The sequence below is a fragment of the Pseudomonas sp. NPDC089918 genome (assembly GCF_050280605.1).
Lineage (GTDB): Bacteria > Pseudomonadota > Gammaproteobacteria > Pseudomonadales > Pseudomonadaceae > Aquipseudomonas.
This window is the reverse complement of record NZ_JBNNVP010000016.1, coordinates 1-57671: the sequence shown is the minus strand read 5'-3', so window position 1 is coordinate 57671 and position 57671 is coordinate 1. Positions and strand designations below refer to the sequence as shown.

Annotated in this window: 46 protein-coding genes, 1 pseudogene and 1 riboswitch (1 of these 48 running past the window's edge); of the genes and pseudogenes, 13 read left to right on the top strand and 34 right to left on the bottom strand. The window is 60.0% G+C overall.

Annotated elements, in window-relative coordinates:
• Positions 1-57 carry the 5' end (the start) of a flagellar motor stator protein MotA gene (gene motA / locus ACQKPC_RS13730; RefSeq protein ID WP_008009851.1) on the bottom strand. 795 nt of this gene lie to the left of the window's left edge, so only the first 57 of its 852 coding nucleotides appear in the window; the start codon lies at positions 55-57; its stop codon lies beyond the left edge, outside the window.
• A 155-nt stretch (positions 58-212) separates the two neighbouring features.
• On the opposite strand from motA, the gene ACQKPC_RS13725 reads away from it, so the two are divergent.
• The 4 genes from ACQKPC_RS13725 (at position 213) to ACQKPC_RS13710 (ending at position 5641) form a co-directional block, all read left to right on the top strand.
• Positions 213-1745 carry an HDOD domain-containing protein gene (locus ACQKPC_RS13725; RefSeq protein WP_427625113.1) on the top strand — a complete coding sequence of 511 codons (1533 nt, stop codon included), beginning with the start codon at positions 213-215 and terminating at the stop codon, positions 1743-1745.
• 260 nt (positions 1746-2005) lie between these two features.
• Entirely contained in the window at positions 2006-2821 is an 816-nt protein-coding gene (locus ACQKPC_RS13720; protein ID WP_427625112.1) for a rhodanese-like domain-containing protein, read from the top strand.
• 18 nt (positions 2822-2839) lie between these two features.
• The gene (gene asd / locus ACQKPC_RS13715) at positions 2840-3700 is read left to right on the top strand and encodes an archaetidylserine decarboxylase (protein WP_427625110.1); all 861 of its coding nucleotides are present in this window, start codon (positions 2840-2842) and stop codon (positions 3698-3700) included.
• Between the two features lie 150 nt (positions 3701-3850).
• The gene (locus tag ACQKPC_RS13710) at positions 3851-5641 is read left to right on the top strand and encodes a molecular chaperone (RefSeq protein ID WP_427625108.1); all 1791 of its coding nucleotides are present in this window, start codon (positions 3851-3853) and stop codon (positions 5639-5641) included.
• A 119-nt stretch (positions 5642-5760) separates the two neighbouring features.
• Here the strand turns inward: ACQKPC_RS13710 and serB are convergent, their stop codons facing one another.
• Positions 5761-6975, bottom strand: coding sequence for a phosphoserine phosphatase SerB (gene serB, locus ACQKPC_RS13705; protein ID WP_007939616.1), 1215 nt, complete (start codon positions 6973-6975; stop codon positions 5761-5763).
• A 134-nt stretch (positions 6976-7109) separates the two neighbouring features.
• On the opposite strand from serB, the gene ACQKPC_RS13700 reads away from it, so the two are divergent.
• Positions 7110-8639 (top strand): AhpA/YtjB family protein, encoded by a 1530-nt coding sequence (locus tag ACQKPC_RS13700; RefSeq protein WP_427625107.1) that lies wholly within the window; start codon positions 7110-7112, stop codon positions 8637-8639.
• 248 nt (positions 8640-8887) lie between these two features.
• Here the strand turns inward: ACQKPC_RS13700 and ACQKPC_RS13695 are convergent, their stop codons facing one another.
• The 9 genes from ACQKPC_RS13695 to ACQKPC_RS13655 form a co-directional block, all read right to left on the bottom strand.
• Complete coding sequence (locus ACQKPC_RS13695; protein ID WP_008074671.1) at positions 8888-9601, bottom strand: PqiC family protein; 714 nt, start codon at positions 9599-9601, stop codon at positions 8888-8890.
• A gap of 176 nt (positions 9602-9777) precedes the next feature.
• Positions 9778-12045, bottom strand: coding sequence for a DNA topoisomerase IV subunit A (gene parC / locus ACQKPC_RS13690; protein WP_007902602.1), 2268 nt, complete (start codon positions 12043-12045; stop codon positions 9778-9780).
• Positions 12046-12055: 10 nt separating this feature from the next.
• Positions 12056-12577 (bottom strand): retropepsin-like aspartic protease family protein, encoded by a 522-nt coding sequence (locus ACQKPC_RS13685; RefSeq protein ID WP_218397175.1) that lies wholly within the window; start codon positions 12575-12577, stop codon positions 12056-12058.
• Positions 12574-13563 carry an esterase-like activity of phytase family protein gene (locus tag ACQKPC_RS13680; protein ID WP_427625105.1) on the bottom strand — a complete coding sequence of 330 codons (990 nt, stop codon included), beginning with the start codon at positions 13561-13563 and terminating at the stop codon, positions 12574-12576. Before ACQKPC_RS13680 ends, ACQKPC_RS13685 begins: the two co-directional genes overlap by 4 nt.
• On the bottom strand, positions 13563-15467 hold the full coding sequence (gene parE / locus ACQKPC_RS13675) for a DNA topoisomerase IV subunit B (protein ID WP_427625104.1): 1905 nt from the start codon (positions 15465-15467) through the stop codon (positions 13563-13565). Before parE ends, ACQKPC_RS13680 begins: the two co-directional genes overlap by 1 nt.
• A gap of 52 nt (positions 15468-15519) precedes the next feature.
• Positions 15520-16128 (bottom strand): YqiA/YcfP family alpha/beta fold hydrolase, encoded by a 609-nt coding sequence (locus ACQKPC_RS13670; protein WP_427625103.1) that lies wholly within the window; start codon positions 16126-16128, stop codon positions 15520-15522.
• 185 nt (positions 16129-16313) lie between these two features.
• A complete protein-coding gene (gene cpdA / locus ACQKPC_RS13665; protein WP_427625101.1) occupies positions 16314-17129 on the bottom strand; it encodes a 3',5'-cyclic-AMP phosphodiesterase in 816 nt (271 codons plus the stop codon).
• Positions 17130-17240: 111 nt separating this feature from the next.
• On the bottom strand, positions 17241-17693 hold the full coding sequence (locus tag ACQKPC_RS13660) for a DUF1249 domain-containing protein (RefSeq protein ID WP_427625100.1): 453 nt from the start codon (positions 17691-17693) through the stop codon (positions 17241-17243).
• Entirely contained in the window at positions 17684-18301 is a 618-nt protein-coding gene (locus tag ACQKPC_RS13655; RefSeq protein ID WP_427625098.1) for an NUDIX domain-containing protein, read from the bottom strand. The genes ACQKPC_RS13660 and ACQKPC_RS13655 overlap by 10 nt, the downstream gene beginning before the upstream one ends.
• Before the next feature lie 229 nt (positions 18302-18530).
• Here ACQKPC_RS13655 and ACQKPC_RS13650 point away from each other — a divergent pair, with 229 nt between their 5' ends.
• Positions 18531-19277: an RsiV family protein gene (locus ACQKPC_RS13650; protein ID WP_427625097.1), complete on the top strand. Its 747-nt coding sequence runs from the start codon at positions 18531-18533 to the stop codon at positions 19275-19277.
• Here ACQKPC_RS13650 and cytX read toward each other — a convergent pair.
• Together cytX and thiC are read right to left on the bottom strand one after the other, a co-directional pair.
• Positions 19246-20538 carry a putative hydroxymethylpyrimidine transporter CytX gene (gene cytX / locus ACQKPC_RS13645; protein ID WP_427625096.1) on the bottom strand — a complete coding sequence of 431 codons (1293 nt, stop codon included), beginning with the start codon at positions 20536-20538 and terminating at the stop codon, positions 19246-19248. The two genes, ACQKPC_RS13650 and cytX, sit on opposite strands and share 32 nt — an antisense overlap.
• 70 nt (positions 20539-20608) lie before the next feature.
• Positions 20609-22498, bottom strand: coding sequence for a phosphomethylpyrimidine synthase ThiC (gene thiC, locus ACQKPC_RS13640; protein WP_192346009.1), 1890 nt, complete (start codon positions 22496-22498; stop codon positions 20609-20611).
• 165 nt (positions 22499-22663) lie between these two features.
• Positions 22664-22769: riboswitch (TPP riboswitch) on the bottom strand.
• Between the two features lie 192 nt (positions 22770-22961).
• On the opposite strand from thiC, the gene ACQKPC_RS13635 reads away from it, so the two are divergent.
• Positions 22962-24401, top strand: coding sequence for a TolC family outer membrane protein (locus tag ACQKPC_RS13635; protein WP_427625095.1), 1440 nt, complete (start codon positions 22962-22964; stop codon positions 24399-24401).
• 200 nt (positions 24402-24601) lie between these two features.
• Here the strand turns inward: ACQKPC_RS13635 and waaA are convergent, their stop codons facing one another.
• Both waaA and ACQKPC_RS13625 read right to left on the bottom strand, forming a co-directional pair.
• Entirely contained in the window at positions 24602-25882 is a 1281-nt protein-coding gene (waaA, locus tag ACQKPC_RS13630) for a lipid IV(A) 3-deoxy-D-manno-octulosonic acid transferase (RefSeq protein WP_427625093.1), read from the bottom strand.
• Between the two features lie 22 nt (positions 25883-25904).
• Positions 25905-26795 (bottom strand): LysR family transcriptional regulator, encoded by an 891-nt coding sequence (locus ACQKPC_RS13625; protein WP_427625091.1) that lies wholly within the window; start codon positions 26793-26795, stop codon positions 25905-25907.
• A gap of 103 nt (positions 26796-26898) precedes the next feature.
• Between ACQKPC_RS13625 and ACQKPC_RS13620 the strand changes: the two genes are divergently transcribed.
• The 4 genes from ACQKPC_RS13620 (at position 26899) to ACQKPC_RS13605 (ending at position 30488) form a co-directional block, all read left to right on the top strand.
• Positions 26899-27231, top strand: a complete 333-nt coding sequence (locus tag ACQKPC_RS13620) for a DMT family transporter (RefSeq protein ID WP_008004867.1) — start codon at positions 26899-26901, stop codon at positions 27229-27231.
• Positions 27232-27430: 199 nt separating this feature from the next.
• Complete coding sequence (locus ACQKPC_RS13615; protein WP_008074657.1) at positions 27431-28606, top strand: NAD(P)/FAD-dependent oxidoreductase; 1176 nt, start codon at positions 27431-27433, stop codon at positions 28604-28606.
• The gene (locus tag ACQKPC_RS13610) at positions 28603-29418 is read left to right on the top strand and encodes an aldo/keto reductase (protein ID WP_427625089.1); all 816 of its coding nucleotides are present in this window, start codon (positions 28603-28605) and stop codon (positions 29416-29418) included. Before ACQKPC_RS13615 ends, ACQKPC_RS13610 begins: the two co-directional genes overlap by 4 nt.
• A gap of 101 nt (positions 29419-29519) precedes the next feature.
• Positions 29520-30488: a hypothetical protein gene (locus ACQKPC_RS13605; RefSeq protein WP_063341765.1), complete on the top strand. Its 969-nt coding sequence runs from the start codon at positions 29520-29522 to the stop codon at positions 30486-30488.
• Between the two features lie 126 nt (positions 30489-30614).
• Here ACQKPC_RS13605 and hldE read toward each other — a convergent pair whose 3' ends face one another.
• From hldE to ACQKPC_RS13575, 6 genes are all read right to left on the bottom strand, one after another.
• Complete coding sequence (gene hldE, locus ACQKPC_RS13600) at positions 30615-32036, bottom strand: bifunctional D-glycero-beta-D-manno-heptose-7-phosphate kinase/D-glycero-beta-D-manno-heptose 1-phosphate adenylyltransferase HldE (protein WP_007902573.1); 1422 nt, start codon at positions 32034-32036, stop codon at positions 30615-30617.
• Between the two features lie 76 nt (positions 32037-32112).
• Positions 32113-33534 carry a PIG-L deacetylase family protein gene (locus tag ACQKPC_RS13595; protein ID WP_427625086.1) on the bottom strand — a complete coding sequence of 474 codons (1422 nt, stop codon included), beginning with the start codon at positions 33532-33534 and terminating at the stop codon, positions 32113-32115.
• Positions 33535-33550: 16 nt separating this feature from the next.
• Positions 33551-34447, bottom strand: coding sequence for a GNAT family N-acetyltransferase (locus ACQKPC_RS13590; protein WP_427625158.1), 897 nt, complete (start codon positions 34445-34447; stop codon positions 33551-33553).
• Positions 34447-36237: a lipid A export permease/ATP-binding protein MsbA gene (gene msbA, locus ACQKPC_RS13585; protein WP_427625084.1), complete on the bottom strand. Its 1791-nt coding sequence runs from the start codon at positions 36235-36237 to the stop codon at positions 34447-34449. The genes ACQKPC_RS13590 and msbA overlap by 1 nt, the downstream gene beginning before the upstream one ends.
• A 101-nt stretch (positions 36238-36338) precedes the next feature.
• Positions 36339-37550 carry an O-antigen ligase family protein gene (locus ACQKPC_RS13580; RefSeq protein WP_427625082.1) on the bottom strand — a complete coding sequence of 404 codons (1212 nt, stop codon included), beginning with the start codon at positions 37548-37550 and terminating at the stop codon, positions 36339-36341.
• 5 nt (positions 37551-37555) lie between these two features.
• A complete protein-coding gene (locus ACQKPC_RS13575; protein WP_427625080.1) occupies positions 37556-38668 on the bottom strand; it encodes a capsular biosynthesis protein in 1113 nt (370 codons plus the stop codon).
• 282 nt (positions 38669-38950) lie between these two features.
• On the opposite strand from ACQKPC_RS13575, the gene ACQKPC_RS13570 reads away from it, so the two are divergent.
• Positions 38951-39583 (top strand): toluene tolerance protein, encoded by a 633-nt coding sequence (locus ACQKPC_RS13570; protein ID WP_427625078.1) that lies wholly within the window; start codon positions 38951-38953, stop codon positions 39581-39583.
• Between the two features lie 18 nt (positions 39584-39601).
• On the opposite strand, the gene ACQKPC_RS13565 is transcribed toward ACQKPC_RS13570, so the two are convergent.
• The 13 genes and pseudogenes from ACQKPC_RS13565 to glnE form a co-directional block, all read right to left on the bottom strand.
• The gene (locus ACQKPC_RS13565) at positions 39602-40819 is read right to left on the bottom strand and encodes a capsule biosynthesis protein (protein ID WP_427625076.1); all 1218 of its coding nucleotides are present in this window, start codon (positions 40817-40819) and stop codon (positions 39602-39604) included.
• 65 nt (positions 40820-40884) lie between these two features.
• The gene (locus ACQKPC_RS13560; protein WP_427625074.1) at positions 40885-41796 is read right to left on the bottom strand and encodes a glycosyltransferase family 2 protein; all 912 of its coding nucleotides are present in this window, start codon (positions 41794-41796) and stop codon (positions 40885-40887) included.
• Positions 41783-43537, bottom strand: a pseudogene (locus ACQKPC_RS13555) (carbamoyltransferase family protein). The gene ACQKPC_RS13560 and the pseudogene ACQKPC_RS13555 overlap by 14 nt, the downstream one beginning before the upstream one ends.
• Positions 43538-43785: 248 nt before the next feature.
• Positions 43786-44637, bottom strand: a complete 852-nt coding sequence (locus tag ACQKPC_RS13550; protein ID WP_427625156.1) for a DUF3800 domain-containing protein — start codon at positions 44635-44637, stop codon at positions 43786-43788.
• Between the two features lie 82 nt (positions 44638-44719).
• Positions 44720-45055: a YceK/YidQ family lipoprotein gene (locus ACQKPC_RS13545; RefSeq protein ID WP_427625154.1), complete on the bottom strand. Its 336-nt coding sequence runs from the start codon at positions 45053-45055 to the stop codon at positions 44720-44722.
• 168 nt (positions 45056-45223) lie between these two features.
• The gene (locus ACQKPC_RS13540; protein ID WP_427625072.1) at positions 45224-46675 is read right to left on the bottom strand and encodes a lipopolysaccharide kinase InaA family protein; all 1452 of its coding nucleotides are present in this window, start codon (positions 46673-46675) and stop codon (positions 45224-45226) included.
• The gene (locus ACQKPC_RS13535) at positions 46675-47427 is read right to left on the bottom strand and encodes a lipopolysaccharide kinase InaA family protein (protein WP_008074634.1); all 753 of its coding nucleotides are present in this window, start codon (positions 47425-47427) and stop codon (positions 46675-46677) included. The genes ACQKPC_RS13540 and ACQKPC_RS13535 overlap by 1 nt, the downstream gene beginning before the upstream one ends.
• Entirely contained in the window at positions 47424-48158 is a 735-nt protein-coding gene (locus ACQKPC_RS13530; protein ID WP_008074633.1) for a lipopolysaccharide kinase InaA family protein, read from the bottom strand. The genes ACQKPC_RS13535 and ACQKPC_RS13530 overlap by 4 nt, the downstream gene beginning before the upstream one ends.
• Entirely contained in the window at positions 48158-48964 is an 807-nt protein-coding gene (gene rfaP / locus ACQKPC_RS13525) for a lipopolysaccharide core heptose(I) kinase RfaP (protein ID WP_007902532.1), read from the bottom strand. The genes ACQKPC_RS13530 and rfaP overlap by 1 nt, the downstream gene beginning before the upstream one ends.
• Entirely contained in the window at positions 48964-50085 is a 1122-nt protein-coding gene (locus ACQKPC_RS13520) for a glycosyltransferase family 4 protein (protein WP_427625069.1), read from the bottom strand. Before ACQKPC_RS13520 ends, rfaP begins: the two co-directional genes overlap by 1 nt.
• Positions 50085-51146: a lipopolysaccharide heptosyltransferase I gene (gene waaC, locus ACQKPC_RS13515; RefSeq protein ID WP_427625067.1), complete on the bottom strand. Its 1062-nt coding sequence runs from the start codon at positions 51144-51146 to the stop codon at positions 50085-50087. Before waaC ends, ACQKPC_RS13520 begins: the two co-directional genes overlap by 1 nt.
• A 1-nt stretch (position 51147) precedes the next feature.
• Positions 51148-52182 (bottom strand): lipopolysaccharide heptosyltransferase II, encoded by a 1035-nt coding sequence (gene waaF, locus ACQKPC_RS13510; RefSeq protein ID WP_427625065.1) that lies wholly within the window; start codon positions 52180-52182, stop codon positions 51148-51150.
• 295 nt (positions 52183-52477) lie between these two features.
• On the bottom strand, positions 52478-55417 hold the full coding sequence (gene glnE / locus ACQKPC_RS13505) for a bifunctional [glutamate--ammonia ligase]-adenylyl-L-tyrosine phosphorylase/[glutamate--ammonia-ligase] adenylyltransferase (protein WP_427625063.1): 2940 nt from the start codon (positions 55415-55417) through the stop codon (positions 52478-52480).
• A 384-nt stretch (positions 55418-55801) separates the two neighbouring features.
• Here glnE and aceE point away from each other — a divergent pair.
• A partial coding sequence (gene aceE / locus ACQKPC_RS13500) for a pyruvate dehydrogenase (acetyl-transferring), homodimeric type (protein WP_427625061.1) occupies positions 55802-57671 on the top strand: 1870 nt, incomplete at its 3' end.

Below are 57671 nucleotides of genomic sequence, written 5' to 3'. Positions count from 1 at the left end.
CACGTATCCGCCGAGCACGCTCGCGAATACGACGATGATGCCGATAATTTTAGCCATAGGTAGGAGAGCACTTACTGAGTCGGGTTCAAGGTCATATTCGGAAGTTAAAAAATCTCTTCTTCTCCTTATCGGCAAAACTGCGCCAGACTATAGCCAGTTAAGGCGAAAAGCCAATTTGGCCCACGCAGGGATAGGTAAAGCAGCGTCCAGACATGGCTAACGAAACGAACGTCCCCACGCCAAAACCGACCACGCTCGAAGGCTGGGTCAAGCTGCTCGATGGTGTGCGCCTGCCGGTTCCGCAAGCCAGTCACGACCGCGTCTGCAAAGCCATCCGCGATAGCCGCAGCTCGCTGCGCGACATTGCCGAAATGATGCAGGACAGCCCGGCCCTGGCCTTGAGTGTGATTCGCGAAGCCAATCGCCACACTCATGGCAGCATGGCCACGCCTGCTGAAAATCTTGAAGTGGCAATTAATCGCCTCGGTTTGAAACGCACCGAAGAATTGCTCGAGCGCTTGCCCGCCGAACCCCAATCGCAGATCCCCGTTGCCCTGCGCCAGCTTCAGCTGATCAGTCAGCACGCCACTCAACAGGCCAATGGTTTTTTTGCCAGTCGCCTGGCGCGGTTGTGGCAGGACATCCACTGGGGCAGCCTGCTGTTTCTTTCGCCACTGTGGCCCATGGCGTTGACCCATCCGCAGATGCTTGAAGAATGGGAACTGCGGGTCATCCATAAAGGCGAGTCGGCGCGCAAAGTCGAAAAGCAATTGTTCGGCGTGCGTCTGCTGGAAATCTGTATGGCGCTGGTGGATGTCTGGCGTTTGCCAATCTGGGTCCAGCAGGGTTATCGGCTGCTGCTCAATGAACAACGCGAACTGGTGAAAGTCCTGCGCATTGCACGGGACGATGATCACCCGCTACGCCAACAGAATCGTCTCGATGACGACCCGACGTTGCGGCGCTGGCTTAATCAGCCCGCCAACACCGTGCTGCTGGCCAATGGTCTGGCGTTGTCGGCACAACAGGCCTGGGACAGTCCGCACTGTGAACGCTGGCAGTACCTGACCAGCCTTTATCTGCAAATGCCGATGGATGAAGTGCAGCAACAGTTGCACCAACAGGCTGCCAACAGCGCCCGGCAACATGCCATGCCGGACCTCTGGCACCCGGCCGAAGCGTTGATCTGGCCGGCGGGCATGAACCGCGTTCACGCCGGCTTGCTGCCGGCCCCGGCGCCCACCGCCGAAGACCTGGCGAAGTGGCGTAAACAATGCGCCGAATTGCTGGTGGAGCCGAGCCGGTTTACCAATGCCATGCACTTGACCACATCGGCCCGAGATGCCCTGGTGGCGTGTGGCATGCGGCGAGTGATGATCCTGATGGCCGATCGCACACACGCCAATTTGCGTGTGCACCAGATTGCCGGGCTACCCAAAGAAGTGGCCGGCCTGAATCTGGCGGTCAGCCAGAGTGCTGTGCTGCAGCGGCTGCTCGCACAACAGGCTCAGGTGCGCCTGACGCCGGCCAACAATGCCCAATTCTCGGCCCTGTTGCCGGCCAGCCTGCGTTCGCAGTTCAGCGGTGAACACCTGCTGCTGCGCTCCCTGGTCAACAATGGTCGAGTGATCATGATCGTGGTGGCGGATCAGGGCGGCGGGCCGTTCTCGGAAATCACCGTGCAGGCGTTCGGCAAAACCGCGCAGTGCATTGAAAAAGCCCTGCACAGTTTTAGCCAGCGCTAGGGGCTGATGCCAGTCAGTTAAGTGAAGATCAAGACCTGTGGCGAGGGGGCTTGCCCCCGCTGGACTGCGAAGCAGTCCCAAAACCTGCAACCTCGTTCTACCCAGGCACACCGCATGCAGCGGATTTGCGACTGCTTCGCAGCCGAACGGGGGCAAGCCCCCTCGCCACAGATTCAGTTATTTCCTGCGCCGAAATAACTGATAACAGGCCCTCATGACGCTGCGCTACAATCCTCCCCTTTGTGCTCTGGAGACCTCACATGTCTGACTTCTCTGGCTTGGCGCTGGTGATCGAGCCGAGCGACCTGCTCCCGCGTCTCGACTCCCGCGAACTGATTCTGGTGGACCTGACCAGCAGCGCCCGCTATGCCGCAGGGCATATTCCCGGGGCACGCTTTGTCGATCCAAAACGCACTCAACTGGGTCAGGCGCCTGCGCCAGGCCTGCTGCCGACCCAAGCCGCGCTTGAAGCATTGTTCGGCGAACTGGGACACAACCCCGATGCGGTCTATGTCGTCTATGACGACGAAGGCGGCGGTTGGGCCGGGCGCTTTATCTGGCTGCTGGATGTCATCGGCCACAGCAAGTATCACTATATCGATGGCGGCCTGCCGGCCTGGCTGGCAGAAGGCTTGCCCATGTCGATCCAGATCCCGCCGGCGGTCGGCGGCCCGGTCGCCCTGACCCTGCACGATGAACCCATCGCCACCCGCGAATACCTGCAAAGCCGCCTCGGTGCCAACGATCTGGCGATCTGGGACGCGCGCGGGCCGCTGGAATACTCCGGCGAGAAAGTGCTGGCGGCCAAGGGCGGGCACATTCCCGGCGCGGTCAATTTCGAGTGGACAGCCGGCATGGATCAGACGCGCAACCTGCGCATCCGCACCGACATGCCGAAAATCCTGGAACAACTCGGTATCACCAAAGACAAAGAAGTCATTACCCACTGCCAGACTCACCACCGTTCTGGCTTCACGTATCTAGTAGCCAAGTCGCTCGGTTATCCGCGAGTCAAAGGCTATGCCGGCTCTTGGGGCGAATGGGGCAACCATCCCGACACGCCCGTAGAGATTTAAGGTTTTTAAGGACAGTTAATGAATAAGCGTTTGTTTATCCTCAGCCAATACCTGCTGCCTCATCACTTGCTCTCGCGACTGGCCGGCTGCATTGCCGAATGCCGCGTGCGCTGGTTCAAGAACGCCTTAACCGCCTGGTTCGCCAAGCGTTATCAAGTGGACATGTCCCAGGCGCTGGTCGAAGACCTGACGGCTTACGAGCACTTCAACGCGTTCTTCACCCGAGCCTTGAAAGACGGCGCTCGCCCACTGGACGAAACCCCAGGCGCGATCCTCAGCCCGGCCGATGGCGCCGTCAGCCAGCTTGGCCCGATCGAACACGGTCGCGTTTTCCAGGCCAAGGGTCACAGCTTCAGCGTGCTGGAACTGCTGGGGGGTGACGCGGCCAACGCAGCGCCATTCATGGGTGGCGATTTCGCCACCATTTACCTGTCGCCCAAAGATTACCACCGCGTGCACATGCCGCTGGCCGGCACTCTGCGCGAGATGGTCTACATCCCAGGCCGCATCTTCTCGGTCAACCAGACCACCGCTGAAAACGTACCGGAACTGTTCGCGCGCAACGAGCGTGTGGCGTGCATTTTCGACACCGAACGCGGCCCGATGGCCGTAGTGCTGGTGGGTGCGATGATTGTGGCGTCTATCGAAACTGTCTGGGCCGGGCTGATCACGCCGCCAAAACGCGAGCTGAAAACCTTCCGCTACGATGAAGCGGCCCGTGCGCCGATCCATCTGGAGAAAGGTGCGGAGCTGGGTCGCTTCAAACTCGGCTCTACAGCTGTCGTGCTGTTCGGGCCGGATCAAGTGAAATGGGCTGAAGGACTGGGTGCTCTTTCGCCAGTGCAGATGGGCCAAGGCATCGGCTTGCCAAGCGCCTGATCCCGGATCCGCCGCACGGAATTTCTTCCGGGCGGCGCATTCCCCCGCAAGGCAAACGTGACGTAAAAATCGCGCCCCCCCCCTCCGCGTTCATAGCTGCTACAGTCAAGTCATTCACTGCCCATTTCCCGGTCGGAGTTTGTCTACGGCATGAATGAGACCAATCCTGTCTTGCTGCTACGCGCACCAATCCCGACGCAGTCGCGTTTGTCTTTCTGCGAAGCCACACCTCGCGACCTCAAGCGCTGGATCGCCAACCTGCCCAAAGCCAACATCGGCGAAACCGCTCGCCAGTTGTATCAAGGCTTGAGCGAACTTAATCAACTGCTCACACCCAGCGATAATCGCCTGCAATTGCTCGAACTGCTGCGGCCCGAGGTGTATTACGTCTGCAAGCACCTGGAGCGGCATTTCCTGCATCAGGCCATTGTGCTCGACGAGCGCTCGCGCAAGATCGCCAACCTTTGCCAGGCGCTGCAGAGCCACTTGGCGATCGGCTACAAGCAAATCGTCATTCGCGTCACGCCGCGCTTCAGTAAGGATCGCGCGCCGCTGCTGACCCAGGCTTTGCAGAGGGCAATCCATTGCCTGAACGGCGCATTGATCCGCGCCACCGAACTCTATTGCCCGGTGCCCGAAAATCTGTGGCTGGAACTGCATCAGCTGTATCGGATTGGCTGTCAGTTCCAACTGCAAAATCTGAGTGTGCGCGATGAACTGGCCAGCCAGACGCAAAAGCTGAGCATCGAGCAAACCTACGTCGTCGCCCTTCTGCTGGGTGCTTCACGCTGCAATCAGCTGCGCCAGAACCAGATCGCCCGGCTCGCCGAGGTGCTCGAACCCTGGAGCCAGTGGATCAAGCTGCAACCGGCCAAACCGGACAACGGGCTGTTTGCCATCGCCCCGGATCTCGACACCGGGCCGCGCTACCGCTCCAAAGTCCTCGCCGAACAACAGGAGAGTTTGCTGGGAATCGACCCGCAACCCTTGGTCATGGCCATCGAAAACCATCTGCAGCAGTCGGCCGACAAGGTATCGCCGTTGCCCGTGCCGGCGGGGCTGAATCTGGATACGCTGCAACACCTGCATGCTGCCTGGGGCCAGGCCGCCGAGCGCAGTTTCCAGCGCACTGTCGGCCACGGCACGTTGACCCTGTGCGTGGGTATGAGCGCTTTGCACTTTTATCTTGGCGGGCAACGCTCGTTCAACGACATCCTGAAAAAACCCGGCGCCCGCCCCGCGCAGTTCTCGGCGACCGACCCGACAGCTCGCGCCAAAGACCAATGGCGCCACGCCTTCGACGCCGCCCCTCATGGCACGGCAGACACGCTGCTGCCCTACGAAGAGATCGAATACCCGCACCTTCAAAACGATGACAGCCACGAGGCATCCGACCGCCAGCAGCATTTCCCGACCTACGCACTGCCGGTGATCAATCACAGTCCTGGCGGCTATTGCCTGGCCTGGCCCGGCGCGGTGCCCGCCGAGCTACAGGCTGGCGAAATGGTCGGTATCGAGGATGCCGCCGGTCAAGGCTGGAGCATTGCAGTGGTGCGCTGGATCCGCCAGGTGCGGGGCGGCGGCACGCAGATGGGTATCGAGCAAGTCGCGCCTTGCGCCGAACCCTGCGGCCTGCAGCTGATACGCTCCCACGACGAGCACAGCCAGTACTTGCGCGGGCTGTTACTGCCCGCCATCAGCGCCATCGACCTGCCGGCCACCCTGCTCACACCGCGCCTGCCATTCCAGGAAGGCAATAAGGTGTTGATCAATACCAACGGCGAGGAACGCCGGGCCGGGCTGGAGCGGCGGGTGGCGAGCACCAACAGCTTTAATCAGTTTGCCTACCGTTCGCTTGAGACAGCCAGAAACGAAAACGCCGCGGGGAGCGGCGTGGTCGGGGTAGCGGAAGAATTTGATTCGTTGTGGAAGTCGCTTTGAGGGTGACTCCATGAAACCGCGGTGCGCCCAATCGCGGGCAAGCCCGCTCCCACAGGGTCCGTGCTGTCCTTGTGGGAGCGGGCTTGCCCGCGAAGAGGCCCGCCCGGACAACCTGAAACTCAGAGCTGCCCGTCGCGATCCCGGAAGCCCAGTAGATACAGCACGCCATCCAGCCCAAGGGTGGAAATCGCCTGTTTCGCCGACTGCTTGACCAGCGGCTTGGCACGGAACGCTACACCCAGCCCGGCAATCGCCAGCATCGGCAGGTCGTTGGCACCGTCACCGACGGCAATCGTCTGCTCCAGACGCAAACCTTCCTTATGCGCCAGCTCACGCAACAGATCCGCCTTGCGTTGCGCATCGACAATCGGCTCGACCGCCACACCCGTCACCTTGCCGTCGACCACTTCCAGTTCGTTGGCAAATACATAGTCGATGCCCAGCTTGGCCTGCAGTTGCTTGGCGAAGTAGGTGAAGCCGCCCGACAGAATCGCCGTCTTGTAGCCCAGACGCTTGAGTTCGGCGAACAGGGTTTCGGCGCCTTCGGTCAGGCGCAGCGAGGCGCCGATGGAATCCAGCACGCTGACGTCCAGCCCTTGCAGCAAGGCCAGGCGCTCTTTGAAGCTGGCGCGGAAGTCCAGCTCGCCGGCCATCGCCCGCTCGGTAATCGCAGACACTTGGTCGCCCACACCGGCGGCCTTGGCCAGTTCGTCGATGACTTCGGCTTCGATCAGCGTCGAGTCCATGTCGAACACCGCCAGACGGCGGTTACGGCGGAACAGCGAATCCTCCTGGAAGGCGATGTCGACGTTCAGCTCTTGCGCGACGCTGAGAAATTCGGCCCGCAGCGCTTGCGGGTCCGCCGCCTCGCCGCGCACGGAAAACTCGATGCAGCCTTTGCCTTTGTCGGCCGGAGTGTCCAGCGGCATGCGCCCGGACAGGCGATCGATATGATCGATGTTCAGCCCATATTTGGCGGTGATCGAGCTCACGCGCTGCAATTGCTCGGCGGTTACTTTGCGGGTCAGCAGGGTAACAATGTGGCGTTTCTTGCCCTGATTGCCGACCCACTGCTGGTAATCCTCTTCGGACACCGGCGTGAAACGCACCTGTTGCTCAAGCTCATAGCCTTTGAACAGGATGTCCTTGAGCACCGAGTTACCTTGTTCGGTATCGGGAATTTCAACCAGGATGCCAAACGACAGGGTGTCGTGGATCACCGCCTGACCAATATCGAGAATGTTCACACCACCCTGGGCCAGAACGCCGGTAATGGCCGCAGTCAGACCCGGACGGTCGACTCCCGTGATGTTTATCAGGACGATTTCGCGCAAGGCGCACCCCCGCAGGTGGAAAAAAACCGCATTCTACCCATTTTCAGTGACCATCGGGCACCGCGAGCGCTTTGACGGCCTAGGGCCTGTCGCTATACTGCGCGTCAACTTCACGGACAAAGAGCCGAGCTCAAGTGAACCGGCCCACGCCAGTAAAAACCGATAACTTCTTTCTGCTGATCTTCCGGGCACTGCGTCATCGCCGTGTACCGATCGCATTGCGCATTGCCAGCCATAACGTGATCCTGGTCGCTCTGGCCCTGGTGATCTATGCCTGCGTGATGGGTTTGCAGTTCAAGCAGGCCATGCACGAGCAGGCGGATGCCCTGGGCGAAAGCCTGACCACCCAGACCGCGACCTCGGCCACGGAGCTGTTGGTGTCCAATGACATCCTCAGCCTGAATGTGCTGCTCAACAACCTGACCAAGAACAAACTGGTGGCTCACGCGGCCATTTACAGCGTGGATAACCGTATCCTCGCCGAAGCCGGTCAGCGCCCCAAGCACGGCCTGTTGGGCGAAGCGGAAGGCATGTACCAGAGCAAAATCACTTTCCAGGACGTGACTGCCGGGCAACTGCGCATCAGCCTGGACATGGATCAGTTCCAGCAGCCGATGACCATCAGCCTGCAAAGCATGGGCATCCTGAGTGCGATTCTGCTGGCGCTGTCCCTGGCCTTGAGCCTGCGCCTGGGACGCAATATCTCCACACCGCTGATGCAATTGCGGGTGTGGCTGCGCAATATCGACGAATACACCCCGGCCACCGAGCGCCAGGATGAGGTCGGCGACCTCGCTCGTCAGCTGCACGCCAATTTCGCACCGGAGCCTGCCGAGCCCGAGCCCGTGCCAGAACCTGAGTTCGACGACAGCGATTACGACGACGAAACCGATCCGGCCTTCGAAGTGCGCAACCTGCGTGATCCAAGTTTCGATGAAACCAAGCCTGTAGCCGGCCTCAAGCCTGCGCCGCGGCGCATTGTCAGCACCGTCGAAGATGATGAGGACGACGAAGATCCGTTTGCCGACCTGCGTGACGACGCGACAGACAGCGCGCCGAGACCGGTGGCAAAGCCGCAGGTATCGAATCTGCCGCAGCACAGCGCAGTACTGGCCGTGCAACTGGGCGCACAAGATCAGCTGCGCCGCCTGCCCCGCGCACGCCTGGAAGAGCTGCTGAAGCGCTATCGCGATTGCCTCGATCAGGCCGCGTCGCTCTACCAGAGCGAACTGCATACCCTGAACGATGGCAGCACGCTGATGCTGTTCCACACCGAAGACAGCGGCGACGATTACCTGACCAACGCCATCTGCTGCGGCGAGTTGCTGCGCGCCCTGGGTCATCAGTTGCAGATCGAAGTCGCCGACAGCGGCATCACCCTGCAATTGCAGCTGGGTCTGACGCTGGGCGACGAGTTGTTCGGCTTGAGCCAGATCGACTTGCTGCTGACTGAAACCGCTCAGGATGCACTGGCCCTGTCGCAACACAGCCGCAACCTGCTGCTGGTTGAGCGCAAGATCAGTGACGACGCGCTGATTCGCCAGCGTGCGCGGATCCGCCCGATCGCAAGCCCTGAAGGTGCATGTTGCGTAGAGCGCTTGATGGAGCCTTATCCGTCGATGCTGGAACGGCAACTGGCGCGGATGCACGAACGCCGGGCGTAAGCCTTAGCCCTGCTGTAAAGAAGCCCGCAGATGAGTGATTGTCTGCGGGCTGATCGTTCCCGTGCTCCGCGTGGGAATGCCTCCAGGGACGCTCCGCGTTCCAGCCCCACCTCATACCCAGAACCTGGCACCGATGTGACGCAGAGCGTCACCGGCTGCATTCCCACGCAGAGCGTGGGAATGATCAGTACGCGCCACAAACAACAAAGCCCGCACAAGGCGGGCTTTGTTCTGGACTCAATCCAGGCTTAGAACCTGAACACTTCCATATCCGTGCGAATCGGCGAAGCCATCGGGATTTTCGGCTGCTTCTCCGGTTCTGCTGCCGGTGTCACAGGTTTGGCAGCTGGCTTGCGAGGTGCTTCAGCGATCGGCGGCTGGTTCGCCAGTGGCTTGAGCGCCGTCGACAGCTGCTCGGCCAGACGCTGCAGCAACACACCCTGAGCCTGAACCTGAGCCGCAGTCCCGCCGGTGTGCTGTTCCTGCAGATGAATGATGCGGTTATCACGCACCTGACCCCGACGGTCAATCAGCCGCCATTGAGCATCAAGGATCGCCGGTTGCGATGCCCCCGAGTCCAGACGCGTGATCGTCAGCAGCACCTGAACATCCGGCGTGAAGCCTAATGTCGCCGGTGCCAGGACAACGCGCTGGCTGTCCAGATGGCCGGCGACCTGACGCAGCAACAGCTGATCGATGTCGGAAGACAGGCTACCCGCCCAACGACCATCAGCCGAAGCTTGCAGGCTGCCATCGGGCTGACGCTGCAACAAGGTTTCGCGTTGCAGGTAGTCGGCAACCGTTACCGGGCCCAGCAATACCGCCATGCCAGCGCTTTGCGCAGGCTGAGCCGGACTTCCGCTGTCCAGCTGATACAGCGACACCGGTTGGTGAACGCTGCAACCCGCCAGGCCAAGTACGCCGGCGAGCATCAAAATAAAAGGAAGGCGCAGAGCAGTCATCGTCCCATCCAGGTGGCTGCCATAAGGCTAACCACAGTGAAAATACTCAAAAAATATGAAGAACGCTCGGCTACGCCGGCGCTTGAAAGGCCATATCATCCGTGAATATGCGTTCCGACTCCAGCGGCAAAGCGTCGATCTACGCGTTAAATCGTAGATCGAGCGCTCTAGGACGCTTAATTGAGGTTTTCGACGAACAGCGCATCAACCCTCTGAAAGCCACGTGGAAGTTTGTTACCGCGACGTCCACGCTCACCTTTGTAGTGTTCGAGGTCGTCCGCCTTCAGTGACAAGGTACGTTTTCCGGCCTGCAGCACCAAAGTGGCACCCTCCGGCAAAACGGCAATGTCCGTGACATATTCTTCGCGACTGGCAACACGTTCACCGGAAATCCCGATGATCTTATTCCCTTTTCCTTTACCTAATTGTGGCAAATCGCTGATTTTGAAAATCAGCAGCCGACCTTCGGTGGTCACCGAGGCCAGCCAGTTGTGCTCACGATCGGCTACCGGACGCGGCAGAATCACTTTGGCGTTGTTCGGCAAACTCAACAGGGCCTTGCCCGCCTTGTTCTTGGCTTGCAGGTCTTCACCCTTGACCACGAATCCGTAACCGGCGTCGGAGGCGATCACGTACAGCGAATCGTCTTCAGGCATCAGCACGCATTCGAAGCTCGCCCCTGGCGGCGGCGTCAGACGGCCGGTCAGCGGTTCGCCCTGGCCGCGGGCCGAGGGCAGCGTGTGTGCAGCCACCGAATAGCTGCGACCAGTGGAGTCGATAAACACTGCAAACTGGTTGGAGCGACCGGGCGCTAAGGCCTTGAAACCATCCCCGGCCTTGTAGGAAAGCCCGGTGGCGTCGATTTCGTGCCCCTTGGCAGAGCGAACCCAGCCTTTTTCCGACAGAACTACGGTCACTTTCTCGTTCGGCAGCAGATCGTGCTCAGTCAAGGCCTTGGCTTCTGCACGCTCGACGATTGGCGAGCGACGGTCGTCGCCATACGTTTCGGCGTCCTTGATCAGCTCGGTGCGTACCAGCTTTTTCAGCTTGGCTTCGCTGCCCAGCAGGGCTTGCAGCTTGGCTTGTTCCTTGAGCAGTTCATCCTGCTCGGCACGCAGCTTCATTTCTTCCAGTCGCGCCAACTGACGCAAACGGGTGTCGAGGATGTAATCGGCCTGGATTTCGCTCAGGGCGAAACGCTCGATCAGTGCGGCTTTCGGGTGTTCCTCGGTGCGGATGATGTGAATCACTTCATCCAGATTGAGGTAAGCGATCAACAAACCGTCCAACAGGTGCAGGCGACGCTCAACCTTGTCCAGGCGGAATTGCAGGCGACGACGCACAGTCTGGACCCGGAATTCCAGCCACTCGACCAACAGCGCACGCAGGTTTTTCAGCTGCGGCTTGCCGTCCAGACCGATGATGTTGATGTTGACCCGGTAGCTCGACTCCAGCTCGGTGCTGGCGAACAGGTGGGTCATCAATGCATCGTGGTCAAAGTTTTTGCGTGCGCCCGGGATAATCACGATCCGGCACGGGTTTTCGTGGTCGGATTCGTCTCGCAGGTCAGCGATCTGCGGGGCTTTCGACGGTTTGGCCTGCATCATGGCCGCGATCTGTTCCAGCACCTTGGCGCCAGACACCTGATGCGGCAGCGCGGTGACGATGATGTCGCCGTCCTCGATGTGGTAAACAGCGCGCATACGCACCGAGCCCTTGCCGGTTTCGTAGATTTTCAGCAGGTCGGCGCGCGGCGTGATGATTTCTGCTTCGGTCGGGTAATCCGGGCCCTGGATGTGTTCGCAGAGCTGCTCGACCGTGGCTTTCGGCTCGTCCAGCAGGCGCACGCAAGCGGTCGCGACTTCGCGCAGGTTATGCGGCGGTACGTCGGTGGCCATGCCCACGGCGATACCGGTGGTGCCGTTGAGCAGGATGTTCGGCAAACGGGCCGGCAACACCAAAGGCTCTTCCAGCGTGCCGTCGAAGTTCGGGCCCCAATCCGCAGTGCCCTGGCCCAGTTCGCTGAGCAGCACTTCGGAATAACGCGACAGCCGCGCCTCGGTGTAACGCATGGCGGCGAAGGACTTCGGATCGTCCGGCGCACCCCAGTTACCCTGGCCGTCGACCAGCGTGTAGCGGTAGCTGAACGGCTGGGCCATCAGGACCATGGCTTCATAACACGCCGAGTCGCCGTGCGGGTGGAACTTACCGAGCACGTCACCGACGGTACGTGCCGATTTCTTGTGCTTGGAATCGGCGTCCAGCCCCAACTCGCTCATCGCATAGATGATGCGCCGCTGTACCGGCTTCAGGCCGTCGCCGATATGCGGCAAGGCACGGTCCATGATCACGTACATGGAGTAGTTGAGGTAGGCATTTTCGGTGAAGTCAGCCAGTGACCGGCGTTCTACACCGTCCAGGCTGAGATCAAGGGAGTCGCTCATGCGGGCCTCATCAGTTCGTTGTCTGGCGCAGCAGCATGGTGCCACCGCGCTGGGTAAATTCAAGTTTGTTCAGTGCGCTCATACCGAGCAGCACCTGATTGCCGTGCAAACCGGGCGCCACCAGCGCGCGAACGTCACGCAGCACGATGTCGCCCAATTGCAGCCGGTCGAGGCGGGTTCGATAGCCCTCGCTCAAGCCATTGGCCGTGCTCAGGGTCACCCCAAAGCCTTTTTCCAGTTTCAGCCGCTCGGCCATTTCGGCCGGGATCGACACATCGGTCGCACCGGTATCGAGCATGAACTCCACGGGCTGGCCGTTGATCTGGCCGGTAGCAACAAAATGCCCCTGGCTGTTGCCGATCAGCTTCACTTCGATAAAACCTTGGCCCTGCTCAGAGCTGACGACGGTATTGGGATTCTGTTGACGCTCCTCCCACTGACCGAAGAACCGCGTCGCCAGAAACAGCGCGGCGCACCAGGCCAGCACCATCAACACCCGACCGGCGCGCTTGCCCGGCGGTTGCGGACTCATGTCTTGGCACTCCAGCCGCCTTCAGGCGCGGCAAAGCGCCAGACAATCGGGCGTACCTCGCCATCGGCTCGCGCACCGTTATTGTTGTCGATGCCGATCCAGGCGCCGTCGGCGTCCACGATCAACGCCTCCGCCAGCCCATAGGCCTGTGAATAACGACGGTTTTCCTGCAAGGCCTCGGCGGCAAACGACCAGCAGCGCTCCACCTTGGCTGTCACTGCATCACGGCGGCAAACCTGAAAGACGTTGCGCTCAAGGGTAAACAGCTTGCCGTCGAACAATGACAGATCGGCAAAATCCCGGGAGCGCGTTCTGGCCTTGGGAAATTGCGCTGGTTGCATCTCCACCCCGGCTTCACTCAGCAGCACACAACCCCCCTTGCACTCCCAGACCGTTTGCTGGCGCTTGATCATCAGCAAACCGCGGCGCTCACGTTCGGCGGCCAGCCACAGCGTGTCACCGGCCGGATTGATCGCCAGCCCTTCAAACAATGCATTGAAGTGCAGCAACATACCGCTGGCCCGTGCTTCGCGTACCAGCATCGGCGAGATTTTCAGCCAGGACGCAGGCCCGATTGGCGGAACTTGCAACACTGCGGCGTGCGCTTCGCTGACGATGTAACGATTGCCAGCGCTGTCGCAGGTGATGCCTTCGAAATCCAGGTCCCCGCCCCGCACGAACGACGCCGCCCAGGTCCGCGAACGCAAACCCCAGGGCAAACCGCTGTCGGGCACCAGGGGTGCGTCGATGCGCACGGTTTCGGCTTGCCAGGTAGTGTTGCGGGTGTCGAGGCGATAGATTTGATCATCGTCACGGTCCGAAACGGTCCACAGATCCTTGCCGCACTGGGCCAGCCCCGACAGATTGCCGCCGCGCATGCCGTCGACGGCATGCTCGGACAACAGGCGCAGCTCGGGTGCAGGCTCCGCCGAAACCGTTACCGAGGTCAGCAGCAACGCACACGCCAGGGCCCAGCCAAATCGCATCAGCCCAGAACCTCGGCCAGGTTGCCCTTGGACTCCAGCCAGGACTTGCGATCGCCAGCGCGTTTTTTCGCCAGCAGCATGTCCATCATTTCCGAGGTCGCGTCGAAATCTTCCAGCGTCAACTGCACCAGACGCCGCGTGTTCGGGTCCATGGTGGTTTCGCGCAACTGCGGCGGGTTCATTTCACCCAGACCTTTGAATCGGGTGACCTGTGGTTTGCCGCGTTTCTTCTCGGCTACCAGACGATCGAGAATGCCATCGCGCTCGGCCTCGTCCAGGGCATAGTAAATTTCTTTGCCCAGGTCGATACGATACAGCGGCGGCATGGCGACGTAGACGTGACCGGCATCCACCAGCGGGCGGAAATGCTGGACGAACAAAGCGCACAGCAACGTGGCAATGTGCAGACCGTCGGAGTCGGCGTCGGCGAGGATGCAGATCTTGCCGTAACGCAGCTGGGCGATGTCCGCCGAGCCCGGATCGACACCGATGGCCACGGCGATGTTGTGCACTTCCTGGCTGGCCAGCACTTCGCTGCCGTCGACTTCCCAGGTATTCAGAATTTTGCCGCGCAACGGCAGAATCGCCTGAAACTCTTTGTCCCGCGCCTGTTTGGCCGAACCGCCGGCGGAATCACCTTCCACCAGGAACAGCTCGGAACGCATCGGGTCCTGCCCGGCGCAGTCGGCGAGTTTGCCCGGCAATGCCGGACCTTGGGTAATGCGCTTGCGCTCAACCTTCTTGCTGGCCTTCAGACGACGGCCGGCGTTGTTGATCGCCAGCTCCGCCAGCAGCATGCCGGTTTCCGGGTGAGTGTTGAGCCACAGGCTGAAGGCGTCCTTGACCACACCGGAAACAAACGCCGCCGCTTCACGGGATGACAGGCGCTCCTTGGTCTGACCGGAGAATTGCGGCTCCTGCATTTTCATCGACAGAACGAACGCGATGCGCTCCCAGACGTCTTCCGGCGCCAGCTTCACACCGCGCGGCAACAGGCTGCGGAACTCGCAGAACTCGCGCATTGCATCGAGCAAGCCCTGACGCAGACCGTTGACGTGCGTACCGCCCTGGGCTGTCGGGATCAGGTTGACGTAGCTTTCCTGAACGCTGTCGCCGCCCTCGGGCAACCACAGCAACGCCCAATCGACCGCTTCTTTGTTACCGGCCAGGCTGCCGCAGAACGGCTCGTCCGGCAGGCGTTCGAATTCGCTGACCGCGTCCACCAGGTAGGAGCGCAGGCCGTCTTCGTAATGCCATTCGACTTTCTCGCCGGTGGCCTTGTCTTCAAAACTGACCAGCAGCCCCGGGCACAGAACGGCCTTGGCCTTGAGCACGTGCTTGAGGCGGCTGATGGAGAATTTCGGTGAATCGAAATACTTCGGGTCCGGCGCAAAGAACACGCTGGTGCCGGTATTGCGCTTGCCGACGGTACCGATCACTTCCAGCTCGGTCTTTTTGTAACCGTCAGCGAAAGTCATCTGGTATTCGTTGCCGTCGCGTTTTACACGCACCCGGACTTCGGTCGACAAGGCGTTGACCACAGAAATACCCACCCCGTGCAGACCGCCGGAGAACTGGTAGTTCTTGTTGGAAAACTTGCCGCCCGCATGAAGCTTGGTGAGGATCAGCTCGACACCCGACACACCCTCTTCAGGGTGAATGTCCACCGGCATGCCACGGCCGTCATCGCTGACTTCCAGGGAGTGATCGGCATGCAGGATGACCTGTACCGATGTCGCATGCCCGGCCAAGGCTTCGTCGACGCTGTTGTCGATGACTTCCTGGGCGAGGTGGTTCGGCCGACTGGTGTCGGTGTACATGCCGGGGCGTTTGCGCACCGGGTCGAGGCCCGAGAGGACTTCGATGGCGTCTGCGTTATAAGAGCTAGCGCTGGGAGTGGCCATGGGGTCTCGTCGTCCGCCTGTAAAAAGTGTTCTGTGAAAAAGAGGCGACAAATCACAGTGCAGTGAAATCAATCGCCTGATACAAATCTGCGCCGATGCCGGCGAAACTCAGCATTGCCGGCAATTGCTCGGCAAAACCCTGGAAACTATGGTCGCCGCCCGCCTGGATGCGCAAGGCACAGGCCCGGTAATACTGCTGGGCGAGGCGATAATCCAGCGTTTCGTCGCCGGTCTGCAACCATACTTGAAACCGCTGCGGATCCTTGGGCGCCGGCACTTCCAGCTCGGCCAGGGCCGTCACGTGGTCGTGGGTCAATTCCCAAGTCTCATCGGTATACAGATTTTTCTGCGTTCCCAGGAGCCCGTCGAACATCCGGTGCGGGCTGACGGCAGGGTTGATCAACAGGGCTTTCAAGCCATGGCGCTCGGCCAAGTGAGTCGCATAGTAGCCGCCGAGTGAGCTGCCGACCAGCAGTGGCCGCCCCAGCTCGGCAATCGCCTGCTCCAGCTGACCGATGGCCTGGCGGGGATGATGATGCAAGGCCGGCACACGCAACTGATCGCTCAAGCCCAGCCGTTCCATCACATTAATCAACTGACAGGCCTTTTTCGACGCCGGCGCGCTGTTGAAACCGTGGATATAAAGGATCGAACCAGACATCTGAGCTCCCTGTGCGTCGGGTAAAGAGGCGCAGTTTACAGGGTGTCGGGAAAATCGGGGATATGCGTGGAAATCAGGTTGTCTTGGCGGACGCCATCGCGAGCAGGCTCGCTCCCACAGGGGTATGCATTCCAATGTGGGAGCGAGCCTGCTCGCGATGGCCGCGCCGCGGTCTTACCGAGTGTTCAGTAACCGTTGGAGCCGTAATCAACCTGAAAATCGAAACCGGTGACGCGCTCAACGCCTGTTTCGAGCTGGCCATCCGGCAACAACCGCAACCATCGATACCCCGGCGCCTGCTCGCTCACCTTGAAATCATCACTGCCCGGCTCGAACTGAATGCAGGTCGAGGGCGATGCGATCAGGCGCACACCGTTGCGCACCTGGTCAATTTCCTGATGCACATGACCCCACAACACCGCACGCACCTGTGGAAAGCGATCCAGCACCGCGAATAACGCTTCTGGATTGCGCAAGCCAATGGGCTCCATCCATGCACACCCGATCGATACCGGATGATGATGGAAACACACCAGATGATGCCGCTGCGGTGCCTCACTCAACGAGCGAGCGAGTAACTGCAATTGCTCATCCTGCAAATACCCCGGCACTGACCCTGGCACCGCCGAATCGAGCAACGTGACCCGCCAGTTGCCGATATCCACCACCGGCTCCAGCAGCGCACTTTGCACCGCTGCTTCGGCCATGATCTGCGGCTCGTCATGATTACCGGGAATCCAGCGTGCCGGTGCATCGATCTGTCGGGTCAGGTCACGAAACAGCTGATACGACTCCAGCGTCCCGTCCTGGGAAAGATCACCACTGGCAATGATCAAATCGATCTGCGGCTGCTGCTTCAATACCAGCTCAATGACCTGTTGCAGGCTGTCGCGGGTATTCATGCCCAGCAACGTCCCGTCCGCCTCGGCAAACAGATGGCTGTCGGAGAGTTGCACCAGCAACGCCGGATCGGCGGTGGTCAATGTGGATACGCTCGGCAAGGCGTTCTCCCAGGGCGTGATCACGGGATGGATAAGTGCCGCAATTATGCTGGGGGACGATCAAAAGAGGAAATCTGTGAACCGGACGCAGTTCACAACTACACAGGGCTCTTAGCGCACAACGGCGTACTCGTGACCGCAAGCCAGGCAATGACTCAGCCATTCCCCCAGAAACAGATTGAGCTGAGCCTTTTCGTCCGGCTGATGCATCGCGGCGTTCGGGTAAGGATAGATGCCCCGGAAGCGTCGTGCATGTTCGGCGCTGACCACTTCGGCCATGCACGCGTCGTGATACACCTGAACTTCCAGTTGAGGCACCGGCAGCCACGGCAGGCTATGTTCCTGGCGTATTTGCAGGGTCGTGGTGTACGGACAGACCTGCAGCACTTCGAGGGCCAGTACACCCAGCATCTGGTCGCCGTGGGTCACGGCAATGCGTCGCGCCTGCGGCTCGTTACGCATGTCCGGTAGCAGTCGCATCAGGCGCGCGTAGTTGGCCTCGCAGGAGGCTTGCAGCCCCACGAGGTCGATCCGGTAGCGATCGCGCAACTTGTTTACGACCATAACCCCCTCACTTCAACGCGGTTCAAAGCCAGCCATTGCAAGGCGATGATGCTTGCCGCGTTGGCAATACGTCCGTCGCGTACGGCTTGCAGGGCATCTTCGAACGCCCAGACCGTGACGCGAATATCTTCTGCCTCTTCCTCCAGCCCATGCAGGCCGCCAACCCCGGTTGTCTCGCAACGCCCCAGGTACAAATGCACAAATTCGTTACTGCCGCCCGGCGATGGAAAATATTTGGTCATCGGCCAGAGCGCCCCGAATACAAGCCCAGCTTCCTCCTGCGCTTCGCGGTGAGCAACTTCTTCCGGTACTTCATCCTTGTCGATCAGACCGGCGACCAGTTCGATCAGCCACGGGTTGTCGGTCTTGCCCATGGCGCCGACACGAAACTGCTCGATCAGCACCACTTCATCGCGCTGCGGATCGTACGGCAGCACACACACCGCATCGTGGCGAACAAACACTTCACGATTGATCTCGCGACTCATGCCACCGGCGAACAATTCGTGACGCAAGTGCACGCGGTCGAGCTTGTAGAAGCCTTCGTAGCACTTTTCGCGCCGAACGATCTCAACGGCGGTCGGAATGGCGTTGGCAAAATCAGTCATGACAATCCTCGTTTACTGCAAATCCGTTACGAGGCTCCTTTTTGTTACTTGCAACCTCGACTTCGCGCCATCCTAACGCGCCCACGATGTTTGATGCAGCCCCTTTCCAGTCAGCGGGATAGACGGTGAGGGTGAAACCAACTCTAATTAGCTTAGTGGCGAACTGACTGCTTCGTTGAGAGTCGAAGCGGGTAACTTTTCGCCTTCCCCTGTTTCGTAAAGGACGCCCATGTCGCTTTTCAAGATCGCCTCCGTGGCCGCCATCGCCCTGACCCTGGGCGCCTGCCAGAGTTTGTTCCAGCCCAACTATCGGGCGCCGCTGGAAACTACCCGCGACGCATCGGAACAGTTGAAACCAGGCTGTGCCAACCCTGAATGCCCGTTGGTGAATATCGATACGCTGCGTTTCCCCGATGAGCCTGCACTTGACGGCATCATCGAAAAACGCCTGCTGCAAATGACCCGCACCTCGCCTGACGCCCCGGTAGCGCCGACGCTGGCGGCGTATCGCGAGCAGTTTTTGAGCAACGCAGGCCCGCGCTACAGCAGCTACCTGCAAGCCAAGGTACGTGAGCAGCATGACGGCTTGGTGATCGTTGAATTGTCCAGCTACCTGGACACCGGCGGTGCCCATGGCACGCCGGGCCGCGGTTTCATCAACTATTCACGCCAGCAGCATAAAGTGCTGACACTGTCGGATATGTTGATTCCGGGGCAGGAAGAAGCGTTCTGGAAAGCCGCCCAAGTGGCGCACAACAGCTGGCTGATCAGCACCAAGCTCGATCAGGAACCGGAGTTCGTGAAGAGCTGGCCCTTCGTGAAAACCCAGAATGTGGCGCTGACTTACGGCGGGGTGATCCTCAAATACGAAGTGAGCACCGTTGCGCCTTACGCATTGGGCCACGTAGAACTGAAGATCCCCTACCCGCGCCTGAACGGTATTCTCAAGCCTGAACTGTTTCCCGGCCGTAGCTGAAGGCTCGACCGAGCAGCAGTTGCAGCAGCCCTGCCAGCACCAGCGACGGCAGGGTTGCGCCGATGTCCGGATAGAGATTGGCCAGCAAATGATAGGTGCTCACCCCGCCCAACCAGGCGAGCAATGCCGGCCAGCGCAATGCGGCTGACGCTACGTGAGCGCTGCGCCTGCGCAGGATGAAGTGATCCACCAGCACCACGCCGAACAGCGGCGCAAACACCGAGCCGATCAATAGCAGAAAGTTCTGGTACTGGGCCAATGGCGCCAGGCAGGCGATCAGCGTGCAGATGACGCCGATGGCCAAGGCCAGATGCTCGACTTTCAAGCGCAACAGAATCCCGCTGGATACCGCCGCCGAGTGAATATCGGCAAAGGCATTTTCCGACTCATCCAGCAAAATCAGCAGCAATGGAATCCCCAGGCCTGCACCGGCCAATGCCAGCAACAAGGCATTCACTTCGCCGCTCGGCGCGAACGCCAGGGTGTAGGCCACGCCCAGGCTCATCAGCCAGAAGTTACCGATAAAGAAGCCCAGCGCCGTACCGCCGAAGACGTTTTTCGCACGCTTGCCGAACCGCGAATAATCGGCAATCAGCGGCAGCCAGGACAGCGGCATGGCGATCGCAATGTCAAAGCCCACGGCGAACGGCATCGAACCATCACCGGCCTGCGCCCACAACGCCGCAAGGTCGGCTTTGGCGAACAGGTTCCAGGTCAGCCAGATACACGCGGCCAGCAGCAGCCAGATACCCCACTTGCGCAGGATCTTGCGCACGAAGGTCAGTGGCCCGCTGACGGCCAGCAAAGTCGCCAAACCACCGAAGAAAACTGTCCAAAGCAGCGGACTCGACAGCAGGCTGCCTTCACTGAATGCGCGGGCGCCGAGCAGGCTGGCAGCGTCGCGCATCACGATGATTTCGAACGCCCCCCAACCGATCAGTTGCAGCAGGTTCAACACCGCCGGAAGGCTCGCGCCATGACGGCCCAAGCTGAGTTTGAGCGCGGCCATCGACGACAGGCCGGTGTCGCTGCCGATCACGCCGACGGCGGCCAGCAACAGAACGCCGACCAGCGTGCCGAGAAAAATCGCCAGCAACGAGCCTGACAGGCCCAAGCCTGGTGCAAGCAGAGCGCCGGTCTGCAACACCATCAGGCCGATGCCAAGGGAAAACCACAGGGAAAACAGATCACGGCCGCCGAAGACACGTTTGTCGATCGGCACCGCGCAATCCGGGGAGTAAGTGCTGGGTTGGATGCTCAAGGGGTGTTATCTCAGAGGGACATTTGTTGTGATCGTTCCCACGCTCTGCGTGGGAACGATCGGTAAGGGATCAAACCTTCTTGTACAACTGACTACCTTCCTGCTTGAACCGCTCGGCCTGTTCGGCCAAGCCCTGGGCGATTTCCGCATCGACGGTTTCGATCCGCTGGTTGGCCGCGTATTCACGGACTTCCTGGGTGATCTTCATCGAACAGAATTTCGGCCCGCACATGGAGCAGAAGTGCGCGACCTTGGCCGAATCCTTCGGCAGGGTTTCGTCGTGGTACGAACGCGCAGTGTCCGGATCAAGGCCCAGGTTGAACTGGTCTTCCCAACGGAATTCGAAACGCGCCTTGCTCAAGGCGTTGTCGCGAATTTGCGCCCCCGGATGCCCCTTCGCAAGGTCGGCAGCGTGGGCCGCGATCTTGTAGGTGATGATCCCGGTCTTCACGTCATCCTTGTTCGGCAGGCCCAAGTGCTCCTTCGGCGTCACGTAGCAAAGCATCGCGCAACCGAACCAGCCGATCATCGCCGCACCGATACCCGAAGTGATGTGGTCGTAGCCCGGCGCGATATCGGTGGTCAGCGGGCCGAGGGTGTAGAACGGCGCCTCGTCGCAGCACTCGAGCTGCTTGTCCATGTTCTCTTTGATCAACTGCATCGGCACGTGACCCGGGCCTTCGATCATGGTTTGTACGTCATGCTTCCAGGCGATTTTGGTCAGCTCGCCGAGGGTTTCCAGCTCACCGAATTGTGCCGCGTCGTTGGCGTCGGCAATCGAGCCCGGACGCAGGCCATCGCCCAGGGAGAAGCTGACGTCGTAGGCCTTCATGATTTCGCAAATCTCTTCGAAATGCGTGTAAGCAAAGTTCTCTTTATGGTGCGCCAGGCACCACTTGGCCATGATCGAACCGCCACGGGAAACAATACCGGTCACGCGTTTGGCGGTCAGCGGCACGTAGCGCAGCAATACACCGGCGTGGATGGTGAAGTAGTCGACGCCCTGTTCGGCCTGCTCGATCAGCGTGTCGCGGAACAGCTCCCAGGTCAGGTCTTCAGCGGCGCCGCCGACTTTCTCCAGGGCCTGGTAGATCGGCACGGTACCGATCGGTACCGGCGAGTTACGGATGATCCACTCGCGGGTTTCGTGAATGTGCTTACCGGTGGACAAGTCCATGATGTTGTCCGCGCCCCAGCGAATGCCCCAGGTCAGTTTCGCCACTTCTTCTTCGATGGACGAACCCAGTGCGCTGTTGCCGATGTTGCCGTTGATCTTCACCAGGAAGTTACGGCCGATGATCATCGGTTCCAGTTCGGTGTGGTTGATGTTGGCGGGAATGATCGCGCGACCGCGAGCGATCTCTTCACGGACAAATTCGGGGGTGATGATTTTCGGCACGCTGGCGCCGAAGCTGTGACCGGCGTGTTGCTGGTCCAGCAAACCTGCGGCGCGGGCCACTTCCAGCTTCATGTTTTCGCGGATGGCAACGTATTCCATCTCGGGCGTGATGATACCTTTGCGGGCGTAGTGCATCTGGGTGACGTTGCCACCGGCCTTGGCGCGGCGCGGGTTGTTCACGTGAGCGAAGCGCAGCTTGGTCAGTTCCGGATCTGCGAGGCGTTCCTTGCCGAAGTTCGAGCTCAAACCCGGCAGACGCTCGGTGTCGCCACGGGCTTCGATCCACGGCGAACGCACGTCAGCGAGGCCTTTGCGCACATCAATGATGACGTTGGGGTCGGTGTACGGGCCCGAGGTGTCATACACCACCACCGGCGCGTTGATTTCGCCACCGAAGTCGGTCGGGGTCACGTCCAGGCTGATTTCGCGCATCGGCACGAGGATGTCGGGGCGCGAGCCCTGGACATAGATTTTTTGCGAGCGGGTAAACGGCTGAACCGATTGCTGATCGACCTTGGCCGAGTCACTCAGATTGGTTTCGATTTTTGATTTTGTAGTCATCACGGGCTCTCCAGACACACATCCAGGCAGTGGATTTTTGTCGGAGCGAACCTGTAAACGAATGGACGCACGGGCGCTGGGAAAACCAGCTGTGCTGTGCTCGGTGCTCGAGGGGTGTTCGATTGTCGAACAACATCCCGGACGAAGCACAAGAGGACTCGCCGGGTGACGAGAAATCTTGTTCCCTACGCAGGCGCTAACCTGATCAGGTTCAACGGGATCCGAAATTATTCGATCTCAGCCTCATAGCAAGGCACCCCGACAAGAACCCGGCCAGTCTAGACACAACCGGCAAAGAACGCCAACTCCGCAGCAAACACCATGATGAATGGCGCAATTACCGGATTGTTGCCGTGCCTGCGTGCAACTACACTCGCTACGCCGTGCTGCGCCTTGACGCTGCAGGGCGCCGCGCCGTAGCCTTGGCGCTCAAATTATCAGCGTAATTTTTAGGGATGGCCTCATGCTGCGCAAACTCTCACTGGCCCTTGCCGTGTCTTGTGCGTCCAATGGAATGGCCTGGGCAGCAGAAGCGCCCTTATCGACCAAGACTGACCTGGTCAGCGTCTACCAGGAAGCGGTGGACAACAACGCCGACCTCGCCGCCGCCCGCGCCCAATACGGTGCTCAGAAGGAAGTCGTGCCCCAGGCCCGCGCCGGGCTGTTGCCCAATCTGTCCGCCGGTGCCGACCTGAACAACACCCGCACCTCGCTCGACCAGCCATCGCTGACCTCGACCCGCAGTGGCACGGTGTATCAGGCGACTCTCGCGCAACCGATTTTCCGCGCTGATCGCTGGTTCCAGTTGCAGGCCGCCAAGGACGTCAACGAACAGGCGGCGTTGCAACTCTCGGCCACCGAACAGAACCTGATTCTGCAAAGTGCCGAAAGCTACTTCAACGTGCTGCGCAGCCAGGACACCCTGGCCTCGACCAAGGCCGAAGAAGCGGCGTTCAAGCGTCAACTCGACCAGTCCAACGAGCGCTTCGACGTCGGTCTGTCGGACAAGACCGACGTGCTGCAATCCCAAGCCAGCTACGACACGGCGCGGGCCAACCGGATTCTTGCTCAGCGTCAGGTGGATGACGCGTTCGAAGCGCTGATCACTCTGACCAACCGCCAGTACAACTCGATCCAGGGCATCGTCCATACCTTGCCGATTCTGCCCCCGGCACCGAACGATGCCAAAGCCTGGGTCGACACCGCCGCCAAGCAGAACCTGAATCTGCTGGCCAGCAACTACGCGGTGAGCGCCGCCGAGGAAACCCTCAAGCAGCGCAAGGCCGGGCATGCGCCCACCCTGGATGCGGTCGCGCAATACCAGAAAGGTGACAACGACGCCCTCGGTTTTACCAACCCGAACCCGAACGGCGTGCGTTACGGCGGCGATGTCGAGCAGCGTACGGTTGGCCTGCAACTGAGCATCCCGCTCTACAGCGGCGGGCTGACCAGCTCGCAGGTGCGTGAGTCCTACTCGCGGCTGACTCAGTCCGAGCAGCAACGCGAAGCGCTGCGTCGTCAGGTCGTGGAAAACACCCGCAACCTGCACCGGGCGGTGAACACCGACGTCGAGCAGGTACAGGCCCGCCGGCAGTCGATCATCTCCAACCAGAGCGCGGTGGAAGCGACCGAAATCGGTTATCAGGTGGGAACGCGCAACATCGTTGACGTGCTCGATGCCCAGCGTCAGCTGTACACCTCGGTGCGTAATTACAACAACACCCGCTACGACTACATCCTCGACAACCTGCGCTTAAAGCAGGCCGCCGGCACCTTGAACCCGGGGGATTTGCAGGACCTGACGCGTTACCTCAAACCCGACTACAACCCGGACAAGGACTTCCTGCCACCGGATCTGGCCAAGGCTGCGGCGGAGCAGTTACGGGCTAATCCCGCCCAATAAAAGCAAACCGGTGGTGAAGGGGCTGCCTGTGGCGAGGGGGCTTGCCCCCGCTGGGGCGCGAAGCGGCCCTGAAAGTACCACAACCACCTAGGTGTGTCAGGCAAACCAGGTTTGCCGGTTTTACGACTGCTTCGCAGCCGAACGGGGGCAAGCCCCCTCGCCACAGCAAGCTCCCTCGCCACAAAGGAGTAGTGACAAACTCAGGACTTGTCGATCAACCTGCCCAACCCATCCAGCAACCGCTGCAACGCGCCCTGATTGGTGCGCATCACTTTCAGCCCCGCCTCTGCCATCCGCTGCGCATCGCTCGGCAATTCGAACAGCCGCTGCACGGCCAGCGCCAGACCTTCGGCATCATCAACCTCGGCCAATGCCCCGGCGCTACGCAACTGCGTGGCGATCTCGAGGAAGTTGAACAGGTGTGGCCCGCTGAGCACCGGTTTGGCCAGGGCCGCCGGTTCCAGCAGATTATGGCCGCCGTTCGGCACCAGGCTGCCACCGACGAACGCGCTGTCGGCCAACGCATAGAGAAACAGCAACTCGCCCATGGTGTCGCCCAAGAGCACCAAAGTGCCTGCGGTAACCGGCTCGCCCGTCGAACGCCGCACCGTGGCGAATCCCTGCTGCCGGCACAACTCGAACACCGGGTTGAAACGCTCCGGATGACGCGGCACCAGAATCAGCAAGGCATCAGGATGATTGGCCAACAGCCGACGATGGGCGGCCAGCACCACCTCGTCTTCGCCTTCATGGGTACTCGCGGCGATCCATACCGGGCGATCCTGCGCCTGCCACTGCGCACGCAACTCGCCGGCACGCTGCAGCAGTCGTGGGTCGATGGTCAGGTCGAACTTGATCGAACCGGTCACTTCGACGGTTTCCGGGCGCGCGCCCAAATCCCGGAAGCGCTGCGCCTCGGCTTCGGTCTGCACCGCAAACAGGCTCATCTCGGCAAGCATCGGCCCGGTCAGTTTATGGAAGCGGCCATAGCCTTTGGCCGAACGCTCGGACAGTCGCGCATTGGCCAGCGCCACGGGAATCCCGCGCTTGGCGCATTGGTGGATATGGTTGGGCCAGAGCTCGGTTTCCATGATCACCGCCAGTTTCGGGCGGGCTCGATCAAGGAATCGCGCCGCGGCGCAGGGCAAGTCGTAAGGCAGATAGCAGTGTTGAATGCGCGGCTCGTTGGCGAACAGCGCCTGGATCCGTTCGGACCCGGTCGGGGTCATGCAGGTGACGGTGATCGGCAGCGTCGGGTAGCGTTGCAGCAAGGCGCGGATCATCGGCGCCGCGGCGATGCTTTCGCCCACCGACACCGCGTGCACCCAGAGGCCGTCCGGCTTCATCGCCGGTAGCGCGAGGGAGAACCGTTCGCCAATGCGCTTGGCGTACGCCGGAGCCTTGCGCGCCCGTAGCCAAAGCCGAATCGCTACCAATGGCAGCCCCAGGTAAAACAGCACGGTGTAGAGAGTTCTATTCATGGCGGCGGAGTTTATCGGTTTTTTAGCCGATCGCCTGCAAGTGCACGGCAAAACGTTCAGCCAGCCAACGGGCCGCCGGACCGAGGGGCTCATCGCGACGCCAGACCAGTTCGACAATCAACGCTGGCGGCGTCCATTCGCTGGCCAGTTCGACCATCTGATTCTGATACGCCGGGTACTGCACCACATGTCGCGGCAACCAGGCCCAACCAAGACCGCGCATGACCCACTCAGCCATCACATAGAAACTGTCGGCGCGCCAGACCTGCGGGCTGGCGGGCTCGCTTCCGGGATAGACGCTGGACTGCGTGGACATCAGCAACTGTCGATGCTGCGCCATTTGCTGGCAATCGACCTGCGCCTGCTTCGCCATGGGATGCCCCACACCGCACACCGTAACCATTTCGACGCTACCCAGCACCCTCCGCTCGAGGGCTTCGGGTATTTGCTCATGATAAAACAGCAAGCCCAGGTCGGCCCGGCGCTCCACCAATTTGCGCGCAACATCACCCTGGGCGGCGCTGGTCAGCTGAACTTCGAGGCTGGGAAACTTTTCTGCCAGAGCCTCGAAGCTTTCAACCACCGCTTGATAAGGCATTGCTTCGTCCTGAGCCACACGCAGACTCGCTTCCTGGCCGCGCATCATCGCCAGCGCCCGGCCATTGAGGCGCTCGCATTGGCGCAGTACTTCCCGCGCCTCCTCAAGCAGCGCGGTGCCGGCTTCGGTGAGTCTCGGCTGACGACCACTGCTGCGATCGAACAGGCTGACGCCCAGGTCCTCTTCCAGCAGCGCAATCGAACTGCTGACTGCCGACTGCGCCTTGCGCTGATCCCGCGCCACCGCGGAAAACGAACGCTGTTCCGCGACGCTGACAAACAAGCGCAGCTGTTCCAGATTCCATTGCATGTTCATGGCTCAACCCATCTTCAGAACAGATAGGTAATGACTTTACCGCATCTGGCGAATCTCTAGAATGCCGACCTCAGAGAGCAACACTTCATACGAGGATTGACCCATGACCGCTTACTACTACCTGGCCATCGCCATCTGCGCCGAAGTGATCGCTACCGTTTCGATGAAAGCGGTCAAGGGTTTCAGCACGCCACTGCCGCTGCTGCTGGTCATCGTTGGTTACGGCATTGCGTTCTGGATGCTGACCCTGGTGGTGCGCAGTGTTCCGGTGGGCGTGGCCTACGCGGTGTGGGCCGGCATGGGCATCGTGATGGTCAGCGTCGCGGCGCTGTTTATCTATGGGCAGAAGCTGGATGTGCCGGCGATGCTGGGGATGGCGCTCATCGTATTGGGTGTCGTAGTCATCCAGCTCTTCTCCAAAACCGCCGGGCATTAAAACCCGAAGTGCGATCCATTGTGGGAGCGGGCTTGCTCGCGAAGAGGGGCTGTCAGTCGACATCTTTGTTGCCTGACACACCGTTTTCGCGAGCAAGCCCGCTCCCACAGGTTTTGCATCCTCCCTATTGATCACCAACAAATCCCCTGTGCATCGAGTCTGTATACTGCGCCCTCGTCTTGAACACTGAGGTCGCTGCATGCCATCCGTTATTTCCACCGACGTTCTGATTGTCGGCGCTGGTGTCGCCGGCCTCTGGCTGAATGCGCGTCTGCGCCGTCAGGGTTTTTCGACCGTGCTGGTGGAAAGCGCCAGCCTCGGTGGCGGGCAGAGCGTGAAGTCCCAGGGCATCATCCACGGCGGCGCCAAGTACGCGTTGCACGGAGCCCTGACCGGCGCCTCGGAAGCCATTGCCGACATGCCGCGTCGCTGGCGTGAAGCGCTGGCCGGCGACGGCGAGCTGGATCTGTCCGGCGTGCGTCTGCTGTCCGACGCCCATTACCTCTGGTCCCCCGGCACCCTCGCCGGCAACCTCACCAGTTTCTTTGCCAGCAAAGCCGTGCGCGGGCGGGTCGATCAGGTCAAGGGCGAACAATTGCCGCCAGCCCTGCAAGACAAGCGTTTCAAGGGCAAGGTCTATCGCCTGGCGGAATTGGTGGTTGACGTGCCAAGCCTGATCCAGCGCCTGGCCGATTTGGCCGGTGACGGTCTACTGGCCGGCCAGCACATCGAACCGCTGCTGGAAAACGGCGAACTGGTCGGCTTGAAAGTCGACGAACGCGAGATTCGCGCCCAGCGCATCGTTCTCAGCGCCGGTGCCGGCACCGCCGACCTGCTCACGGCGCTGGGCCTGAGCCAACCGGCCATGCAGCGCCGTCCCCTGCACATGATCATCGTCAAAGGCCCTGGCCTCAAACCGCTGTACGCCCATTGCCTGGGCGGCGGGCCGAAGCCGCGCATTACCGTGACCACCCACCCGGCCGTCGATGGTCAATGGGTCTGGTATCTGGGAGGCGATATCGCCGAAGCCGAAGGCGTGGCCCGCGATCCTGCGGCGCAAATCGCCACGGCGAAAAAAGAACTCGGCAACCTGCTGCCGTGGATCGACTTGAGCACCGCGCAGTGGGCGACCTTGCGGGTCGAGCGCGCCGAGCCGCTGCAATCAGGCCTGACCCGCCCGGACAATGCCTTCCTCGCCGAGCAAGATCGCCTGCTGGTGGGTTGGCCGACCAAACTGGCCCTGGCGCCGGACTTCGCTGACCGCGTCCTCGCCGCACTGCAACGCGACGGCATCCAGCCGAGCCATCCGGCGCCGCTGCCGGAACTGCCAAAACCGCCGATGGGCGTCCCTGCCTGGGAGCAACTGCTGCCATGAGCCAACCCACCCTGCACGATCTGCATCGCCCTTTGGGCAGCACCGGCCTGCTGGTTTCGCCCCTGGGCCTGGGCACGGTGAAACTTGGCCGCGATCAAGGAGTGAAGTATCCCAACGGTTTCCAGATCCCCGGCGATGACGAAGCGCGCATGCTGCTCAAACTCGCGCGCGACCTGGGCATCAACCTGATCGACACCGCGCCGGCCTATGGCCGCAGCGAAGAGCGTCTTGGCCCGTTGCTGCGGGGTCAACGTCAGGACTGGGTGATCGTCAGCAAAGTTGGCGAAGAATTTGCCGACGGCCAGTCGCACCACGACTTCAGCGCCGCCCATACGCGCCTCTCGGTGGAACGCAGCCTGCAACGCCTGGAAACGGATGTTATCGATCTGGTGCTGGTGCACTCCGACGGCAACGACCTGGCAATCCTCAATGGCAGCGAGGTCTATGCGACCCTCGCCGAGCTCAAGCGCGAAGGCAAGATTCGCGGTTTCGGTTTTTCCGGTAAAACCGTCGAAGGCGGCTTGAAGGCTCTGGAACAAGGTGATTGCGCGATGGTCACCTACAATCTGAACGAACAGAACGAGAAGCCAGTCATTGACTATGCTGCTGCTCACGGCAAAGCGATCCTGATCAAAAAAGCCTTGGCCAGCGGCCACGTTTGCTTGAGCCCGGGCGTGGACCCGGTGCGCGCCAGCTTCGAGTTGTTGTTTGAACACCCGGGTGTGGCCAGTGCTATTGTCGGGACCATCAATCCGTTGCACCTCGCCCACAACGTCGCGACCGTTGCCCAGGTCCTTCATAGGGTCTGTTGACGTTTGGTGACGACCGCGACGCCGGCCCTTCGGGTTGCGCGCCAAACGTCAACAGACCCTAGCCATTGATGCCGCCCACGCGGCCTTAAGCAGGAGCCGACATGCCGCGTACGCTGATAAGAAAGAACCCGAGCAACTTCAAGACCCTGCCGTTATTCGTCGAAGCGACACCCGAAGGCCTGAGTTACCAGAGCGTCGGGATGCCGCTGAACTTCTCCCAGACCCTGCAACGTCGCCGCCCGGTGACCGTACCCGACAACGAGCGGTTTGCCCTGGAGCTGGCGAATCTTGGGGTTTCGGTGCGCCTGACCCTGCATTGGCAGAATCGCGACTACTGGGTATTGGTGCGTCAGCGTCGGCAGGATCGAGGCGATGTGGTGCTCAAGCTGATCTCGGGTTATGTGCCGGCCCATGAACTGAACCTGCCGCTGCACACGGCAACCCAGGAAATTGCCGAAGAGTGCCTGCTGGAAACTCCGGAAGGCTGGCTCAGCGGGCGTTTCAACGACACCTGGCTGCCCGCGCCCTACTCGTCCGCCCTGCATTACCGCGAAGCCCTGCCGTTTCGCCTGACACCGCTGTCCGGCTCGGCGCGGCCGGTGCGCTGCGCCAACATGCCGCTGATCGAGCGTCCTCGGGCCTACGTGCATTTGCCGACCGCGTCGCTGCAATTGATCTACGACTTGCGCCTGGATGTACCCAAGGAAGCCAAATCCCTAAGCCTGTTTCATGTCGACGAACGACTGGAAGGCGATCAACTGGTGGCCCGGCTCGATCGCAAACGTCCCGATTTGTATCTGATGCCACTGCAGGACGGCCAGCCGATGGCCGAGCTGTACACCCTGAAAAAAGATCAGCTGTACCCGGCGAGTACCCGCGGGCTATATCTGGCGGAGAGTTTTGCCCGACAGGAAGGATGGCTGGTGAAGGATGAGCGGATTCGCTGGAAAGACTGGGTGCGGCAACAGGGTTTGAGCCCGCCGGGGAAGGATTCGGGTTTAGCCCGCTTGCATGGAAAAGCAAAGCAACTGCTGAAAAGAATCGTGCCGCGCAAGGCCGCACGCCCCTGATCGTTCCCACGATCTGCGTGGGAATGCAGCCCGAGACGCTCCGCGTCTCAAAGCGGACGCAGAGCGTCGATAGAGGCATTCCCACGCAGAGCGTGGGAACGATCAAGTGGGAAGGATCATGTTCGGTCAGTGATTGCGGATCTTCTCGACAATCGCCGTGGTCGAGCTGTTTTCTACCAGCCCCAGCACTTTCACAGTCCCGCCGTAAGCAGTGACGATGTCTGCGCCAACCACTTGCTCGATCCCGTAATCGCCGCCTTTGACCAACACATCCGGCTTGACCTCGCGCAACAGGTTTTCTGGCGTGCCCTCAGGGAAGCTGATGACCCAATCCACGGCGCCCAGACCGGCCAATACGGCCATGCGACGGTCGACGCTATTGATCGGCCGACCCGGCCCTTTCAAGCGGCTCACCGACGCATCGTCGTTGACCGCCACGATCAGACGATCGCCTTGGGCACGCGCCTGTTCGAGGTAGGTCACGTGGCCGGCATGCAGGATGTCGAAGCAGCCATTGGTGAACACAATCTTCTCGTTGTGTGCACGTGCGTCGTCGACTGCCAGCAACAGCTGCTCCAGCCCCAACACACCACGCTCGGAACCTTCTTCACGCTGGATCGCACGACGCAATTCCGGGGCACTGATGGCCGCAGTACCGAGCTTGCCGACCACGATGCCTGCCGCCAGATTGGCCAAGGCCACCGCGTGGGGCAGTTCTTCGCCAGCGGCGATCGCTGCCGCCAGGGTAGAAATCACCGTGTCACCGGCACCGGTCACGTCGAACACTTCACGGGCACGGGCCGGCAGGTGCAGTGCCGGATGATCCGGGCGTAGCAAGGTCATGCCGTGCTCGCCACGGGTCACCAGCAAGGCGCCGAGGTCGAGGTCGTGCATCAGCTGCGCGCCCTTGCTCACCAGCTCGTGCTCATCGGCGCAACCACCGACAATGGTTTCGAATTCGCTGAGGTTCGGGGTGATCAGGCTCGCGCCGCGGTAGATCGAGAAATCCTTGCCCTTGGGATCGGCCAGCACCGGAATCCCACGAGCACGGGCAGCCTGGATCAGCACCTGATGGTTTTTCAGCGCGCCTTTGCCGTAGTCGGACAGCACCAGCACCTTGATGCCTTCGAGCAATTCGTCAACTTGTTCGCCCAGCGCCAGGGCGTCGGTTGCGAAAGGTTCTTCGAAGTCGATACGCAGCAATTGCTGGTGGCGGCTCATCACCCGCAGCTTGACGATGGTCGGCTGGTGCGCGATGCGCTGGAACAACGCCCGCACGCCGGCGCCTTTGAGGCTGTTGACCAGGCTGTCGGCAGCCTCGTCGTCGCCGGTCACGCCGACCAGCGAGGCCGGCGCACCGAGCGCGGCAATGTTCAGGGCAACGTTGGCGGCACCGCCCGGGCGGTCCTCGATTTGCTCGACCTTGACTACCGGTACCGGCGCCTCAGGGGAAATCCGTGAGGTACCACCATGCCAGTAACGGTCGAGCATGACATCGCCGACCACCAGGACAGGGGCCTGATCGAATCGTGGCATGGATAACTTCATGGAAACTCCAGGGGCAATAAAAGCGTCGCGGATAATAACATAGCGAAAGAATGCGGCCGCACCCGAGCACACAGGCTCAACGGCGGTCATTCTGTGAAGGGGCATCCAGCGGACGCACCCAGAAAAGTTCATGTCGGCGCACCGCTTTGCGGAAGAACTCGTCTTCACCTGTGCGGGGCCAGCAACGCCCGGCCAACAACCGCTGAATCACCCGGCGCAGACGTCTTTTGAGCGGTGGACGGCCCTGCAAGTCGTGCTGCATGCCCAAGGCCATGGCTTTGTCCATGCGGGTTGGCGCGTCCAGCAACGGACTCCATAGCCCATCAGCCGGCAACGGCTCGATGGTCGGCGGCAGGGCAATGCCATAACCCGCCGGGCCCATCGGCCAGCGGTCGTTGTCGTGCAGGTGATTGGCATAGAGCAGCAGGGTGCGCGGGCGCCAGGTACTGAGTTCAATCGCGTCCATCAAGGCGCGCGTGCTGGCGACATGATCGCTGTGGGGATCCAGTTCGGGATGGGGGGTCAGCACCGCGTCGGGACGGTGATGCTCAAGCAGATGCGCCAGATCAGCTACCAGGTTGCGCCAATGGGGCTGACCATCGACGTCACCCGGCAGGCGCAGGGCATTGTGCCGACGTACGTCACGTATATCGCTCTCCCCCGACTCCCGGGAACCAAAGCTTTGCTCCGGCTGCTGCGCCATCGCATTCAGTTGTAAGCAGTAATAGCCCAATTGCACACACTGTTGTTGCGCCACCCCGCCCCACAGCGGCACTGCCAGGCTATCCCAACTGCGCAGGCGCCCCTTCAGACGGGCGGCCTGAGCGGTGTCGAGGCCCATATCGCGATAGTTTTCGGCCTCAATCTCGCCTTGGGTCAGTGTGACGATAGCCACCTCGGACGCCCGGCTATAAAGACCAAAAGCCGCCAGTTCAGCATCATCGGCATGGGGGGCGATGATTAGCAGACGCTGCTGAGCAAAATCCGGATTATTCAGGGCGTGCAAAGTTGCCTGTGGCGCCAGGCTGCAAAAGCGTCCACGTAAGGTCAGGGTCCCGGCAGCCAGCGCCGAACCTTGCCCGGACAGATTGAGAAAACGCTCTCCCGCGACACCGCGCTCCAGATCTTGACGGTCGTCACCGATCCATACCTGGGGGTCAAGAAAGCGACCCAGCCAATGGCTCTTGACCCGCACCTGCAAAACCAGGGTTTGCGCCACGCCGAAGTTCCCCGTCACCTGCAAGGCACCATTGACCAGGGTGGTGGGGAACTGCGGCGTATCCGCCGGGAAGTCATAGCGATAATCGTCGCCCGGGGCATAGAACAGATGGTCGGCGAACCAGGCTTCATGGGCGATCCAGCCCAACAGCAGGAACAGCGGCAATGGCCACCATGCGACAAAAATGCCAAATAGTATTGCGGCCAATAACACACCGATCAGCACCACACGTTTGCGTTGGCGATGGCGTTTAAGCAATTGTTGCTTGCGTGCGCTCATGACTGCCTGTCCTCGCTCAAACCTGATAGACCGGAACCCGGTGACACCAGCGATCCTTGTATTCGCGATCGGCGCGGCCGAACGAGTAACGCAGCGGCTTGCCCACGGCGCGGGCCTGCTCCCATGCGGCTTGGGTGTTGACGAAACTGAGTACACTGCCAGGGCTGAACTCGCGGTTTTGCGGGTCGACACCGCCGTTAATGTATTCCAGGCTGACCCACTTGGGCGCCTCGACCCGGTACAGAATCTGGATCGCCACCGGTTCGTCGTTCAGGTAGATCAAGGACCCGGTCATAAACTCACGCAACAGGCTGAACACTTCAGAAAGACGCGCCTTGCCCGGTGCTTCAAAGTTCCAGCGGCGCTGGAACAGGTCAGCATAGATGGTGGCCTGTTCGCTGGCGCTCAGCTCCAGCATCGGTCGGATGATGCCACCCGCCTCTTCAAGCAAACGCTGGTCACGACGCTGGTTGTAGCGAAACTTCTTACTGTAGTCCTCTGGTTCACGAGCCAGCGCCAGGCCTTCAGGTTGCTCAGCGAGACCGGTGATGTTTGGAGAATTGAGTTCGGACACATAACGCGCGCGATGCCGCACACGAACCTGGACGTCTTCGGAAACCGGCAGGATGATCTCGGCGTTGCCAAGATCGAGCAGGCCACGTTTGCCTTCACGCTTGAGCACTTCCTTGGACAAGGCCACATGACGGCCCCAGGTCGGCATCGCGGCGCACAACTCACCGTCGACGAACCAGCCCAGATAACGCACCGGGATGCCTACCAGCCCTGCCAGACGCTCAACCACTTCGGGATGAGTCGCCACGCTGCCGCCGAACTGTTGCCAGGCCTGGCTATAAGCCGTTGCATCGATGGGCGCCCAACCGCTTTCTCTCCAGGCTCGCCAGTAACTCAAAATCAAACGTGGGACTCCGTCATCGCCTCGTCGGTGCTTTCGACGAAGTCCTTCTCGTGCAGGCGTGCGTAGTGACCGTTCAACGCCAACAACTCGGCGTGGGTGCCGCGTTCGACGATGCGGCCCTGGTCCATCAACAGGATCAGGTCAGCCTTCTCGATGGTCGACAAGCGGTGAGCGATCACCAGCGTGGTACGGCCCTTCATTACTTGTTCCAGAGCCGCCTGAATGTGGCGCTCGGATTCGGTGTCGAGGGCCGAGGTAGCCTCATCGAGAATCAGCAATGGCGCATTCTTGAGCAGTGCCCGGGCAATCGCCAGACGCTGGCGCTGACCGCCGGAAAGCAGCACACCGTTTTCGCCCACAAGGGTGTCGTAGCCTTGAGGCATTTGCTCGATGAACTCGGCGGCGTAGGCATCTTCGGCTGCCTTGCGCACATCTTCGAACGGTGCGCCGGCGAGGTCGCCGTAGGCAATGTTGTTGGTGACGCTGTCGTTGAACAGGGTGACCTGCTGGGTCACCAGGGCAATGTGACGACGCAGGTTGGTCAGCTTGTATTCCTCGACATCCATACCGTCGAGCAGGATCTGGCCCTTGTCGTGGTGATAGAAACGCGGAATCAGGTTGGCCAAGGTCGATTTGCCGCTACCCGAACGCCCCACAAGAGCGACCATCTGGCCCTCTTCAGCGGTAAAGGAAATATCGTTGAGCACGATTTTCTCGGTGCCAGGGTACTGGAAGCTCAGGTTACGCACTTCCAGGCGACCACTGACGCGCGCCATCTCCTTGGTGCCCGTATCGATTTCCGGAGCTTCGTCGAGCTGCTCGAAAATGCTCTCCGCACCGGCCAGCCCTTTCTGGATCGTGGCGCTGACTTCCGACAACTGACGAATCGGCTTGGGCAACAAACCGGCAGCGGTGATGTAAGCAACCAGTTCGCCAGCAGAGGCATCGCCGCGAAGGTAAAGCACCAGATACATCAACACGGCCATGCCGATGTAAATCACCAGTTGCAGCATTGGGGTGTAGATCGATTGGGTGCGGGTCATGCCCAGGCTGCGGTTCATATTGTCAGCGCTGGCCTTGTGGAAACGCTCGATTTCGTAAGTCTCACCGCCAAAGCTGCGAACCACGCGGTAGCCCTGGATCGTCTCCGAAGCCACATGGGTCACATCGCCCATCGCCACCTGGATTTTCTTGCTTTGCTTGCGAAATTTTTTGCTGGCGCTACTCACCAGAATCGCGATGACCGGCAGGATCGCCAGCAACACCAGGGTCATTTTCCAGTTGCTGTACAGCAGGTAACCGAACAGGAACACCACCGTCAGGCCTTCACGGATCACCACTTTGATCGCATCGGTGGCGGCACCGGTAACCATTGTCACGTTATAGGTAATACGGGAAATCAGGTGCCCGGAGTTGTTGTTGTCGAAGTAGCGGTTAGGCAGGGTCAACAGGTTGTCGAACAAGGCGCAACGCAGGTCGTGGACCACGCCACGGGCAACCTTGGCCAGGTAATAGTTTCCCAGAAATGAGCCGATACCCTGGTAGACGGCAATCAGCACAATCAACAACGGTACGCCGAGTACCAGCGAGACACCCAGAAACTTGGTGTCATTGGGTTTTTGCAAGGCGTCGAGAAAATGTTTGAGCATATCCGCCAGCATCGGCTGGCTAGATGCGAATAGCACGAAGCCGACAATACTGAGGGCGAAAGCGCCCCAGTACGGGAGCACGTATTTCAGCAACCGCAGGTAAATCTTCATGCTTGATTGCTGGTCGGAATTGGCCATTCGGCACGCCTCGTACGTTTGAAAAAGACAGACAACCTGTGGATTGTAACAGCGAACGAATTACAACATAGGCTCAGCCCGGACGAGGTGCCGAAAACGCTTTAGCACTTCGCTACCGGGCCAGGAGTATCAGTAGCTGAAACACTCCAGAGGGAAGTTTTGGTTTGATTGCTACCACGAGTGGCCAATACGATACTCAATGCAATCGGTAACCAGGTGATCAACCAGTCCGCGTTGGGCTTGAGCCAGAGGCCGATGCCATCGGTCATCAACGACGTCCCGGAAAACACCCAGAGCGCCAGCAACACCTGCCCCAGTGGCTGCGCGCGCGAAACCCAGCCACGCCAGCCAACCACCAGCCACAGCCAGCCGAACAGCAGTAGACCAGGCACACCGAGCCGCACACCGATATCCAGAAAAAGATTGTGGGGATGTTTGAATGTCTGTCCGATTTCAGGGACAGGAATCAGGTACTCATGAAATCCCAACCCCATCATCCAGTGGTCCAGCATCAATTGAACGCCACCGCGCCACAGCTCGGGACGAAAAGAAACGCCACGCTGCATGAGGATTTCCGGCTTGAATACAGCGATGGACGCCAACCCCAAAACCGTCAAAATCATTAGCCCGCTACCCAGGCGCGAGGGTCGCGCCACGCCCATCACGAACAGGCAGGCCAGCAAGCCGATCCATACACCCCGGGTTTGGCTAAAGCCCAGGAATAACGCATACCCCAGCGCCGGAATCAGCAGCAACACCATCACCCAGGGATTGAAGCGCTTGGTCTGCAGCGTGAAAACGCCAAGAATCGCCAGAGCCCCCACCCCATGAGCGGCCATGATCGCAGTGTCCCACAAGCCAATGGCAATCAGCCTGCCGCTAAACGGCTGAGCGGACGTTTCATAAAAGTAGACCCAGGAAGCCGCGGCAAAAAAACCGCCGATAATCGATGCGTACAACAACATGGATTCCAACCGCCACTTGCGGTTCTGGGCAGCCAGTAGCACGCCTAAGAGGGCAAGGGACACGTAGAGCGTCACCTTGCTTTTGCCGACAACGTTAGCGCCCCCCTCAACCATCAGCACCAATAATGTCCAAGCCACGAAAATGGCGAAGAGGATGCACTCCGGTTGCTTGAGCATCAGCCGAAAATCCCGATGGAACAGCGCCAACATGGCGGGGAACCAGAGCAGGAAAATTATCATTTGGTGATAAAGCTTATTGTCCGGCAGCACCCATGCCCCGCACAGCAGCACGAGAAGACCGATAGACGCCCACGCCGCCAGGGCATTCCTATCGATCAGTTTTTTCATTCCTGTCAGCATTCAGCTTTACCCAGCATTCGATTGGCGACCCGCTGCAACTGGGCCTTGTCGGCGTTCTTCCAGCCACCCTTGATACAGTAGTGTTCAGAGAGGTAATGGAGAAAATTACGCCGCAACCGCTCATCGAGTGGCCATTGCGGGAAAGCGCGTGCCAGTTCCACCACTTGCTCGGCGTTATCGGCATGCATTACCAGCCCCTCGATATTGAAAAACGCCTGACCCAGGGTCAGCACGGGCTTACCCAAGAGGAGGCTTTCCAGGCCAACCGTCGAGTTCAGCGTGACCACAAACTGGCTGGACTCGATCAACTGCTGAGTGGCGTTGCCGTTGGCGAACAACAGACGCTCGTGAGTACGCTCATGCAACTCAGGATACGTTTCGCGACTGGATGGATGCTCCTTGAAGACCACTGTCAATCCAGTCTCTTTGGCCAAGCGCTCGCCCAAGGCGAACATCTCGCGCATATTCTTGATCCAGGGAGAAAACAGCCGAACCTGACTATCGCGGTCGTCCTGGAACGGAATAAAGACGAACTGCTCCGGCAGCACAATCGGTGCCGGGCCACTGGTACGAGGCTGGCGTGGAATCAGCACGGGCGCTGCCTGATTTTCAGGAACCGGATAAGGATAGTTGAGATAAAAACCGGCCTCGCGCGGAACGGCGTTCAGGTAGTTCACGCCCTGCGGATCAACGGTTGTGGTATCGGGCAACAAGCCGTTCTCGAAAAAGAACGTCTTACAACCCGGCAGCGCCAAGGCCGTCAGCAATCGGCAGTAACGATGGGAACCATTCCAGAACACCAGCGCGTCGGGGCGCTCACGATCAAGCAAAGCCTGGGCACGCAGCGCCATCCAAATCAGCTCAAGACGTAACAACAGACGATACAAGCGACCATCGTTTTTGTTCTTGACGCGTCGCTCCTCGCATTTTTCTTCGATCAGGCCCAGCCAGTCGACTCGCGAAAGCACTCTGGAAGTCTGCGACAACCTTGGCCAAGGCATCTGTGGCGGGGTAACGACTTTACCTTGTAGCTCGGTCTCGTTGAGTAACCGATTGAAATAGAGGCCTTGATGCTTGGCCAAGGAAATGAACAGCATTGTCGTCATAGGGTGTCCAGAAAATAGGCCGCATCCACCCGCCAAAGCGCAATATAACCATGTGCGACAAGTCCGCAGACATCAACACCCTGTTATTCGCCCGTCCGCGTATAGAAGTATAAAACCAAGAATCAGAAGCAAGCACTCTGTGGTATTGCGCCAGGCAACCCCGTGAACGGGCAACTGCCTCTTAAAAAGTGCGGCGATTGTACCACAGCGGTTTTTTGCAGCATGCGCACTGCGGTAACATAGCCGGCTGACCATCCCATCAGGCCAAGCCTTGGAGCCTTGATGCAAACGCTCGACCATACCGCTTATCTCAACATGCGCGAGGGCGCCGACGTTCTCGAGGCCGATGGTAAAGGGGATAAAGTTTTGTGCCTGGCCGATGGCTCGATGCTCAAGCTGTTTCGCCGCAAACGCCTGCTGACTTCTGCGCTTTGGGCGCCTTACGCCCGGCGCTTCGCCGACAACTGCCGAGCACTGCACGAACGCAATATCGAATGCCCAACGGTACGCCAGGTTTATCGCATCCCCAGCATCGAGCGCGATGCCGTGCATTACGCCCCCCTGCCCGGTCGCACCCTGCGTCAGTTGCTAGGCACCGATAACAACGAATTTCTCCGGGCACAACTGGGTGAGTTCATTGCACGCCTGCATGAGGACGGCATCTACTTTCGCTCCGCGCACCTGGGCAATGTGGTATTGACGCCTGAAAACACGCTGGGACTGATTGACATCGCCGACCTGCGCGCCTATCGCAAGCCGCTGCGCAAAGGCCTGCGCCTGCGCAACTTCAAGCATATGCTGCGCTATCGCCAGGATCGCGAGTGGCTACTCAAGGACAACCAGTTCCTTGAGCATTACCTGAACCACCAACGTGTGTGCAGTGGACGGGAATTGAGCCTGGCGCTCACCCCTTAACCCTTCAAGCCGTCAGTGTCAGCCGGCGGCAGACAGCCTGAAGGTTTCGAAGTCACGTGCAGGGTCTGCGCCTCGCAGCAAGTTATCAACCAGTTGAATGGTCTTTGCCAAACCCTGAGAACCGTATACCAGGTGGTAATCGGCAAAACGCCGGGCCTGGGCCACATGCCCCGGATAATCCTGCTCAAGCGCTAGCAACTGGCGGGAAAACTCATGCTCATCGCGCACTTGAGGCCCAAAAAACAGTGAGTGAGAGAAGATATCCACATCGCTGCCCGCATTCACGTGGATTACCGGCCGGCCCGCCAGCCCTGCCTCGATACCAGCATTGGACATGATATTGACAACAACGCTGGCCTGCGCCAGAGCGTCCGCCAGTGAACACTTGCTGTCCAGCAAGTCGATGTTGGTTAACTGCGCAGCGGCATCGTTCCAGAATTGCGCCTTGCTGCGCGGATGACGCTTGAACAGCACGCGATAATGCGGATGCTCCTCGGCCCAGTCGCGCAGTAACTGATAGGTGCGCTGGTAGCCCGACTCTTTTTCCCGATCAGGACCAACCCCCAGAATCAACAACGTATGGAGAGCAGGATCGGCAACTGGCAGATCATAGGTTTCATCGGCGAGGTAGGAACCGATCAGCACCACCGTTGACTCACCGAATCGCAATGTTCTTTCCTGCAAGGCAACCAGCGAACTATGGCCAAAGACGCCGTAATAGTCGTAATCGTTCATCCCCAGTCGCCGTGAAGATTCCAGCGTCGTGGCATGGGCCAGTTGCAGCAATCGGGCACCACGCGCAGCCAATGCCAAGCGCAGGAACGGCGCATGAAGACTACCGTTGCGTTCGTTGATCAGTACCTTGGGCGAATACGTCGTCACCAGCCACTGGGCATGGGCGGCGTACACCAGATAACGCAGCGGCACGGACTGCGGCGGCGCCAGGAGCATGCGCTGGGCGCAGGCGTCCGATGGAGAACGTAACGCGGCCTCTGTCAGGTGGTGCCCGCGCTTGCGCAGGCCCTCGATCAGAATATTCTTGCGTTGCAACGCCATGGACTTTGGCGCCGAATGCAGCAACAGCACCTCACAGGGCGCAGAGACAACCGAATCACTCAAGCACGCTTTGGCGCGAATCCCGACCGCCACATCCACCAGCACATCACGAACCAGACGCAACAAGCTGCCACAGCGACCATGACGCTCGCGCAGCAGCTTCCAGCGGTAACGGTCCAATTCACGCGCTTTTTGTGCCCAGCATCCCGCAGCCAGGAACACACTTGCCTCAGACGGCGGCACGTTCACTTGAACAACAACCGGATGGCCTTGCGGGTATAGGACCAGCGCGTGAGCGAGCGCAGATCGGCGCGCACGGCGCGGGCGTAAAAAGCCTTGGCGTTGACATAATCGCCGGCACTGTAGCAATCGCGGAACAACGACAGGCAGCGCTGAGCCAGGAAAGCCTGGCGCAGGTCCTGCAGTTCTTGAGGCATGCGCACCGAGGAAAATACCTCGTCAACCATCCCCACGCCTGCCGCCAGGCTTTGCTTGAGGTCATGCCGCATGCTGTCGCCATGCTTGTAGATCAACGCCAGGGGCTGATCGAGCACACTGCACGGGAAACGCGCCAGTACCTGAGCAAACACCGGAATATCCTCAACGTTGCGCAAGTGCTCAGGATAGTTGCCCGGCGCGAACACTTCGCGATGCATCGCGCAGGCGCCGTTGGACAGCGATACCGTCTTGTCCAGCAAGTAGCCACGCACACGCTGGCGCGGGGTAGCTGGCAAGGGTTTGACTGCGTGCTGGACACGACGACCGTCGTCGAACACCGACCAGTGACCGCCAATAATCAAACGGCTGTCAGGGTTGCTGGAGATATGCCGGGTCAACGCAGCCAGCGCATCAGGCGCCATCTCATCATCGGCATCGAGGAAGATCAGGTATTGCCCCCGAGCCTCCTCGATCCCGCGATTACGCACCGAAGACAAACCGCCATTGGGTTTGCGCAGAGCTCTAAAGCGTCCCGCATGTTCAGCCAGGAGCTGCTCCAGAACTTGCGGCGTCGCGTCGGTGGAGCCGTCATCGATCACCAGCAACTCAGCCTGGGCATCCCCCAACTGCGCCAGCACCGATTTCACCGCACGCGGCAGGGTTTTGGCGTAGTTATAAGCGGGAATAACGACACTGATCAGCACGTCAGTCAACGGCATACCCGTCCGCGCCTTCTTTGACCACCAGAATGTCTTCCATGATCAGGTACTGCAGGTCGGAACCGAAGAACATGTTCAAGGCATCGGTCGGCGAACAGATCATCGGCTCGCCACGACGGTTGAGCGAGGTGTTCAGCGACACGCCGTTACCGGTCAGCACTTCCAGCGCCTTCATCATGTCGTAGTAGCGCGGGTTGTATTCGCGCTTGAGCACCTGGGCGCGAGAAGTACCGTCTTCATGGACGACTTCCGGCACGCGGGTTTTCCACTCTTCAGCCACTTCGAAGGTGAAGGTCATGAACGGCGCGGGGTGATCGATCTTGATCATTTGCGGCGCAACGGTGTCGAGCATCGACGGGCAGAAAGGCCTCCAGCGCTCGCGGAACTTGATCTGGTGGTTGATGCGGTCAGCCACACCGGTCGCGCTCGGGCAACCGATGATCGAACGACCGCCCAAGGCACGCGGACCGAACTCCATGCGGCCCTGGAACCAGGCCACCGGGTTGCCGTCGACCATGATCTTGGCGATGCTTTCCGGCATGTTCTCAAGCTTGCGCCATGCAGGCTTGCTCGGGTGACGGGCACAGGCGGCGAGTACGTCTTCGTTGCTGTAGGACGGGCCGAGGTAGACATGTTCCATCTTCTCGACCGGTACACCACGGGCGTGGGACACGTAAGCCGCAGCACCCACCGCGGTACCGGCATCACCGGAGGCAGGCTGAACGAACAGCTCTTTGATGTCGTCGCGGGCAATGATTTTCTGGTTCAGCTTGACGTTCAACGCACAGCCGCCGGCGAAGGCCAGCTTTCCGGTTTCCTTGAGTACATCGCCCAGGTAGTGGTCGATCATCTGCAGCGCCAGTTTCTCGAACAGCGCTTGCATGCTCGCGGCGTAGTGGATGTACGGCTCGTCGGCGATGTCGCCTTCGCGCTTGGGCCCCAGCCACTCGATCAGCTTCGGCGAGAAGTAGAAACCTTTGCCCTTCTCTTTATAACGGCGCAGGCCGATGACGTTGGCGTAGTCGGTGTTGATCACCAACTCGCCGTTTTCGAACGAGGCCAGACGCGAGAAATCGTATTTGCTGGCGTCGCCGTACGGCGCCATGCCCATGACCTTGAACTCACCGTCGAGCATCTCGAAACCGAGGAACTCGGTGATCGCGCCGTACAGGCCGCCGAGGGAGTCCGGATCGAAGAATTCCTTGATCTTGTGGATCTTGCCGTTTTCGCCGTAACCGAAGAAAGTCGTGGCGTACTCACCCTTGCCATCAATCCCGAGGATCGCGGTTTTCTCTTTGAAACCGGAGCAGTGATAGGCACTGGAGGCGTGGGCAAGGTGGTGCTCGACCGGCTCGATCTTGATTTTCTTCGGATCGAAGCCCAGTTGCTCGAGGCACCAGACAATCTTGTTGCGATAGCGCTAGTAGCGACGGTTGCCCATCAGGATCGCGTCGAGGGCGCGGTCCGGGGCGTACCAGTAACGCTTGGCGTAGTGCCAGCGAGCCTTGCCGAACAGGCTGATCGGCGCGAACGGAATCGCTACCACGTCAACGTCGGACGGCTTGATGCCCGCTTGTTCGAGGCAGAACTTCGCCGATTCGTAAGGCATGCGGTTCTTTGCATGTTTATCGCGCACGAAGCGCTCTTCTTCAGCTGCCGCGACCAGCTTGCCGTCGATATACAAGGCTGCGGAAGGATCATGGCTAAGGGCGCCGGACAGGCCAAGAATCGTCAATGCCACAGGGGTCTAGCCTCTTTAGTCTGCATGCAGGCGCAACGCGCCTCAAAAATTAATGTGCCCTCGCAAGGGGCGAGAGACAGCTAAAGGGCGGGATTATAGCTTAAAAGCGGTGGCAAGCCTCTAGCGAGAAGTGGCAAGCCGGCGCGTTGACAGATGAAGGACCTCGACATAGACTCCTGCGCAAATGGACTGGGGGATCCCGGTCGGCGTTGTGGCCTCGGTGAGTTTCACCGGGGCTTTTCGCTTTCTCAGAGAGGGAAAATCTTTAAACCCCAGTTCTCGAAACCCTCGCCCACATTGTTACGCCCACCACTGCAGTAGAACTTGCGCTTGAGTACATCAAAGGCACGATTTTCTTGCCCAGACCGCAAAACGCTCATACCAATGGGTCTTGCAACAAGATCCGCTAGTTGTAACCCCGTAGAATTCACTTGCTTGGTTGCAAAGACAATATCGAACGGCAACTGAATGCCCAATCGATTCGCGCCATCGCACATGCGACGAAACTCCAGTTCAAGCTCGTTATCCTCCCGCTTCCCTCGACGCTCGAAAATCACATGAGTTAAAACGCTCTGCTGATTCTTTTCTTGCAAGTACTCATAAAGCGTTTCCAGACAGAAGCCGAGTGCGACGTGATAAGGATTGTGGACAGGACCTTGTTTTTCGCGAAGGGCAGCTTTGTCGATAACACAACTGATCAGAACGAAATTGCTGGCTTCAATGATGCCCGTCAACTCGTCGAGAAAGGCATGTTTGTGTTGCCTCGACGTGAATAGACTGGAGAATGCTCCCTTTTCTTTTCGAATTTCCAATTCATGCAGACCGATCAGGTCGTGCCCCATATGATTAAATTTAAACTTCTGAAGGGCAGGAATAACCTTTTCGCAATAATGCCCTTTATGAAACACACAAAATGCCAGAACAAACATTGGATAGTTTGGATCTAATGTTTGCATCCCATGATCGCCGCTCTCATCTACATAGATTATGAAATCGCTGTACCTTCCGAGCGGAGGTAAAAGCTTTTTCGCCTCAACATTAGTTTCAGCGTCGCTTTCGTTTTCGCTTTCAAAAAGAACAAACTGTTGAGAGTGCAACATCGAGGTCGACACGAGCTATTCACCCTTTGTTTTTCGAGCCGGGTACGCTAGGTGTAGCACCCACACGCAGGATACAAAAGAGTTACCCGCGACCCGGACGCCCGTAAATCCTGATATTGCCGTCGGTTGCCTGCCGGTAAATGGTGTACGGCAAGGCAACCGTGTCCAGTGCACCTGACAAGGTCAGATCCAGCAAGACAACCTGCACCAGAATACCGGTGGGATCAGACGGCGCATGCAGTCGGCAAAAATTGTGGGCCAGACCGCTATAGATGCGAGGGATGGACTGGCAGTAGGTTTTTTGTTTTCTGAGGCCACGGGTGGCCTCCTCGTCACCCTGCAGCACTGTGACGGCGGTTCCACAGCCGGATAGCGCCAGTGAGAAAGTGCTCAGCAACATAGCCATTTTTATCGTCAATATCTGCCCTCCGAGAACGTCAGGCAAACTAGCATCGTGGCTATTCAGGGCACAGTTCACGGGGTCTGTAGATCATGTAGGACGGTTCATAAGAACTTGTCCTCTAGATCTCGGGAGACTGATCTGCCGCCATCGCGGGCTTGCCCGCGACAAGGTCAAAGACCCGACTCAAGCAGCGCTGGAAATGTCTTTGGGCAATCGCTGATCAATCACCCGATACAACGCACTACTCTCGGGCCAATTGCGCATGAACCGCGCCCGATCCCGCGCATACGCCGGGGCAAAGCTACTGACCGAGCTATGCTGACACATCGAATCCAGATCGATCAGCGCCCAGCGATCCTGCTGCCAGAACAGGTTATGGCCCTTGAAATCGCCATGGCTGATGCGCTCGCGAATCAGCTCCGCGAACAGGTAATCCAGGGCCTGAAGCTCGGCTTGCGGCGCTTCGCCGCTTTCCACGTAGGGTGCGAAGCGCTCGATGATGTCCGGCCCCGGCAAATATTCGGTCACCAGGTACGCCCGGCTGCGCAGCCAGAGAAAACGCTTCTCCAACAATGCCAGTGGCTTGGGCGTGGCGATGCCCAGGAATGCCAGGCGATTGCCTTCACGCCATGAGTGCCAGGCGCGGCTCGGGCGCCAGAAACGTTTGAGCCAATGGGCAAAGCCCTTGATGTTGTAGCGTTTGACCAGCAATGTGCGACCCGCCACTTCGACCTTGCCGACGCTCGCGGCGCCGCCGGTCTTGTACAGATGGCCTTGATCGAGCAAGGCATCAGCCTGCTCCAGCACCGGCAACATCGCCGCCTCTTCTTCACGGCGAATCGCCCGCAAGCCGAACGCCCCGCGCTGGACGCAGAACAACGTGCATTCGCGGCCGACCTTGATCAGGAAATCCTTCAAACGCCAGCGACGGACCTTGTCGATCTGCTTCTGCAACGCTTCCATGGGCAAGGCATGCTCGCCGTTTCCCAACAAGTAATACACCAGCAATTCTTCGGTGAAGGGTTCCAGCGATTTGGGCAACTGGGCGAAAAACACCCCGAGGTTTTCCAGGACTTTGTGCTGCGACAGTGGCTTGCCAGCCGTCTCGGCACAGATGCCGGCACCATCGATCAAATACAACTGACCGCCATGGCGCAGCAAGTTGTCCAGATGCAGATCTTCCTGCCACAGGCCTTTGCTGTGCAGATGCGCGATCGCACCCAACGCCTCGGCCAGCACAGCTGATTGTTCATCCGCCAGCACTGGCAAGTGTTCGACCTGTTTCCAGGCGTCTCCCAGGCTCTCAGCGCCCTCAAGGAAATCGAACAACAGCCAGCCGCCCTCGCCGTCCTTCAGGCCATCAGCCAATAACAACGGCGTGGTCAGCCCCTGAGCCGCGAGCAAACGCACGCCGTCCAGCTCACGCTGAAAATGCCGCGCCGCTTTACCGCCAACCAGCAATTTGGCCAGCACCGGCCGGCCGCGCCAGACGCCGGCGCCCACATAACGCTGCCCTGGCAACACCCGCAGCAGGCTCAGCAGTTGCAACTCTGCAGCCCCTGCGGCATCGGCCAGTGGAATGCTTAGAGGCAGGCCTGGACTGCGGCCCGCATGTTTCAGTTCGGACAAACGCATCAACGCGTCTCCTTGTGACTGCGCCGCGCACTCAGGCGCGATACCCAACTGTCCACCAGCGAACTGTTCAAGGGCTGATCCAGATAAGCCGCCAACAACTCGCGCAGCTGACTTTCGCTCCATTCCGACGCCCGACGCAGCAACGGCTCCAGGTCCTTGACCCGATCACGTTGGCCAAACAGCAATGGCCGGGTTTTTTCCAGGTCGATCAACTGAGCCTGGTAACCGTCACCGGTGGCCTGGAGAAAAATATGCTTGGGATAGAAGCACCCGTGCAGTTGACGCTCCTCATGCAGGCGTCGCGCCAGTTGCCCACAGGCTTTCAGAATTGCCGTGTGCTGCGCCGCGCTCAGGTCGGACCAGCGCTGCAACAGTGAATCCAGATCATCCCAACCGTCCAGCGCACGGGTCAGCAGAATCGCCCGGACTTCGCCGCCGACTTTGCGCTCACCGAAGAACGCCGCCTGCAACGCCGGAATGCCCAGTTTCTGATAACGCCTGATGGTGCGAAACTCACGGGCAAAACTCGGCTCGCCAAAGGGAGAATGCAATGTACGTGTCAGGTAGTTGCACTGGCGCTTGAGGTAGTAACCATGACCTTCCAGCTCTAGCCGAAATACACTGCTCCAGCCACCACCGACGGTATTGGGTTCATCCACCGCCTCGAGCTGTTTGGCCCAGAGTGCGTCGAAGGTGCCGAGGCCATGACGCTCAAGCAGCGCACGGTCTTCAGCAGCCAGAAAATCAGTCATTCGCGTCCCTCGAAAAATCTCACCACGTGCCGAATCCGTTTCTTGTCGGCGGCATCGAGCCGGGTGCTTTGGCGGTATTGCAGATAGAAGCGCAGGCGCTGGGTGGCCGACAGATGATATTTGGCCACTTTGTCCAGACACGCCAGGTCCTTGGTGATCCGGTACTTGAGCCAGAAGCCGCGCCAGAAATCACCGTTGGGGCAGTCGATCAGAAACAGCCGCGCCTCATCGTCGATCAGCAGGTTGCGCCATTTCAAATCATTGTGGGTAAAACGATGATGGTGCATGGTCCGGGTATAGCCCGCCAGCTGCCGACTGATGTTGTCGACCCAGGCGCGGTCCGCCAGTTTCGGATCATGCCGACCTGCCAGGGCCGACAAGTCTTCGGTATTGGGCAGCTCGCGCGTGATCATCGCCCCACGATCGTATGCCGCGCCGCGCCGTTCCAGCCCCCAGGCCACTACTTCGGCGGTGGGAATGCCCCATTTGGCGAAACGCTTGAGGTTCTGCCATTCGGCTTTCACCCGCGGCTTGCCCAGATAACGGCGCAGGCCTTTACCTGCGCCTGTGTAGCGCTTGACGTAATAATTGACGCCATTGCGCTGGACGCGAATGACCTCGGACAGTGGATCGCGGGTCAGTCGCTCGCCTTCGAGCGCGAACACCGCGTCAAGACTGCCGAAGTCTTCTGCCAGATCGCTGTAAGCAGGTTCCAGTGTCCAACCCGACATCAGAGCGCATCCCCGTATCGCTGCTTACGCTCATAGAGCTTGTTGGCCTTGCCTTCGAGCCATGCCAACAGTCCCGCTTCTTCAGCCAGAATCTGGCGCAGGGGCTGTTGGAAGTACCCCTTGAGGAAACGCAGTTTGTCGCGACGGGTCAGGCCAATGTCGAGCGCCGAAAAATACAGCGCCGCCAGGTCCTTGTTACGCCAGCGTTGGGTAATCGTCGGACGCGTCTGAGCACGGTGCAGATCGATCACCGACAGCTTGAAATCGTCGGCTGTCACTGGTTTATCGGTGTGCAGCAGGAAGTGACAGATGTAGCAGTCGCGGTGGTTAACCCCGGCGCGGTGCATCATGCCGGTCATTCGCGCGACCTCGGCGATCAAGGCGCGCTTGAGTTTTGGCTCGGGCGGTTGCTTGACCCAGTCGATGCTGAAATCTTCGAGGCTGACGGTGGGCGCCAGCTCTTGCGTGACGATGAACGAATGCTGGTCCGCCGGGTTGCTGCCCTTTTCGCCGTAAGCGACAGCGGTCATGGTCGGCACGCCGACTTCTTGCAGGCGCTGAATGGCCTTCCACTCCTGGCCCGCGCCAAGCACTGGCAGTTTGGCGGTCAGCAGGTTTTTGAAAATCTCGCCCCAGCCGATGCCACGGTGGATTTTCACGAAGAACCCGTGACCGTCCACTTCAGTGCGCAGTGTCCGGCGCGCTTCAAGCTCGCGGTATACCTCGCCCTTGAGGCCCTCGACTTCGGCGAACGGATCGCGCCCGGCCCAGAGGCTCTTGAACGGTTCAGCCAGCATCAACTTCATTAAGCGTGCTCCGCCAGAATCACATCGGCCGCGTGCTGCGGCATGCTGTAGAGGTCGGCCGTCTCGGCGAAAGCCAGACCGTTGCGGCTCCAGGCCGCCCGTGCATTTGCGTCATTCAACATGCCGGTCAGGTATTGCGTCAGTTGCGCCTGATCGAAGGGCTCGTCCAGCACCAGGCCTGCATCGGCCTCGGCGATGTAATGGGCATAGCCGCACACTGCGCTCACCAGCACCGGCAAGCCGGCCACCACCGCTTCAAGCAGCACCGTCCCGGTGTTTTCGTTGTACGCCGGGTGGATCAACAGATCGGCACCGAGCAGGAAACGCGGGATATCGCTGCGGCCCTTGAGGAACTGCACGTTGTCGCCGAGCCCCAATGTGGCGCTCTGCAACTGGAATACTTTGGGGTCGTCCTGGCCAATTACAAACAGCCGGGTGCGTTTTTTCAGCTCGGCGGGCAGCGCGGCCAGCGCCTTGAGGCTGCGGTCCACGCCCTTGGTCTTGAACCCGGAGCCGATCTGCACCAGCAGCAATTCATCATCTTTCAGATTGAACTCGCGACGAAACCCGGCACGGATCTCGGCGGCATTGGTCGGTGCGCGACGGTCCAGAGCAATACCCGGCGGCAGCAAATGGAAGCGCGCAAGCGGCGTCTCGTAATGCTTGATGAACAGCGGCTGCTGGACTTCGGAAATCATCAGCACTTCGGTTTTGGCGTCCTTGGCGAACACCGCGCGCTCGTACTCGGCGAAGTGCCGGTAGCGGCCCCAACGACGGTACAGCGAGTTGCGCAGGGTTTGCGCCTTGTCTTCGAAGCAGCCGTCGGCAGCGTAGTAAACGTCCAGGCCCGGCATCTTGTTGAAACCGATCAGGCGGTCCACCGGACGCTTGGCCAGATCGGCCTCCATCCACTCAGTGAGCTTCTCGTTGCGCCGATGATTGAAGAACGCCTTGACCGGTGCCACCAGTACTTCGAAACCCGGCGGAACGTCGCCTTCCCAGATCAGCGTATAGACACGAATCTGATGACCGCGTTGCTGACACTCCAGGGCGATGCGCATGAAGTCGCGCTGCAAACCGCCAAAGGGAAAGTACTTGTACAGGACAAATGCCAATTGCATCAGCGCAGCTCCTCAGCCAGTAACAACGTGCTCAGTCGGCTCGCGACACGCTCGGGATTCAGACGCGTGAAGCACAGGGGCCACTCGCGTTTCAGGTCGAACCGACGGGCATCGTCGGCCGTCGGTTGATAGGTGCATTTCTTTTGCAGGCACGGTGCGCAGGGGAAGTCGCTGGCCATGTGAATCTGCGACTTGCCGTACGCGCCGGTCAGGCCCGGGTTGGTCGGGCCGAACAGCGACAGGGTCGGCACGTCCAGCGCCGCAGCCAGGTGACCGAGACCGGTGTCCACCGCTACGCAGGCTTGCGCTCCGGCCAGGACTTTGCCGACACCCGCCAGGTTCAGTTTGGGCAGCACCTCGACATGTCTCATATCTTTGGCGATGCGCTCGGCGCGGGCCTTTTCGACCGGATTACCCCACGGCAGCTTGACCGCTACGCCAAGGTAACCCACACGCTCGGCCAACTCGCGCCAATAGGCTTCGGGCCAGTGCTTGGTGTCCCAAGTGGTGCCATGGAGAAACACCACGTACGGATTCTTGCGCGGCAATTCCACCAGTCGTTCGACGTTCAGGCCATAGTCGCCCAGCCCCTTAGGCAGGTCGTAACCCAGTGCGACCGCGAACAACTGGCGCACTCGCTCTACCGCGTGCTGCCCACGGGCCACGGCCAGACGTCGGGAATAGAAGTGCGCAGCGATGGGTTCGCGGGCCGAGTTTTTGTCCAGCCCGGCCACTGGTGCTTTGGCGTAGCGAGTCAGCAACGCGCTTTTCAGCAAGCCCTGGGCATCGATCACCAAGTCATATTTGGTCGCGCGAATGCTTTGCTTGAAGCGCTTCCACTCGCCACTCTTGATGGTCTGCCAGATGTTCTTGCGCCAGCGACGGATCGCCACCGGAATCACCTTCCCCACGGCCGGGTGCCAGGTCGGAATCTCGGCGAAGCCTTCTTCCACCACCCAGTCGAACGTGATGCCGGGGATCGCCCGCGCCGCGTCGGTCAACGCTGGCAACGCGTGAATCACATCGCCCAGCGAAGAAGTCTTGATCAACAGTACCCGCAAACTATTTGACCTCGACCACAGTGCCCAGCAACCGCTGCAAGGCTTCGCTCACCGCTTTGGGCATGAGTTGGCGCAAGCAATTGTAATGACCGAAACGGCAGGTGCGATCGAAGCACGGACTGCATTCGATGCCCAGGCGCACGATCTCGACGTGCTCGGCCAACGGTGGTGTGAAACCCGGCGACGTCGAGCCGTACACCGCCACCAACGGGCGGTTCAACGAGGCAGCCACGTGCATCAGGCCGGAGTCGTTGGAGACCACCGCATCGGCGCAAGACAGCAGATCGATGGCCTCGGCCAGGGACGTGTCGCCACTGAGGTTCACCGACTCTTCACGCAGACCGGGAATCAGCCGCGCACGAATGTCTTCGCCCACCGCATGATCGTTTTTCGAGCCGAACAGCCAGACCTGCCAGCCTTCACGGATCTTCGCTTCGGCGACCTTGGCGTAGTGCTCGGACGGCCAGCGCTTGGACTCGCCGAACTCGGCACCGGGACACAGCGCCAACACCGGACGGTCGAGGGCCAGACCGAACTTGGCCAGCGCGCCGTCGCGGGTCACCGGGTCGATCTGCAGGCTCGGCCGTGGATACGGCTTCGGCAACTCGACGCCGGGCTCAATGGCCAGGGCCATGAAGCGTTCGATCATCAGCGGGTAACGTTCTTTGTCGAGCGTGCGCACGTCATTGAGCAGACCGTAGCGGAATTCGCCACGCCAGCCGGTGCGTTTCGGGATACCGGCGAAAAATGGCACCAGCGCCGACTTCAAGGAATTGGGCAGCAGGATGGCCTGGTCGTACTGGCCGGCCAGGGATTTACCGATGCGCCGACGCGTCGCCAGCTCCAGCACGCCGTGGCCGAGCGGGAAGCTCAAGGCCTGGCGCACTTCGGGCATGCGCTCGAGAATCGGCCGGCTCCACTCGGGGGCCAGCACGTCGATTTCGCACTGCGGGTGGCGCTGCTTGAGACACTGAAAAAGTGTCTGCGCCATCACCATGTCACCGACCCAACTGGGCCCAACGATCAGAATTTTCATGTGGTTTCCAAAAACGAGCCGGGGAGGCATACGCCTCCCCGCCTCGAGAATCCAGCACCTTCGGGGTGAACCGTCAGGTCATTTGGACGAGCCGATTGGTGCTCGTCGGATCAATTTTGTGCACATCCAGTGCGGTGCAGCTTAACTCCTCAATCTATCAAACGCCGCAGATCCAGTGTGGGAGCGAGCCTGCTCGCGATCGCGGCCTGACAGTCAGCATACATGTTGAATGTGACGGCCTCATCGCGAGCAGGCTCGCTCCCACAGGGGTATCAGGTGTTGCAAATATCCCGTTTCAGCTTAACCCCAGTTCGCGCCAGATCCGCATTACCTGCCGTCGTTCATCCACGAACTGGTCGCCCGGTATTACACCGGCGTCCTTCTGCAAGGCCTCCCGGTGAGCGGCGGAGCGGAAGGCCTTATAGGCTTCACGCAACAGGCTGGCGTCTTCGGCGGGCATCAGCCCGACCTCCTCCAACCCTTCCAGAATGCGGATATTGTCGGTATAGCGCAGCAATGACGGATGCGCTTCAGACCATGCCAGAGCCGCGTATTGCACCATAAATTCAATATCGACGATACCTCCGGCGTCCTGCTTGAGATCGAACGGCGCCGTGGCCTCGAAGGCATTTGCCGCGGTGCCCGCTGCAGTGCTCTTGCTGCCCAGATTATCGCGCATCTTGGCGCGCATTTCGCTTACCTCCTGGCGCAAGGTCGGCAGGTCCCGCGGCTTGGCCAATACTGCGGCGCGAACCTTCTCGAAGGCCTGGCCGACATCCTGACTGCCCACCAGCACCCGCGCCCGCACCAGCGCCTGGTGCTCCCAGGTCCACGCTTCGTTTTCCTGATACCGGGCAAACGCCCCCAGGGAACTCACCAGCAAACCAGACGCACCGGACGGCCGCAGGCGCATGTCCACTTCATACAGCTGGCCGGAGTTGGTCTGCGCCGTCAGCAAATGAATGATGCGCTGCCCGAGCCGGGTAAAAAACTGTGCGCCGTCGATAGGCTTCGCCCCGTCGGTTTCCGCCTGCGGATCACCGTCGTGGATGAACACCAGATCCAGGTCCGAACTATGCCCCAGCTCCAGACCGCCGACTTTCCCATAACCGACAATGATGAAACCAGGGTCGCACAAGCTGCCGTCGGTGCGCAGTGGTGAGCCGTACTTGGCCACGGTCTGGCGCCAGGCCAGGGCCAGCACTTGTTCGAGGATCGCTTCGGCGAGCCAGGTCAGATAATCACTGACCTTCATCAAAGGCAGGCTGCCGGCGATTTCCGAGGCGGCGACGCGCAAGCGGTGCGCCAGTTTGAAATGCCGCAGGGCTTCCATTTGTTGTTCGAGATCATCTTCGGGAATCCGCGTCAGACGCTCGCGCAATTCAGCGGCCAATTCCGGCGCCAGCGGCGGCTTGAACAACCGGCCTTCGTTGAGCAATTCGTCGAGCAGCAGCGGAAAGCGCGTGATCTGCTCGGCAATCCATGGGCTCGCGGCGCACAGCGTCAGCAGGCGGCGCAGGGCCCCGGGGTTCTCGGTCAACAACACCAGATAGGCGGAACGACGTGCGACAGCTTCCACCAGCGGCAGCACCCGCTCCAGCACCAGATCGGGATTGGCATGTTCCACAGCCTGAGCCAGCAAGCGCGGAATAAAAGCATCGAGGCGTTCACGCCCCAGGCGCTGCATGGCGCGCAATTGCGGGCTGCCACGCAGACTGGCCAAGGCTTTCAGCGCCTTGGAGGCGTCGGCGAAACCACCCTCTTCCAACTGACGGCACGCGGCCTCCTCGTCCTGCGCCTCCTCCCACAGCGGCAGCCATTCCCCGCCGACCACCACTTCGCTCTCGGCACCGTCCTCTTCATCGGGATCGGCAATCACCTGAGCAAAGTGCCAGGCCACCCGGCCACGCCAGTACATCAGCTGCTCGTGGAACGCCGTCCAGTTGGCAAACCCGAGCATAAAGGCAATGCGCGCCTGATCCTGTTCGCCATCCGGCAGCATCTGGGTCTGGCGGTCGGCAATCGCCTGGATCGCGTGTTCGGTGTAACGCAGAAATTCGTAGGCTTCGCGCAATTCGCTGACCACCGCCGCCGGCAGGTAACCCTGACCTTCGAGGGTGCTCAGTACTTTTAATAGAGGACGCTGCTGCAGGCTCAGGTCGCGGCCACCGTGAATCAGCTGGAAGGCCTGGGCGATAAATTCGACTTCACGAATGCCGCCGGAACCCAGCTTGATATTGTCGGCCATACCCTTGCGCCGGACTTCCTGCTGGATCAGCTGCTTCATGGTGCGCAGCGCTTCGATGGCCGAGAAGTCCAGGTAACGCCGGTAAACGAACGGGCGCAGCATTTCTTGCAATTGCGCCCCCGCCACTTGATCGCCGGCCACCACGCGCGATTTGATCATCGCGTAGCGTTCCCAGTCGCGGCCCTGATCCTGGTAATACTGCTCCAGTGCATTGAAGCTCAGCACCAGCGCGCCGGACGAACCGTAAGGCCGCAAGCGCATGTCGACGCGGAACACGAAACCGTCGACGGTCATCGGGTCCAGGGCCTTGATCAGACGCTGACCGAGGCGAATGAAAAATTCCTGGTTATCCAGCGACCGCTTCACACCGACGGTTTCGCCGCCCTCGGGGTAGGCGAAGATCAGGTCGATGTCCGACGACAGATTCAGCTCCACGGCGCCGAGCTTGCCCATGCCGAGGATGACCATCTGTTGCGGCTCACCGCTACGTCGCCCGGTAGGCGTGCCGAATTGCTGGCAATGGCGCTGATACAACCACTGATAGGCCTGATCGATGCCGGCATCGGCCATGTCCGAGAGGTCGCGGCAGCTCTGGATCAAATCGGCCTGGCGAGTCAGGTCGCGCCAGATGATCCGCACTTGCTGGCGGGTGCGTTGGCGACGCAGGGCGCGGCCAAGTTGGTCGTCGGTTTCGGCTGCGCTCACCGCCGTCGCAATCTGTGCGCACAACTCGCCCGGCGCAAAGACGCGGTCCAGTTCGCCGGACTGCACCAGTTCCAGCAACATCAAAGGGTCACGCACACTCTGTTCAATGACAAAGTCGCTGGCCGCGGTGACGCGGGCAAATTGCGCCCAGCGCTCAGGCGTCCAGGCAGACAGGCCATGATCATCGGCAAGCGCCGCGACGGCCGTACGGAACGACTGCTCGGCACGGGTGACAAAGGGCAGGAGTACGCCGGGCAGTTCGGCAAGCGAAGGGAGGCTCATGGTCTATCCTTGATCGGCGTGTGAAGGGCTGCATGTAGTGATTCGTGAAAATGCGCTACCTGACCGACTGTCGAACAAAGGTTAGAAATAGCTGAAATTTGTTTATTTTTGGCAGCGATCATCAAGCCTTCACCTTTTTTGGTTGGCAAAAGACCAACCTTAACGATTATTCTCACAACGCAGCCGGAGGCCACAAGCCGATCTTCTGTAGTTTTACTACTCGTCTATACATTCGAAAGGCTGAAATGCCCGATGATTTGTAGTAAAACTACACGCCGCCGGAACATACCTCTCGGCAATCCAAGAATTTATATCGTCTGCCCACAAGGCCAGTCGCAAACTCAGGCAACCGATTCTGGAAGCCTTTCCGCCCTGGAGCAAGCCATGCAAGACCTCGATCCCGTCGAAACCCAGGAATGGCTGGACGCCCTGGAATCGGTTCTCGACAAAGAAGGCGAAGACCGTGCTCACTATCTGATGACCCGTATGGGCGAACTCGCGACCCGTAGCGGCTCGCAGCTCCCTTACGCCATCACTACGCCATACCGCAACACGATCCCCGTTACCCACGAAGCACGCATGCCTGGCGACCTGTTCATGGAACGCCGCATTCGCTCGTTGGTACGCTGGAACGCGATGGCCATGGTAATGCGTACGAACCTGAAAGATTCTGACCTGGGTGGTCACATCTCCAGCTTCGCCTCCAGTGCGACCCTGTATGACATCGGCTTCAACTACTTCTTCCAGGCTCCGAGCGACGAACACGGCGGCGACCTGATCTACTTCCAGGGCCACACCTCGCCAGGCGTCTACGCCCGTGCATTCATGGAAGGCCGCATCACCGAAGACCAGATGAACAACTTCCGCCAGGAAGTGGACGGTCAGGGCCTGTCGTCCTACCCGCACCCTTGGCTGATGCCTGACTTCTGGCAGTTCCCGACCGTATCCATGGGTCTGGGTCCGATCCAGGCGATCTACCAGGCTCGCTTCATGAAGTACCTGGAACACCGTGGCTTCATCCAGCCGGGCAAACAGAAAGTCTGGTGCTTCCTGGGCGACGGCGAGTGCGACGAGCCGGAATCCCTGGGCGCGATCTCCCTGGCCGGCCGCGAGAAGCTGGACAACCTGATCTTCGTCATCAACTGCAACCTGCAGCGCCTCGACGGCCCGGTTCGCGGCAACGGCAAGATCATCCAGGAACTCGAAGGCGTGTTCCGCGGTGCTCAGTGGAACGTGACCAAAGTCATCTGGGGCCGTTTCTGGGACCCACTGCTGGCCAAAGACGTCGACGGTATCCTGCAACGCCGCATGGACGAAGTCATCGACGGCGAGTACCAGAACTACAAAGCCAAAGACGGCGCGTTCGTGCGTGAACACTTCTTCAACACGCCAGAACTCAAGGCGATGGTTGCAGACTTGTCCGACGACGAGATCTGGAAGCTCAACCGTGGCGGCCACGACCCGTACAAGGTCTACGCGGCGTACCACGAAGCGGTCAACCACAAAGAACAACCGACCGTCATCCTGGCCAAAACCATCAAGGGTTATGGCACCGGTGCCGGCGAAGCGAAAAACACTGCGCACAACACCAAGAAAGTCGATGTCGACAGCCTGAAGTTGTTCCGCGATCGTTTCGATATCCCGGTCAAAGACGACGAACTCGAAAACCTGCCGTTCTTCAAACCGGAAGAAGGCAGCGCCGAAGCCCGCTACCTGAGCGAGCGCCGTACCGCACTGGGCGGTTTCGTGCCTCAGCGTCGCGCCAAGAGCTTCAACATTCCAACCCCGCCACTGGACACCCTCAAGGCGATCCTGGACGGCTCGGGCGACCGTGAAATTTCCACCACCATGGCCTTCGTGCGGATCCTCGCGCAACTGGTCAAGGACAAGGAAATCGGTCCGCGCATCGTACCGATCATCCCGGACGAAGCCCGTACCTTCGGTATGGAAGGCATGTTCCGTCAGTTGGGCATCTACTCGTCCGTCGGCCAGCTCTACGAGCCAGTCGATAAAGACCAGGTGATGTTCTACAAGGAAGACCAGAAAGGTCAGATCCTCGAAGAAGGCATCAACGAAGCGGGCGCCATGAGCTCCTTCATCGCTGCCGGTACTTCGTACTCCAGCCACAACCAGCCAATGCTGCCGTTCTACATCTTCTACTCGATGTTCGGCTTCCAGCGTATCGGCGACCTGGCCTGGGCAGCGGGTTGTTTTTGCGACGACGCGCGAGGATCTGCGCGACGCGCTCGACTTC

What these genes read in the sequence shown, in the direction of transcription:
- ACQKPC_RS13725 (WP_427625113.1), top strand. Translation starts at nt 213, where the DNA reads ATGGCTAACGAAACGAACGTCCCCACGCCAAAACCGACCACGCTCGAA.
- ACQKPC_RS13720 (WP_427625112.1), top strand. Translation starts at nt 2,006, where the DNA reads ATGTCTGACTTCTCTGGCTTGGCGCTGGTGATCGAGCCGAGCGACCTG.
- asd (WP_427625110.1), top strand. Translation starts at nt 2,840, where the DNA reads ATGAATAAGCGTTTGTTTATCCTCAGCCAATACCTGCTGCCTCATCAC.
- ACQKPC_RS13710 (WP_427625108.1), top strand. Translation starts at nt 3,851, where the DNA reads ATGAATGAGACCAATCCTGTCTTGCTGCTACGCGCACCAATCCCGACG.
- ACQKPC_RS13695 (WP_008074671.1), bottom strand. Translation starts at nt 9,601, where the DNA reads ATGACTGCTCTGCGCCTTCCTTTTATTTTGATGCTCGCCGGCGTACTT.
- parC (WP_007902602.1), bottom strand. Translation starts at nt 12,045, where the DNA reads ATGAGCGACTCCCTTGATCTCAGCCTGGACGGTGTAGAACGCCGGTCA.
- ACQKPC_RS13685 (WP_218397175.1), bottom strand. Translation starts at nt 12,577, where the DNA reads ATGAGTCCGCAACCGCCGGGCAAGCGCGCCGGTCGGGTGTTGATGGTG.
- ACQKPC_RS13680 (WP_427625105.1), bottom strand. Translation starts at nt 13,563, where the DNA reads ATGCGATTTGGCTGGGCCCTGGCGTGTGCGTTGCTGCTGACCTCGGTA.
- parE (WP_427625104.1), bottom strand. Translation starts at nt 15,467, where the DNA reads ATGGCCACTCCCAGCGCTAGCTCTTATAACGCAGACGCCATCGAAGTC.
- ACQKPC_RS13670 (WP_427625103.1), bottom strand. Translation starts at nt 16,128, where the DNA reads ATGTCTGGTTCGATCCTTTATATCCACGGTTTCAACAGCGCGCCGGCG.
- ACQKPC_RS13660 (WP_427625100.1), bottom strand. Translation starts at nt 17,693, where the DNA reads ATGGTCGTAAACAAGTTGCGCGATCGCTACCGGATCGACCTCGTGGGG.
- ACQKPC_RS13655 (WP_427625098.1), bottom strand. Translation starts at nt 18,301, where the DNA reads ATGACTGATTTTGCCAACGCCATTCCGACCGCCGTTGAGATCGTTCGG.
- ACQKPC_RS13650 (WP_427625097.1), top strand. Translation starts at nt 18,531, where the DNA reads ATGTCGCTTTTCAAGATCGCCTCCGTGGCCGCCATCGCCCTGACCCTG.
- thiC (WP_192346009.1), bottom strand. Translation starts at nt 22,498, where the DNA reads ATGACTACAAAATCAAAAATCGAAACCAATCTGAGTGACTCGGCCAAG.
- ACQKPC_RS13635 (WP_427625095.1), top strand. Translation starts at nt 22,962, where the DNA reads ATGCTGCGCAAACTCTCACTGGCCCTTGCCGTGTCTTGTGCGTCCAAT.
- waaA (WP_427625093.1), bottom strand. Translation starts at nt 25,882, where the DNA reads ATGAATAGAACTCTCTACACCGTGCTGTTTTACCTGGGGCTGCCATTG.
- ACQKPC_RS13625 (WP_427625091.1), bottom strand. Translation starts at nt 26,795, where the DNA reads ATGAACATGCAATGGAATCTGGAACAGCTGCGCTTGTTTGTCAGCGTC.
- ACQKPC_RS13620 (WP_008004867.1), top strand. Translation starts at nt 26,899, where the DNA reads ATGACCGCTTACTACTACCTGGCCATCGCCATCTGCGCCGAAGTGATC.
- ACQKPC_RS13615 (WP_008074657.1), top strand. Translation starts at nt 27,431, where the DNA reads ATGCCATCCGTTATTTCCACCGACGTTCTGATTGTCGGCGCTGGTGTC.
- ACQKPC_RS13610 (WP_427625089.1), top strand. Translation starts at nt 28,603, where the DNA reads ATGAGCCAACCCACCCTGCACGATCTGCATCGCCCTTTGGGCAGCACC.
- ACQKPC_RS13605 (WP_063341765.1), top strand. Translation starts at nt 29,520, where the DNA reads ATGCCGCGTACGCTGATAAGAAAGAACCCGAGCAACTTCAAGACCCTG.
- hldE (WP_007902573.1), bottom strand. Translation starts at nt 32,036, where the DNA reads ATGAAGTTATCCATGCCACGATTCGATCAGGCCCCTGTCCTGGTGGTC.
- ACQKPC_RS13595 (WP_427625086.1), bottom strand. Translation starts at nt 33,534, where the DNA reads ATGAGCGCACGCAAGCAACAATTGCTTAAACGCCATCGCCAACGCAAA.
- msbA (WP_427625084.1), bottom strand. Translation starts at nt 36,237, where the DNA reads ATGGCCAATTCCGACCAGCAATCAAGCATGAAGATTTACCTGCGGTTG.
- ACQKPC_RS13580 (WP_427625082.1), bottom strand. Translation starts at nt 37,550, where the DNA reads ATGAAAAAACTGATCGATAGGAATGCCCTGGCGGCGTGGGCGTCTATC.
- ACQKPC_RS13575 (WP_427625080.1), bottom strand. Translation starts at nt 38,668, where the DNA reads ATGACGACAATGCTGTTCATTTCCTTGGCCAAGCATCAAGGCCTCTAT.
- ACQKPC_RS13570 (WP_427625078.1), top strand. Translation starts at nt 38,951, where the DNA reads ATGCAAACGCTCGACCATACCGCTTATCTCAACATGCGCGAGGGCGCC.
- ACQKPC_RS13560 (WP_427625074.1), bottom strand. Translation starts at nt 41,796, where the DNA reads ATGCCGTTGACTGACGTGCTGATCAGTGTCGTTATTCCCGCTTATAAC.
- ACQKPC_RS13550 (WP_427625156.1), bottom strand. Translation starts at nt 44,637, where the DNA reads ATGTTGCACTCTCAACAGTTTGTTCTTTTTGAAAGCGAAAACGAAAGC.
- ACQKPC_RS13540 (WP_427625072.1), bottom strand. Translation starts at nt 46,675, where the DNA reads ATGCGTTTGTCCGAACTGAAACATGCGGGCCGCAGTCCAGGCCTGCCT.
- ACQKPC_RS13535 (WP_008074634.1), bottom strand. Translation starts at nt 47,427, where the DNA reads ATGACTGATTTTCTGGCTGCTGAAGACCGTGCGCTGCTTGAGCGTCAT.
- ACQKPC_RS13530 (WP_008074633.1), bottom strand. Translation starts at nt 48,158, where the DNA reads ATGTCGGGTTGGACACTGGAACCTGCTTACAGCGATCTGGCAGAAGAC.
- rfaP (WP_007902532.1), bottom strand. Translation starts at nt 48,964, where the DNA reads ATGAAGTTGATGCTGGCTGAACCGTTCAAGAGCCTCTGGGCCGGGCGC.
- ACQKPC_RS13520 (WP_427625069.1), bottom strand. Translation starts at nt 50,085, where the DNA reads ATGCAATTGGCATTTGTCCTGTACAAGTACTTTCCCTTTGGCGGTTTG.
- waaF (WP_427625065.1), bottom strand. Translation starts at nt 52,182, where the DNA reads ATGAAAATTCTGATCGTTGGGCCCAGTTGGGTCGGTGACATGGTGATG.
- glnE (WP_427625063.1), bottom strand. Translation starts at nt 55,417, where the DNA reads ATGAGCCTCCCTTCGCTTGCCGAACTGCCCGGCGTACTCCTGCCCTTT.